The sequence below is a fragment of the uncultured Agrobacterium sp. genome (assembly GCA_913777615.1).
Lineage (GTDB): Bacteria > Pseudomonadota > Alphaproteobacteria > Rhizobiales > Rhizobiaceae > Agrobacterium.
Genome location: CAJYTK010000018.1, coordinates 1 through 57,671, shown reverse-complemented (window position 1 = coordinate 57,671; position 57,671 = coordinate 1). Strand labels below are relative to the sequence as shown.

50 protein-coding genes (1 of these 50 running past the window's edge) are annotated in these 57,671 nt (G+C 57.7%); 29 read left to right on the top strand and 21 right to left on the bottom strand.

What is annotated here, in order from left to right; translation table 11 throughout:
* On the top strand, positions 1-1,916 hold the 3' portion of the coding sequence (gene pbpC, locus QZ862_RS16890) for a penicillin-binding protein 1C (RefSeq protein ID WP_296101076.1). Its footprint begins 166 nt before the window's first position; 1,916 of the gene's 2,082 nt are visible here — the last part of the coding sequence; the start codon falls outside the window, past its left edge; it ends in the stop codon at positions 1,914-1,916.
* Between the two features lie 14 nt (positions 1,917-1,930).
* Here the strand turns inward: pbpC and QZ862_RS16885 are convergent, their stop codons facing one another.
* Together QZ862_RS16885 and QZ862_RS16880 are read right to left on the bottom strand one after the other, a co-directional pair.
* Entirely contained in the window at positions 1,931-2,437 is a 507-nt protein-coding gene (locus QZ862_RS16885) for a cupin domain-containing protein (protein WP_296084445.1), read from the bottom strand.
* Positions 2,438-2,868: 431 nt separating this feature from the next.
* On the bottom strand, positions 2,869-4,401 hold the full coding sequence (locus tag QZ862_RS16880) for a YifB family Mg chelatase-like AAA ATPase (protein WP_296084448.1): 1,533 nt from the start codon (positions 4,399-4,401) through the stop codon (positions 2,869-2,871).
* A 534-nt stretch (positions 4,402-4,935) separates the two neighbouring features.
* Here QZ862_RS16880 and QZ862_RS16875 point away from each other — a divergent pair.
* Positions 4,936-5,970 carry an aspartate-semialdehyde dehydrogenase gene (locus QZ862_RS16875; RefSeq protein WP_296038358.1) on the top strand — a complete coding sequence of 345 codons (1,035 nt, stop codon included), beginning with the start codon at positions 4,936-4,938 and terminating at the stop codon, positions 5,968-5,970.
* Between the two features lie 195 nt (positions 5,971-6,165).
* Positions 6,166-6,981: a lytic transglycosylase domain-containing protein gene (locus QZ862_RS16870; protein ID WP_296038355.1), complete on the top strand. Its 816-nt coding sequence runs from the start codon at positions 6,166-6,168 to the stop codon at positions 6,979-6,981.
* Between the two features lie 63 nt (positions 6,982-7,044).
* Here the strand turns inward: QZ862_RS16870 and QZ862_RS16865 are convergent, their stop codons facing one another.
* The 3 genes from QZ862_RS16865 to QZ862_RS16855 all read right to left on the bottom strand — a co-directional run bounded on the left by QZ862_RS16865 (position 7,045) and on the right by QZ862_RS16855 (position 10,047).
* Positions 7,045-7,686, bottom strand: coding sequence for a carbonic anhydrase (locus QZ862_RS16865; protein WP_296013902.1), 642 nt, complete (start codon positions 7,684-7,686; stop codon positions 7,045-7,047).
* 65 nt (positions 7,687-7,751) lie between these two features.
* Positions 7,752-8,627, bottom strand: a complete 876-nt coding sequence (gene pdxY / locus QZ862_RS16860; protein ID WP_296101075.1) for a pyridoxal kinase PdxY — start codon at positions 8,625-8,627, stop codon at positions 7,752-7,754.
* Between the two features lie 229 nt (positions 8,628-8,856).
* Positions 8,857-10,047: a hypothetical protein gene (locus QZ862_RS16855; RefSeq protein ID WP_296038353.1), complete on the bottom strand. Its 1,191-nt coding sequence runs from the start codon at positions 10,045-10,047 to the stop codon at positions 8,857-8,859.
* Between the two features lie 225 nt (positions 10,048-10,272).
* Between QZ862_RS16855 and parC the strand changes: the two genes are divergently transcribed.
* Complete coding sequence (gene parC / locus QZ862_RS16850) at positions 10,273-12,528, top strand: DNA topoisomerase IV subunit A (RefSeq protein WP_296101074.1); 2,256 nt, start codon at positions 10,273-10,275, stop codon at positions 12,526-12,528.
* A gap of 45 nt (positions 12,529-12,573) precedes the next feature.
* Here the strand turns inward: parC and QZ862_RS16845 are convergent, their stop codons facing one another.
* The 5 genes from QZ862_RS16845 to hemB form a co-directional block, all read right to left on the bottom strand.
* Positions 12,574-12,960 (bottom strand): type II toxin-antitoxin system death-on-curing family toxin, encoded by a 387-nt coding sequence (locus QZ862_RS16845; protein ID WP_296101112.1) that lies wholly within the window; start codon positions 12,958-12,960, stop codon positions 12,574-12,576.
* Positions 12,961-12,963: 3 nt separating this feature from the next.
* On the bottom strand, positions 12,964-13,185 hold the full coding sequence (locus QZ862_RS16840; protein WP_062600515.1) for an AbrB/MazE/SpoVT family DNA-binding domain-containing protein: 222 nt from the start codon (positions 13,183-13,185) through the stop codon (positions 12,964-12,966).
* Positions 13,186-13,244: 59 nt separating this feature from the next.
* The gene (locus tag QZ862_RS16835; RefSeq protein WP_296038347.1) at positions 13,245-14,003 is read right to left on the bottom strand and encodes an arginyltransferase; all 759 of its coding nucleotides are present in this window, start codon (positions 14,001-14,003) and stop codon (positions 13,245-13,247) included.
* 124 nt (positions 14,004-14,127) lie between these two features.
* Positions 14,128-14,586, bottom strand: coding sequence for an RDD family protein (locus QZ862_RS16830; protein WP_296038344.1), 459 nt, complete (start codon positions 14,584-14,586; stop codon positions 14,128-14,130).
* A gap of 64 nt (positions 14,587-14,650) precedes the next feature.
* Positions 14,651-15,664 carry a porphobilinogen synthase gene (gene hemB / locus QZ862_RS16825; protein ID WP_296013892.1) on the bottom strand — a complete coding sequence of 338 codons (1,014 nt, stop codon included), beginning with the start codon at positions 15,662-15,664 and terminating at the stop codon, positions 14,651-14,653.
* Positions 15,665-15,997: 333 nt separating this feature from the next.
* Here hemB and QZ862_RS16820 point away from each other — a divergent pair, with 333 nt between their 5' ends.
* The 12 genes from QZ862_RS16820 (at position 15,998) to QZ862_RS16765 (ending at position 27,926) form a co-directional block, all read left to right on the top strand.
* Positions 15,998-16,435, top strand: coding sequence for a DUF6163 family protein (locus QZ862_RS16820; protein ID WP_296013891.1), 438 nt, complete (start codon positions 15,998-16,000; stop codon positions 16,433-16,435).
* A 232-nt stretch (positions 16,436-16,667) separates the two neighbouring features.
* The gene (locus QZ862_RS16815) at positions 16,668-17,177 is read left to right on the top strand and encodes a winged helix DNA-binding protein (protein WP_186330162.1); all 510 of its coding nucleotides are present in this window, start codon (positions 16,668-16,670) and stop codon (positions 17,175-17,177) included.
* 305 nt (positions 17,178-17,482) lie between these two features.
* On the top strand, positions 17,483-18,814 hold the full coding sequence (locus QZ862_RS16810) for a murein L,D-transpeptidase (protein WP_296101073.1): 1,332 nt from the start codon (positions 17,483-17,485) through the stop codon (positions 18,812-18,814).
* A gap of 188 nt (positions 18,815-19,002) precedes the next feature.
* On the top strand, positions 19,003-20,292 hold the full coding sequence (glyA, locus tag QZ862_RS16805; RefSeq protein WP_296038337.1) for a serine hydroxymethyltransferase: 1,290 nt from the start codon (positions 19,003-19,005) through the stop codon (positions 20,290-20,292).
* Between the two features lie 12 nt (positions 20,293-20,304).
* The gene (gene nrdR / locus QZ862_RS16800) at positions 20,305-20,784 is read left to right on the top strand and encodes a transcriptional regulator NrdR (protein WP_296013887.1); all 480 of its coding nucleotides are present in this window, start codon (positions 20,305-20,307) and stop codon (positions 20,782-20,784) included.
* 4 nt (positions 20,785-20,788) lie between these two features.
* Positions 20,789-21,877 carry a bifunctional diaminohydroxyphosphoribosylaminopyrimidine deaminase/5-amino-6-(5-phosphoribosylamino)uracil reductase RibD gene (ribD, locus tag QZ862_RS16795; RefSeq protein WP_296101071.1) on the top strand — a complete coding sequence of 363 codons (1,089 nt, stop codon included), beginning with the start codon at positions 20,789-20,791 and terminating at the stop codon, positions 21,875-21,877.
* Positions 21,877-22,488, top strand: a complete 612-nt coding sequence (locus QZ862_RS16790) for a riboflavin synthase (RefSeq protein WP_296013884.1) — start codon at positions 21,877-21,879, stop codon at positions 22,486-22,488. Before ribD ends, QZ862_RS16790 begins: the two co-directional genes overlap by 1 nt.
* Before the next feature lie 57 nt (positions 22,489-22,545).
* Complete coding sequence (locus tag QZ862_RS16785) at positions 22,546-23,181, top strand: LysE family translocator (RefSeq protein WP_296101070.1); 636 nt, start codon at positions 22,546-22,548, stop codon at positions 23,179-23,181.
* Between the two features lie 136 nt (positions 23,182-23,317).
* Positions 23,318-23,764 (top strand): 6,7-dimethyl-8-ribityllumazine synthase, encoded by a 447-nt coding sequence (gene ribH / locus QZ862_RS16780; RefSeq protein WP_296038329.1) that lies wholly within the window; start codon positions 23,318-23,320, stop codon positions 23,762-23,764.
* A 4-nt stretch (positions 23,765-23,768) separates the two neighbouring features.
* The gene (gene nusB / locus QZ862_RS16775) at positions 23,769-24,266 is read left to right on the top strand and encodes a transcription antitermination factor NusB (RefSeq protein WP_296013880.1); all 498 of its coding nucleotides are present in this window, start codon (positions 23,769-23,771) and stop codon (positions 24,264-24,266) included.
* Between the two features lie 97 nt (positions 24,267-24,363).
* Positions 24,364-25,584 carry an MFS transporter gene (locus QZ862_RS16770; RefSeq protein ID WP_296101069.1) on the top strand — a complete coding sequence of 407 codons (1,221 nt, stop codon included), beginning with the start codon at positions 24,364-24,366 and terminating at the stop codon, positions 25,582-25,584.
* 203 nt (positions 25,585-25,787) lie between these two features.
* Positions 25,788-27,926 (top strand): sodium-translocating pyrophosphatase, encoded by a 2,139-nt coding sequence (locus QZ862_RS16765; protein ID WP_296084476.1) that lies wholly within the window; start codon positions 25,788-25,790, stop codon positions 27,924-27,926.
* 22 nt (positions 27,927-27,948) lie between these two features.
* Here QZ862_RS16765 and QZ862_RS16760 read toward each other — a convergent pair whose 3' ends face one another.
* Genes QZ862_RS16760 through QZ862_RS16730 form a run of 7 tightly spaced genes read right to left on the bottom strand, consistent with a single transcriptional unit; the run spans position 27,949 to position 34,715 of the window.
* The gene (locus QZ862_RS16760) at positions 27,949-28,908 is read right to left on the bottom strand and encodes a sugar kinase (RefSeq protein ID WP_296101068.1); all 960 of its coding nucleotides are present in this window, start codon (positions 28,906-28,908) and stop codon (positions 27,949-27,951) included.
* Between the two features lie 6 nt (positions 28,909-28,914).
* Positions 28,915-29,973 (bottom strand): sn-glycerol-3-phosphate ABC transporter ATP-binding protein UgpC, encoded by a 1,059-nt coding sequence (ugpC, locus tag QZ862_RS16755; RefSeq protein WP_296101067.1) that lies wholly within the window; start codon positions 29,971-29,973, stop codon positions 28,915-28,917.
* A 42-nt stretch (positions 29,974-30,015) separates the two neighbouring features.
* Complete coding sequence (locus QZ862_RS16750; protein ID WP_062423513.1) at positions 30,016-30,837, bottom strand: carbohydrate ABC transporter permease; 822 nt, start codon at positions 30,835-30,837, stop codon at positions 30,016-30,018.
* A complete protein-coding gene (locus QZ862_RS16745; RefSeq protein ID WP_296101066.1) occupies positions 30,837-31,772 on the bottom strand; it encodes a sugar ABC transporter permease in 936 nt (311 codons plus the stop codon). Before QZ862_RS16745 ends, QZ862_RS16750 begins: the two co-directional genes overlap by 1 nt.
* A 2-nt stretch (positions 31,773-31,774) precedes the next feature.
* On the bottom strand, positions 31,775-33,103 hold the full coding sequence (locus tag QZ862_RS16740) for a sugar ABC transporter substrate-binding protein (RefSeq protein WP_296101065.1): 1,329 nt from the start codon (positions 33,101-33,103) through the stop codon (positions 31,775-31,777).
* Between the two features lie 55 nt (positions 33,104-33,158).
* Positions 33,159-33,818: a GntR family transcriptional regulator gene (locus tag QZ862_RS16735; protein ID WP_296101064.1), complete on the bottom strand. Its 660-nt coding sequence runs from the start codon at positions 33,816-33,818 to the stop codon at positions 33,159-33,161.
* A 12-nt stretch (positions 33,819-33,830) separates the two neighbouring features.
* Entirely contained in the window at positions 33,831-34,715 is an 885-nt protein-coding gene (locus tag QZ862_RS16730) for a dihydrodipicolinate synthase family protein (RefSeq protein ID WP_296101063.1), read from the bottom strand.
* Positions 34,716-35,030: 315 nt separating this feature from the next.
* Between QZ862_RS16730 and QZ862_RS16725 the strand changes: the two genes are divergently transcribed.
* Complete coding sequence (locus tag QZ862_RS16725) at positions 35,031-37,760, top strand: DNA translocase FtsK (RefSeq protein ID WP_296101062.1); 2,730 nt, start codon at positions 35,031-35,033, stop codon at positions 37,758-37,760.
* A 139-nt stretch (positions 37,761-37,899) separates the two neighbouring features.
* Here the strand turns inward: QZ862_RS16725 and QZ862_RS16720 are convergent, their stop codons facing one another.
* The gene (locus tag QZ862_RS16720) at positions 37,900-39,882 is read right to left on the bottom strand and encodes a GGDEF and EAL domain-containing protein (protein WP_296084489.1); all 1,983 of its coding nucleotides are present in this window, start codon (positions 39,880-39,882) and stop codon (positions 37,900-37,902) included.
* A 332-nt stretch (positions 39,883-40,214) separates the two neighbouring features.
* Between QZ862_RS16720 and QZ862_RS16715 the strand changes: the two genes are divergently transcribed.
* Entirely contained in the window at positions 40,215-41,240 is a 1,026-nt protein-coding gene (locus QZ862_RS16715) for a class I SAM-dependent methyltransferase (RefSeq protein WP_296101111.1), read from the top strand.
* A gap of 125 nt (positions 41,241-41,365) precedes the next feature.
* Complete coding sequence (locus tag QZ862_RS16710; RefSeq protein ID WP_296101061.1) at positions 41,366-42,187, top strand: bifunctional allantoicase/(S)-ureidoglycine aminohydrolase; 822 nt, start codon at positions 41,366-41,368, stop codon at positions 42,185-42,187.
* 179 nt (positions 42,188-42,366) lie between these two features.
* Here QZ862_RS16710 and QZ862_RS16705 read toward each other — a convergent pair whose 3' ends face one another.
* The 3 genes from QZ862_RS16705 to treY form a co-directional block, all read right to left on the bottom strand.
* Positions 42,367-43,161: a 2-keto-4-pentenoate hydratase gene (locus QZ862_RS16705; protein ID WP_296101059.1), complete on the bottom strand. Its 795-nt coding sequence runs from the start codon at positions 43,159-43,161 to the stop codon at positions 42,367-42,369.
* A 273-nt stretch (positions 43,162-43,434) separates the two neighbouring features.
* On the bottom strand, positions 43,435-44,634 hold the full coding sequence (locus QZ862_RS16700) for an MFS transporter (protein WP_296013856.1): 1,200 nt from the start codon (positions 44,632-44,634) through the stop codon (positions 43,435-43,437).
* A gap of 202 nt (positions 44,635-44,836) precedes the next feature.
* Entirely contained in the window at positions 44,837-47,368 is a 2,532-nt protein-coding gene (gene treY, locus QZ862_RS16695) for a malto-oligosyltrehalose synthase (protein WP_296101058.1), read from the bottom strand.
* A gap of 241 nt (positions 47,369-47,609) precedes the next feature.
* On the opposite strand from treY, the gene treZ reads away from it, so the two are divergent.
* The 10 genes from treZ (at position 47,610) to QZ862_RS16645 (ending at position 57,260) form a co-directional block, all read left to right on the top strand.
* Positions 47,610-49,403, top strand: a complete 1,794-nt coding sequence (gene treZ, locus QZ862_RS16690) for a malto-oligosyltrehalose trehalohydrolase (protein ID WP_296101057.1) — start codon at positions 47,610-47,612, stop codon at positions 49,401-49,403.
* A 371-nt stretch (positions 49,404-49,774) separates the two neighbouring features.
* On the top strand, positions 49,775-50,866 hold the full coding sequence (gene rutA / locus QZ862_RS16685) for a pyrimidine utilization protein A (RefSeq protein ID WP_296101056.1): 1,092 nt from the start codon (positions 49,775-49,777) through the stop codon (positions 50,864-50,866).
* Entirely contained in the window at positions 50,863-51,600 is a 738-nt protein-coding gene (gene rutB, locus QZ862_RS16680) for a pyrimidine utilization protein B (RefSeq protein WP_296101055.1), read from the top strand. The genes rutA and rutB overlap by 4 nt, the downstream gene beginning before the upstream one ends.
* A gap of 18 nt (positions 51,601-51,618) precedes the next feature.
* Positions 51,619-52,008, top strand: coding sequence for a pyrimidine utilization protein C (rutC, locus tag QZ862_RS16675; RefSeq protein WP_062423499.1), 390 nt, complete (start codon positions 51,619-51,621; stop codon positions 52,006-52,008).
* 5 nt (positions 52,009-52,013) lie between these two features.
* Entirely contained in the window at positions 52,014-52,790 is a 777-nt protein-coding gene (gene rutD / locus QZ862_RS16670) for a pyrimidine utilization protein D (RefSeq protein ID WP_296101054.1), read from the top strand.
* 148 nt (positions 52,791-52,938) lie between these two features.
* Positions 52,939-53,976: an NAD(P)-dependent alcohol dehydrogenase gene (locus tag QZ862_RS16665; protein WP_296013846.1), complete on the top strand. Its 1,038-nt coding sequence runs from the start codon at positions 52,939-52,941 to the stop codon at positions 53,974-53,976.
* Positions 53,977-54,105: 129 nt separating this feature from the next.
* Positions 54,106-54,540 carry a MerR family transcriptional regulator gene (locus tag QZ862_RS16660; protein WP_296013844.1) on the top strand — a complete coding sequence of 145 codons (435 nt, stop codon included), beginning with the start codon at positions 54,106-54,108 and terminating at the stop codon, positions 54,538-54,540.
* Positions 54,470-54,886: a carboxymuconolactone decarboxylase family protein gene (locus QZ862_RS16655; RefSeq protein WP_296013842.1), complete on the top strand. Its 417-nt coding sequence runs from the start codon at positions 54,470-54,472 to the stop codon at positions 54,884-54,886. Before QZ862_RS16660 ends, QZ862_RS16655 begins: the two co-directional genes overlap by 71 nt.
* Positions 54,887-55,013: 127 nt before the next feature.
* Positions 55,014-56,093 carry a D-TA family PLP-dependent enzyme gene (locus QZ862_RS16650; protein WP_296101052.1) on the top strand — a complete coding sequence of 360 codons (1,080 nt, stop codon included), beginning with the start codon at positions 55,014-55,016 and terminating at the stop codon, positions 56,091-56,093.
* A gap of 72 nt (positions 56,094-56,165) precedes the next feature.
* Positions 56,166-57,260: an acyltransferase gene (locus QZ862_RS16645; RefSeq protein WP_296101051.1), complete on the top strand. Its 1,095-nt coding sequence runs from the start codon at positions 56,166-56,168 to the stop codon at positions 57,258-57,260.
* Positions 57,261-57,671: the final 411 nt, after the last annotated feature.

Sequence of the window (57,671 nt, the reverse complement as noted above, 5' to 3'; positions counted from 1 at the left end):
CCTTCGCTACGCCGGACGGACGCTGGCGACTGCAGACAACTGCCTCAGAGGTCGATCCGCAATTTATCAAGATGCTGATCGCCTATGAGGATCAGCGGTTTTACGACCACCACGGCGTCGATATCCAGGCGCTGGGACGCTCCGCGTGGCAGTTGCTGACCAATGGCCGCATCGTTTCCGGCGCGTCTACGCTCTCGATGCAGGTGGCACGGCTGATCGAGCCACGCGCCGATCGTTCTTTCAGCGCCAAATTCCGCCAGATGCTGCGCGCCGTGCAGATCGAGCGCCGTTTAAGCAAGGATGAAATCCTCGAACTCTATCTCAATATCGCGCCCTATGGCGGCAATATCGAAGGCATTCGCGCAGCAAGTCTCGCCTGGTTCGGCAAGGAGCCACGGCGGCTCGATACGGCAGAGGCGGCGCTTCTGGTGTCGCTACCGCAACTTCCCGAAAAGCGAAGACCGGATCGTTTTCCGGACGCTGCCAAAGAGGCCCGCGAGCGCGTGCTGCAAAGGCTCGCTGTCGCTCGCATTGTTGGGGAAGGAGAAGCCGAACGTGCATCCGCCACAGCTGTTCCCAGGGATCGTTTGGCGCTGCCTGCCTTCGCTCCGCATTTGGCGCAGGCTGCGCGGACAAAGTTTCCAAGCCAGCATGTCATCGGCTCCACGTTGCGGCGCGGCATCCAGAACGAACTCGAAGCCCTGGCGCGACATGCCGCAGACAGGATTAGCGACAAGGTCTCGGTCGCCATCGTCATGGCCGATAGCAGCAACGGTGAAATTCTTGCAGAAGTCGGCTCCGCCGGTTTTCTAGATAGCGACCGTCGTGGCTGGGTGGAGATGAGCCGCGCCATCCGCTCACCGGGCTCGACGCTGAAGCCCTTCATCTACGGGCTTGCTTTTGAAAATGGCCTCGTCTCGCAGGAGACGATCATCGAGGACCGCCCGGCGGATTTCTCCGGCTATCGACCGCGCAACTTCGATATGCAGTATCAGGGCGATGTCAGTATCCGCCAAGCCCTGCAATTGTCTCTCAACGTGCCCGCGGTCAAGCTTCTGGATGCCGTCAGCCCAGCCGCGTTGATGGTGCGCTTCAGGCGCGCTTCCGTCAATCTCACGCTTCCCAAGACCGAGCCACCAGGCCTTGCTATCGCGCTTGGCGGTGCGGGTTTGTCGTTGGTGGATCTCGTTCAGCTCTATGCGAGCCTTGCCAATCAGGGTCAGCCGGTCAAGCTTGGCGATGGCGTGAGAAACAGGCCAGAGGTTCTCGACGTCGAACCGATCTTTTCACGCAGCGCCATCTGGAACATTACCGATACGCTATCCGGCGTTCTGCCGCCACTTGGCATGAAGCAGCGCGGCATCGCTTATAAGACCGGTACGAGCTACGGCTATCGCGACGCCTGGTCGGTCGGTTACGATGGCCGATATGTGATTGGGGTCTGGGTGGGACGCGCCGATAACGGGTCCGTTCCCGGCATTGCCGGTTACGCGACTGCAGCCCCTATACTTTTCGATGCCTTTGCCAAGTCCGCCGTGGCGAACACGCCTTTTGCACCCGCACCAAGCGGCGTTTTAAGGCTGAGCTACGGCGACCTTCCTGCCAATCAGCGCCGCTTCACCACAACATCCAGCGGACTTCTCTCGTCATCCAGGCGCGAGTCTTCGCCTTTGATCGTCTATCCGCCGGAGGGTGCGCGGGTCGAATTGTCAGATAGCACAGGCGCAATTTCGCCGCTGGTCCTCAAACTTCAGGGTGGCCGTGCGCCGTTCCGCTGGCTTGCAAATGGAAAGCCGCTGCCGGATCTCACGCGCAAACGCAGCAACGAGTGGCAGCCGGAAGGTCAAGGCTTTTCCACGCTAACCGTCATCGACGCCGATGGCCGGGCGTCGAGTGTGCGCATTTTCGTTCAATAGAGCGGATTGCCGCCTCAGAGCGACGGCGCTTTTGCCGGGAAAACTCGGTTCTTGACGCTGTAGGCAAGGGCGAGCGCCATCGGAAAGGGCCTGCGAAGGAAAGCGACCTTGCGAACATAGGTGTCCACGCGCCACGTGGCCCACGTCCCAGCTTTGAAGTAGGCAACATCCCCTGCATGGAGATGATGTACCGACCCATCGGCCGCCGTTACATGCACATCTCCCTCGATGATATGAACGGTCTCATCCCACATGAAGAACCAACGGAACGTCCCCGCCGTGCAATCCCACAGCGCGGTATAGGCAGCCCGGTCACCACTGCGAGAATGGTCCGCCATGCGCGCTTGTGGGTCACCAGATATAATCCACTCCGGATTGATCGGAGCTGGCTTCATCTCCATATGTCCGGATGAAGCCGAAATCACCGGCGCTGTTCGTCTGCGCCCCATCGAAATCGGCATCAGTGGCATTGTCCGCGACGCCATCGCAATGGCACTCGCTATCATCATCTTTACAACCATCGTCGGTCCCCCACCTTGATCGGCTCGATTTTAGCAATGACGGGTGAGCGAAAACTTCACAAATTACGTCGAATTCGACTTATTCTCGGTGACAGATTGTCGGCGCGCCTTGATCATCAGGCCAAACCCTAAGGAAAGTCGTTGCACTTTTAAGTTCGTTTCAATTCAAAACTGGGTGTTGACTTCAGGCGCTCTAGACCTCTCCGCCATGCCGATCGGAGTGTTTTCCAAAACTCTCGTAAGAGCAGAACCCAGTCAACGCCGCGCGACACTTTTACCGCATAACCGAGATCAGCTTTTTGTCTCTTTTGCTGTGGGTCACTCCAGAGTTATTGCTGGACGCTTCGGTACGACTGGCTGATCTTGCCAACAAAAAGAATTTTTCACGTCATTTATCAAAGCCGTGGCAGTGAAACCGTCCGGTAAACAAATCAAGCCGCAGCAGAAAGCCTCTCACCGGCGATGCGGTAAGAAATAGCCTCCGCCAGATGCAGTCGCCCGACGACAGCCTTATCGTCCAGATCGGCGAGCGTCCTCGCAACCTTGAGGATGCGGTGATATCCGCGAGCGGAGAATTTCAGCTTCTCGGCGGCGTCGCGCAAAAGCTGAAGACCGGCTGCGTCGGGCTCGGCGTATTTTTCGATCAGTGCCGTGGTGCAGCGTGCATTGGTGCGGATGCCCTGAAAGCCTGCGGCTGCAAAGCGTTCTTCCTGCATCTGGCGGGCACGCGCGACACGGCGGGCCACATCGGCGCTCGCCTCTGCTGCCATGGGGCGGATCAGGTCGGCTGCGGAGACGGCAGGAACTTCGATACGGATATCGATGCGGTCCATCAGCGGACCGGAAATGCGCGCCTGGTAATCGGAAACGCATCTTGGGCCGCGTGCGCAGGTGAAGCCGGGTTCACCGGCCATGCCGCATTTGCAGGGGTTCATGGCTGCCACCAGCTGGATCTCGGCGGGATAGCTGACGCGGTGATTGGCGCGGGCGATGATGCATTCACCGGTTTCGAGCGGTTGGCGCAACGCATCCAGCACCTGCGGCGAGAATTCTGGAAATTCGTCGAGAAACAGCACCCCGTGGTGGGCGAGCGAGGCCTCGCCCGGCTTGGCGCGCAACCCTCCGCCGACAAGGGCGGCCATCGTCGCCGAGTGGTGCGGTGTTCTAAACGGGCGTCGATCGGAGAGTTTACCGCCTGAAAGTTGGCCTGCAATCGAATGTACCATCGAGACTTCGAGAAGTTCAGAAGCCGAAAGCGGTGGCAGAATTGAAGGCAGACGGGAGGCCAGCATGGATTTGCCGGAGCCGGGCGGGCCAACCATCAGGAGATTGTGACCACCGGCTGCCGCAACCTCGAGCGCGCGTTTCGCGCTCTCCTGGCCTTTGATGTCCGCCAGGTCCGGCAGATTGTCCGGGTTGGCGCGAATGGCGGGAACCGGTCTTGAGAGAAGTTGCGTGCCGCGAAAATGGTTGGCGATGGCAATCAGGCTGCGCGGCGCAAGGATGTCGATATCGGCACCCGCCCATGCGGCTTCGGGTCCGCTATCGGCGGGGCAGATCAGACCCTTGTCTTGCGTGTTGGCGGCAATCGCGGCTGGAAGAGCACCTGCCACCGCACCGATTGTACCGTCCAGATTAAGTTCTCCCAACACGACGAAGCGGTTGAGCGCCTCTGCTGGAATGGCGCCAAGTGCGGCCATAAGGCCAAGCGCGATTGGGAGGTCAAAATGCGAGCCTTCTTTGGGAAGATCGGCAGGGGCGAGATTGACCGTGACCCGCTTGGCGGGCATGGCGAGGCCGGATGCGTGAAGTGCCGCCTGGACACGTTCGCGGCTTTCGGCGACAGCCTTATCCGGCAGGCCGACGATCTGCATTCCGACTTTGCCAGGTGCCACCATGACCTGAACTTCGACAGGGACGCCCTCGATACCCTGAAACGCAATTGTATTGACGCGCGCTACCATGAATGGCCCCCACAGCCGTATTCGCCGTCCGCACGGCTCTACCCTATCGTGCAGTTAACTTGGCACGGGAAAGAGAATAAAACAAGAACATAAGGGTCAGATTCGATGTTCTTACTGCGGGTGGTGTTTGAGATCGTTCACGGCCACGGCTGGTAACCTGTATGACAACTAGACCGACCACGTTATCTGCGCTGCGGCGTGCGCAAACTTGTCGGCAAAAACCCGATAAACCTGCCAGGCGGCGGCTATGTTTGAGCTTGACAGAAAAGACAAACCTCCTAATAGCTTTGGCACGAAAAGGAGCGCAACGTCATGCGACATGTTCAGCACATGACCGTCATGCAAAGCCCGGCGGGTTCAGCCGGCGATCCTGCGCGCCTTTCCTACGCCATCCGAATTACGGCCAAAACGACGATTAAAATCGTCTGACGTCTCTGGCCCGCCGCTCTCTCCCCGGTTTGGCCGGGGAAAGGAAGCCGCAGTTTGGCGGCTCCCCCTCACCAAAAAGAGGAGAGGCAGAAAGAGAGCTTGATCATGGGTTTCAAAGTTGCAATCGCAGGCGCCACCGGTAATGTCGGGCGCGAAATGCTGAATATTCTGGCGGAACGTGGGTTCCCGGCAGACGAAGTCGTTCCGCTGGCCTCTGCCCGTAGCCAGGGCACGGAAGTGTCTTACGGCGACCGTACGCTGAAGGTTTCCAATCTCGAAAACTACGATTTCTCCGATACCGACATCTGCCTGATGTCTGCTGGCGGCGATGTGTCCAAGAAGTGGTCCCCGAAGATCGGTGCGCAGGGTTGCGTCGTTATCGATAACTCCTCTGCCTGGCGCTACGATCAGGACGTTCCGCTGATCGTGCCGGAAGTCAACGCCGACGCCGTCGAGGGCTTCAAGAAGAAGAACATCATTGCCAACCCGAATTGCTCGACGGCGCAACTCGTCGTGGCGCTGAAGCCGCTGCACGATGCTGCCAAGATCAAGCGCGTAGTTGTCTCCACGTACCAGTCCGTCTCTGGCGCTGGCAAGGAAGGCATGGACGAGCTGTTCCAGCAGACTCGTGCGGTCTTCGTGGCTGACCCTGTTGAAACCAAGAAGTTCACCAAGCGCATTGCCTTCAACGTCATTCCGCATATCGATGTCTTCATGGAAGACGGTTACACGAAGGAAGAGTGGAAGGTTCTGGCAGAAACCAAGAAGATGCTGGACCCGAAGATCAAGGTGACCTGCACGGCCGTGCGCGTGCCTGTCTTCATCGGCCATTCGGAATCGGTCAATATCGAGTTCGAAAACGAAATCACTGCCGATCAGGCGCGCGACATCCTTCGCGAAGCGCCCGGTTGTCTCGTCATCGACAAGCATGAAAACGGCGGCTACGTGACCCCGGTCGAGTGCGCAGGAGAAGATGCGACATATATTTCGCGCATTCGTGAAGATGCAACCGTTGAAAACGGTCTCAACATTTGGGTCGTTTCCGACAACCTGCGCAAGGGTGCTGCCCTGAACGCCGTTCAGATTGCCGAACTCCTGATCAACCGCGGTCTCATCAAGCCGCGCAAAGCCGCTGCGTGATACGGTTTTTTAACAACTATTAACTATAACCCGTCCGTTACTTTCGAGAATGGACGGGTTTTCAATTTTCGTGCCTATCACGGCCAGTTTATTTGCTGGTCATGAAGACGGTAGGCAATTTGTACCTCTTCAATTCTCGCTAGCAAGGCGAACACGGCGAGGGGCCATCCCTCGCCTTATCAAAGGCAGATACGGATGCGGGCAATAACGGCTTTTTCCCTTGGTGCAACGGTCGTTGCGATGCTGGCGGCGACGCCGCTGCAGGCAGCGCAATGTGGTAACACCTCGGCTGGTTTCGGCAACTGGGTGCAATCCTTCAAGCAGGAAGCGGCTGGCCGCGGCGTCAGCCAGTCGGTGCTTGATCGCGCTTTCTCGAACGTCACCTATAATCAGGCAACGATCCGCGCCGATCGCGGTCAGCACAGCTTCAAGCTTTCCTTCGATCAGTTCATGCAAAAGCGCGGTGGTCAGGCCATCATCTCGCGCGGCAAGGCGATGAAGAAGAACAATGCGGCGCTGTTTGCCAATATCGAGCGCGCCTACGGCGTTCCAGCCGGCCCGCTTCTGGCGATTTGGGGCATGGAAACCGGCTTTGGCGGTTTCATGGGTAACCAGCACACGCTGTCTGCCGTTGCGACGCTGTCTTACGATTGCCGCCGGTCCGATTACTTCACCGAGCAGCTTTACGCAGCTTTGAAGCTGGTGGGCAACGGTTCGCTCAACATCAACGCCAAGGGTGCTGCTCATGGCGAAATCGGGCAGACGCAGTTTCTGCCGCTGAACGTTGTGCGCTACGGCGTCGATTTCGACCGCGATGGCCGGATCGATCTCGTGGGTTCACGCGCCGATGCCCTGGCGTCGACTGCCAATTTCCTCGCCGGTCATGGCTGGCAGCGTGGCGCAGGGTATCAACCGGGTCAGCCGAGCTTTGCTGCGATTCAGGGCTGGAACGCGGCGACCGTGTACCAGCAGGCGATTGCCCATATCGGCAAGGCTATTGACGGGCAATAATCGCCACCGCGGCCCTTCGAAGACCTTTTGACACGATAGCATCCCCCCGGTTTGTGCCGGGGGTCACACGTCGGGGCGACGAAAATCGCCGGTCTTGCTGTCCATTACCCACAATTCGCCGGTTGAAATATCGAACCAGGCGCCGTGCAGCTTTACCTTGCCGGCGTTTTCCTGCTCCTTGAGGAAGGGGAAGCCGCGCAGATTGCGGATGGAGTTTCTGATGGAGACGCGTTCGAGCGCTGTCTGACGTTCGCCAGACGTCATCACGTCATTGCTCTGGATCTGCTCCGCAGCGGATTTGACGAGATTCATCCATTTGCCGATAAAATCACCTGGCGAGAGGGATTCGAAATTCGGGTCAAGTGCCGCCTGAATGCCACCGCAGCGGCCGTGACCCATAACAACGATGTCCTTCACCTTCAGAACCATAACGGCATATTCTATGGCTGCCGAGGTCGCGTGATATTGTCCGTCGGGCTCGAAAGGCGGCACCATGTTGGCCACATTGCGCACGACGAAAAGCTCTCCCGGGCCACAATCGAAAATCGTTTCGGGTGCCGACCGGGAGTCGCAACAGGCAATGACCAAGGTCTGCGGTCTTTGTCCCGTATCGGCTAGAACACGGTATCGGTCGCGTTCACCGGCGTAACGGCCGCTCATAAAGTTCTTGTAGCCGTTTAGAAGATAGTCTGGAAAATCTTTCATTCGATCTCGCAGTGCCGTTATTCGCTACCGGGAACGCCTTCTCATAAGGCGCATGAATTCGTCCGCTATTTGCCCTTGCCGCGAGCAGGATGCAAGAGATGGCGCATCTGAACCATCGCCATGGGTGTGGACAGACTGGATGCGTCGGTCTCGAGGGTCAGCTCGTTGGCGCCACGCTTCATGGTGCGGGCCAGAATTTCGAAGACACTAGCGGTTGCCAGCTGTAACGCCTTTTCGTCATCCACGCCCTGAAGCATACGGGCGAGAAAGACTGCGGCAAGCAGGTCGCCAAGTCCGTTCGGCACATTATCGATGGCGCGGTGTTCGGCAAGCAGCGCATGGCGGCCGCTGAGAAACAGATTGCCAATGCCGTTTGCCATCATTGGAACGGCGGAGGTGACGAGCATTTTGGGTGGGCCGAGCGCCAGGGCCGCATCCATGATTTCGGTATTGGTGTCGAGCGCAGCACCACTCATCCAGGCCAGCTCATAGCGATTGGGTGTGGAAACGGTAGCAAGCGGTACAAGCTCGTCGCGGATGGCTTCTGCTGTTTCGATAGGAACATAGAGCCCGCCCTTATCCCCCATGACAGGGTCGCAGACATAGATCAGATCGGGATTGTTCTCTCTCAATTTTCGGATCAGACGAGCAACGGAACGTACCTGATCGGCGCTGCCGAAATAGCCGGTCAGAACCGCCTTGACTTCGCCGCGCCATTTCGATGCAGCCAGATCGCCCATGGCAGCGTCGAAGGCCTCGCCGTCAAAACGCAGGCGGGTGGACGGTCCTTGGCCTGGGTGCCATGGCATGACGATTGTGGGAACGGCCCAGACAGGAAAACCAAGCGTCTCCAGACCGAAAACGGCCGCTCGATTGCCGACCGAGCCGCGCATCACATGGCTGGAAACGACGATGACGGAGCCGCTGATATTGTCTTGCACGAAGGTCATTCCATATTGGAAGAGCAGGAAAGGACATTCCTCTTCTGCCTTAAACAGAGGTCTAGAAGTTTCAAGGGTTTTAAAGGGCGCGACCCGCGCGCGCAAGATCAGGCGTCGTTCCGTGTTTTGATGCGCGGAGCCAACCGCCAGACATCTCACTGAAGTCCTGCTTGCCAGCGGCGTTTGGTGAAAAAGCCCCGGAGGATCAATCCGGGGCTTTCTTGAGAGACTATTCGTTGGCTGTCACGGTGACGCCGAGAACGCTCGGGATGGTGTTCGGGGCGCCCATCGCCGCACCCATAATCATCGGGAATGGAACGGGCTTCGCCGGTGCCGCCGAAATCGTGAAGTTCTTCGGATCGTCGACATAGGTGTTCACGGCTGCAGAAACTGCATTCTGCAATTCCGGAATGTTGAGCTGCGCGACCATCAGCGGGGCCATGCCCTTGATCATCTGCGAAAGCTGCTCGCTCGTCGTGCTCTGCTCCTTGGCGGCGTAATCGATGCCGCGCTTGGTGATGCCGGCATCATCGAAGCTGATCTTGGCATTATTGAATGTCAGCTGCTGCATGAGACCAAGCATTGCAAGACCGAAAGCCTGATCGGCCTGTTCCTTGTTGGGGTTGGCCTCTTTCGCGTTTACGGCGTCTTGCATCGACTTGAGGAAAGCCAGCGTATAGCCGGAGATGCTGAAGCTCATATCCAGGCGACCGACATTCTCGAGGTCGATGGCATATTGGTCGACATTGATCGTTCCGGGTGCCACTTCCCAGGAGCCGCTCATGGTAAAAACGCCACTGAGCGAGTTCAGCTGCAGCGCGTCGATCGCTTCTTTCGTTTTCGGATCCTTGGCGCCGCTCAGATCGCCCTTGAAGCCCTCTGCCGTGAGATCGAAGCTGAGCGTGCCGCCATCTTCGCTCTTGGTCAGCGTAACATTGCTCTCGGCGATCGAGAACGCTTCCTTGCCGTCGATCTTGATCGAGGCCGGGCCGGTATGGGCCTCGTCGTAAAACAGCATGCCATCAATTGTATTTGCCGTCGCCTCAGCTGGAGCCACGACGCCGGTCATGTAGATGTCGTCAACGGTGATCGCTAACTTTTCTTTGGCATAGTTGACGTTCTCGAAACCCATCTTCTCAATGGTGTAACCGCCATTGTTTTCTTCGACGCCTTCGAGCGTGATGTTGCCGATCGGAAGCTGCTGCGCCGGGCCTGCGGCGTTGCCGATGATGACGCCCGATAGTGTGACATTGTCACCGTTTGTGGCGATGGACTTGGCGGTGATTTCCGCGCCCTGCATGCGATAGGCAGCATTTATTTTCTTCAGCACATCGGCGCCGTCCAGGGCAAAAGCCGGGGACGCAAATGCCAGTACGGCCGCGCTGGCAAACAGAAAATTCCGTGTCGTTTCAAGTCTCATTCTGTTTCTTCCCTTAAGGTGCGAACATCCGCAACAACAATAGCCACGCCACGTGTCCATAGCTGCAGCACGAGCGCGATTGACCGAAGTGGTACTGCGCAACGAATGGCTGAATTGCGGCACAAAAACAAGATTGTATGGAAATATAGGCTTAACGCCTGTCATCCACAGCGCAGAAAGCCCGGATTTCTTGCCCGGAGCGCCTATTTCCGATAGGCAGACGCCATGGGAAAAAATTCTGTTCCGCCATCAGGCGGGGATGACGATCATATTGTGCCGGTCGATTTGAAGGCGGCGCTCGAAGAGCGCTACCTTGCCTATGCGCTATCGACCATCATGCATCGCGCACTTCCGGATGTTCGTGACGGCTTGAAGCCCGTTCATCGACGCATCGTCCATGCCATGAGCGAAATGGGCATCCGTCCCAATTCCGCGTTCAAGAAATGCGCTCGTATCGTCGGCGATGTCATGGGTAAGTTCCACCCTCATGGCGATGCGTCGATCTACGACGCTCTCGTGCGGCTGTCTCAGGATTTTGCCATTCGTTACCCACTGGTCGATGGCCAGGGGAACTTCGGCAATATCGACGGCGATGGCGCGGCTGCCATGCGTTACACCGAAGCGCGGATGACAGACGTCGCGGCCCTGCTCCTGGAAGGGATCGAGCAAGACGCAGTCGATTTTCGCCCGACCTATAACGAGGAAGACGAAGAGCCGGTCGTTATGCCTGGCGCCTTCCCGAACCTTTTGGCAAACGGTTCCTCCGGTATCGCGGTGGGTATGGCGACGTCCATTCCGCCGCACAATGCCCATGAAATCTGTGATGCGGCCCTTCATCTGATCAAGCATCCGGATGCGAGCGTCGAGACGCTGCTGGAATTCATCCCCGGTCCCGATCTGCCGACGGGCGGCATCATCATCGAAAGCCGCGAAAACATTCTCGAGGCCTACAAGACAGGTCGCGGCGGTTTCCGCGTTCGTGCCAAGTGGGAAACGGAAGATCTGGGGCGTGGCGGTTACCAGATCGTCGTAACCGAAATTCCGTTCCAGGTGCAGAAGTCGCGCCTGATCGAAAAGATCGCCGAGCTGCTGCTTGCCCGCAAGCTGCCGCTTCTGGAAGACGTGCGCGACGAATCCGCCGAAGATGTTCGTATCGTCCTGGTGCCAAAGAACCGTACCGTGGACGCGACGCTGCTGATGGAATCGCTGTTCCGTCTGTCCGATCTCGAAAGCCGCATTCCGCTGAATATGAACGTGCTGTCGCTTGGTCGTGTGCCGAAGGTGATGGCATTGAACGAGGTGCTCACCGAGTGGCTGGCGCATCGCAAGGACGTGCTTGTTCGCCGCTCAAGATTCCGACTGGCAGCCATCGACCGTCGACTGGAAATTCTCGGCGGCCTGCTGATCGCCTATCTCAATATCGATGAGATCATCCGCATCATCCGCGAAGAGGATGAGCCGAAGCCTGTCATGATGGCGCGGTTCGGGCTGACGGATAATCAGGCCGAAGCCATTCTCAATATGCGCCTTCGCTCTCTGCGCAAGCTGGAAGAATTCGAGATCCGCACGGAGTTCGACGAACTCACCAAGGAGAAGGGCGAGATCGAGTCTCTCCTGGCATCCGATGAGAAGCAGTGGCAGGCGGTCTCCTGGGAGATCGGCGAGGTCAAGAAGAAGTACGCGAAGGCAACAGAACTTGGCCGACGCCGGACACAGTTCGCCGATGCCCCGAACGCCGATATCGAAGCCATTCAGCAAGCGATGATCGAGAAGGAACCGGTCACGATCGTCATCTCGCAGAAGGGCTGGATCAGAGCGTTGAAGGGTCACATGTCGGACACGTCAAGCCTGACCTTCAAGGAAGGCGACGGGCCTAAGCTGGCGTTCCCGGCGCAGACGACCGATAAGCTGCTGCTCCTAACCACGGGCGGCAAGGCCTATACGTTGGGCGCCGACAAGCTCCCCGGCGGCCGCGGCCATGGTGAGCCTGTGCGCATCATGGTGGATATGGAGAATGATCAGGATATCCTGACCGCCTTCGTCCACGATGCTTCCCGCAAGCTGCTGATCGTCTCGACCGGCGGCAATGGCTTTGTCATCCCGGAAACGGAAATGGTCGCCAACACCCGCAAGGGCAAGCAGATCATGAACGTTTCTATGCCGGATGAAACGAAGCTGGTGGTGCCCGTCATCGGCGATCACGTCGCTGTCGTCGGCGAGAACCGCAAGATGCTGACCTTCCCATTGTCGCAAGTGCCGGAAATGTCGCGCGGCAAGGGTGTCCGCCTGCAGCGTTACAAGGATGGCGGCGTCTCGGATGTGAAGTGCTTCACGATCGCCACCGGTCTGTCTTGGGAAGACAGCGCCGGTCGCTCCTTCTCCAAGGTCGGGGACGAGCTGCTTGAATGGATGGGTGATCGCGCCGGTGTCGGCCGCAGCGTTCCGAAGGGCTTTCCGCGCAGTGGGAAGTTCGGCGGCTAAAGGACGTCGCAAAACCGTATAGCGGTTTTGCGACGGCGCAGGTCATCAGATGCTTGTCAGTGGGGTAACGTGGTCTTTTAGGAAGCGGGTTATCCCCTCTTCGTCAATTTCGCCTGCCGCCACAGCCATGACAAACGCGTAAAGCTTGGCGTCATCCGTTTCCAACATGAAGCCGTTGTCCATCAAGAAAACGCCGGTCGTCACGATCGCGATTCTCTTATTGCCATCAACAAAAGGGTGGTTCCTCGCAAGGCCCAATAGATAGGCTGCCGCGAGTTCGCAGACATCGTTGCATCCGTAGCCAGCTTCGTTGATAGGCCTATTGAGCGCAGAATCGAGCAATGCACCGTTCCTAAGCCCGTGGCTTCCGCCAAAGTGCTCAATTTGCATGTGGTGCAGTTGCAACAAGTTTGCCGTCGAGAAAAACGAAATCCGTCATTCTGCCAGCTTCTTCAAAGCGACCTTATATTTGTCCATGAAGATCCGCGCGTGCTCTAACTGCCGCGTAAAGGCCTCATCTGCTGGCCGGATGTGCCATTCACCTTCTTTTCTTTCGAGGCTTATAGCATCGCCAGCCTTTACTCCAAGGCTTTCCAGAACCTCTTTCGGGATGATGATCCCTTCCGAATTGCCAATCTTGCGAACCGTCACATTTATCTCGAACACTCCGTTATAACGTTGTTATAACATGGTGTGACAGACGTGGCATTGCAGGGTCAAACGGTTTCTGGCGTGTATAATTCCCAGCCGCGCGGCGTTAGATGCTCTTGGGGATGGTAGCGTGTCTTATATCCCATCTTGTCCGAGCCATCGACCCAATAGCCCAAGTACACATGGGGCAGGCCAAGCGTGCGGGTGCGGGCAATGTGATCCAGAATCATGAAGGTGCCGAGCGAGCGTTTCTCAAGTTCCGGATTGAAGAAGGAATAGACCATGGAGAGGCCATCGCCCATCAGGTCGGTAAGAGCGACAGCGATCAGTTCTCCGCGCTTGCTGTCGTCGATACCCGCGCCCGGCTCTCGCTTTCGGTACTCGATGATGCGCGTATTGACGTGGGTGTCTTCCACCATCACCGCGTAATCGAGTGCCGACATATCCGACATGCCTCCTGATGTATGACGATGATCGAGGTAGCGGCGAAAGAGCGAGAATTGCTCGGTGGAAGGTTCAGCCCGGTGGACCGTCGCCACGAGATCACTATTGATCGACAATACACGCCGCATCGACTTCGTCGGCGTGAACCCATCGGCCAGGATCCTGACGGACACACAGGCGCGACAATTCTCGCAGGCCGGGCGGTAGGCGATGTTTTGGGAACGACGGAAGCCGCCCTGGGTCAAGAGATCGTTCATTTCCGGCGCACGTGGACCCACCAGATGTGTGAAAACCTTCCGCTCCAACTGGTTCGGAAGATAGGGGCAGGTCGCCGGTGCGGTGAGGTAAAATTGCGGCGAAGGCGTCGTCTGCGTGTTCATCGAACCCAATCGCTCCCTTCGCAAATCAGCCTTCTCGGTCAGAATGACAAAAAGGCGGAAAACGTCAACTCTCGAAGAGATCTGTCAATAAAATTGAAGCCGCCGAAGCGGCCTCAGCATATCGTCATCGTGTTCTGACCGTAACCGTTCCGAGAAGAAAGTCGTGAACCAGTCTGGATCGCTCGGTGAAGAGGCCTGCGAGAAGGATGAACGGCGTCAGAATCGAATTGATCACCCAGAAGAGAACAATATGCGCGGTCGAAATCAGGAAGTCGATCCGGCCGCCGTCAAGCCGCGCCATCTGAATACCTGCCATCCGCATACCAGGCGTGGCCTGCGCCGAACTGCCAAGCGTCATCCCGAAATACAGGATCGCCACGATAAAGAACAACGCCGGAAAGAGCATCCAGACTAAGCCAAGTGTAATGACACCCAGAAAGAACACGATCACCGCTGCCGGAATGCACAGAAGGAGCACCATCATGTAGTCGATGATGAATGCAACGACTCGGCGGCTCAGGACGCCGCTATAGGCGCGCCAGTCCTCTGTCGGCACATATGTCGGGTTCGGGTTGAAGCTCATGGGCGGTTTCTCCTTTTCAACAAAGATATGGGTTGGACCACCGCAAATACAATGAGCTCGCCCTTCAGCCTTTTGCGAGCTTCTTCGCCACGTCGACGGCGAAGTAGGTGAGAATCCCATCGCATCCGGCGCGCTTGAAGCAGAGCAGCGTTTCCATCATCACCCGGTCGCCGTCGATCCAGCCATTCATCGCCGCTGCCTTCACCTGCGAATATTCTCCTGACACCTGATAGGCGAAGGTCGGGAGGCCGAACGCTTCTTTGAGGCGCCAGCAGATGTCGAGGTAGGGAAGACCGGGCTTTACCATGAGCATGTCTGCGCCTTCTTCAACGTCAAGCGCCGCGTCGCGCATCGCTTCGGTGCCATTGGCCGGGCTGATATAATAACTGTTCTTGTCGCCCTTCAGCAGGCCGCTCGTGGAGATAGCCTCGCGATAGGGACCATAAAATCCGGAAGAGAATTTCGTCGCATAGGACATGATGCCGACACTCTGGTGGCCCGCCGCATCCAGCCCACGACGAATGGCACCGATGCGCCCGTCCATCATCTCCGAGGGTGCGATGATATCCGCCCCCGCATCCGCCTGCATGATGGCCGCTCTCACCACCTGATCGACGGTCTCATCGTTGACAATATCGTCACCGCGCAAAATTCCGTCATGGCCGTGACTGGTAAAGGGATCGAGCGCCACATCGGTAATAACGCCTATATTGGGAACCGCCTTCTTGATTGCAGCCGTTGCCTGGTTGATCAGGTTATTGGCTTCCAGCACCTGCGAGCCTGTTTCGTCGCGAAGGTCCATTTCGATATTGGGGAAAGTCGCTATGGCGGGAATCCCGAGATCGGCTGCTTCCTTCACCGCCTCCACGAGTTTATCGACGCTCATGCGATTGACGCCCGGCATGGCTGGAATGGGATCGATGATATTCGTGCCGGGAACCACGAAGACCGGCCAGATCAGATCGTCCGCCGTCAACTGGTTCTCGCGAACGAGCCTGCGCGTCCAGTCCGCCTTGCGGATGCGGCGCATGCGGCGGTGGCCGGTGATGTGATCTACCAAATGGGTTTTGTCGGTCATGTCTTTTCCTTTGGAGTCTGTCCGGCGTACAAAGTCCACCGACCCGGCTCTCTCATGGTGTTTGCGTCTGAATGGTTGAAGCCAGGCGTCTAGCCTGCTGTGATCGAACGCCAGAATGTGCTTAGGGCATACCATAAGGGAAACAGGATGCGAATGCGACGCTGTGACCCACAGTGTGGCCGAAAATACTGGGCGCTGCTCTATCGCGATGACGTTTCATGTCCAGGCATTGCGGCGGCGCAAAAAAGGTTGAACTCCCCCTCGCTGAAGAGGGCTGTGGCCTTGCGCATTTATCGATTGGCAGACTGGGCCCGGCAAACGTATCTTCGCCGCATGGAACCTGATTCTCCAACCTCGCCTAAAATGCCGCTGACCGAAATCCTCTATCTCGTCTTTCTCAGACTGGTGGCGGCCTCGTGTTTCTGGTTCGGGCTGCAGTACTGGGCAATGCTGACCGGCTATTCGCTAAGCGGTCATGCCCGTTTCGACATGCTCAATCTGCCCTGGCGTGTCGCAGGCACGGGCCTCGCCGTCGTCTTTCCTGTTGCAGCGCTTGGTCTTTGGCTCGGTGTGTCCTGGGGTGCGGTCATCTGGGTTATCGGCGCCGGTGCGCAGATCGCTATGTATAAGGTCTGGCCCAACATCTTCGGCAGCAACACTCTGGTTCCCGTCATGCACTGTGTTGTAGCAACCATTTATATACTATTTCAGATCGCTTTCTGGCTGGATGCGCGTCAAAATGACGAGCGCGCAAGAATTGATTCACCATAATAATAAAGCTGTTTCGGCGCGATTTTCACGTTTTTATCGGCGCAAGTGATTGAATTTGTTGGACGTCGCAAATCGATCTCTATTCCTCTGGTGCATTGGCTTCCAGGCGCTGGTGTGCGGTAACCACTCGTTAATGATGCATTTTAAGTAGAATTTTATGCGCATTGCTTAGGTTTGTCCTCAAGGCGGGAAACAAAATCAACACCGCCAAACAAACAGTGAGGCAGTCATGATCAATAGCAAAGCAAAGCCACAGGCAGTTGTAACCGACGTACAGGAAGAAGCCATCCGTTCGCTCTACATGGAGTCTCTCCACCTGGTCGAACGCCTGCACCGCCGCCTTCTCGATGTCATCAAGGACGAGTTCGACCGTCAGGGCCGTGATGACGTCAACGCCGTTCAGGCGCTGCTCCTCTTCAACATCGGCACCTCCGAACTGACCGCCGGCGAGCTTCGTTCGCGTGGTTACTATCTCGGCTCGAATGTTTCCTACAACGTCAAGAAGCTGGTCGACCTCGGCTTCATCAACCACCAGCGCTCGCGCATCGACCGCCGCTCCGTTCGCATTTCGCTCACCGACAAGGGCCAGGACATCGCCGAAACGGTTGCTCGTCTCTATGAGCGCCACATCGGCTCGATCGAAAAGGTCGGCGGCATCGGCACCGGCGAATTTGCCGAAATGAACAAACTGCTGCAGCGCCTGGATCGCTTCTGGAATGACTCTATCGCTTACCGCCTCTAAGCTTGGCGCTAGCCATTTTGCAAAGCCGGATGCGCAAGCGCGTCCGGCTTGTTGCATTTTTGTGCGGTTCACGTTGAAAAGGCCGGGCGACACAGCTTCGTGAGCAGTGTAAAGGTGACACGAATTGGCCATATTGGTATGGGACCGCCAAAGCGAGGGAGCCGGCGGTCTCTTCCATCATCGCATGATGCGTCAGTTTTGATTTCGCATGAAGTATTTCCTGCCGGCAGGCGTCCGAAAACGTTTGTTAATCATGTTGTTCTAGGCATCCACAAGGTTGCCTGACGAATTGGCTGGTAGGTAGAATGACTAAGAAATCCGTTCCCGAATTGCTCTCTCGCCGCGCCATGCTGCGCTCCGCCGTTTCGCTCGGCGCTGTCGCGCTGGCAGCACCTGCGCTGGCGCAGGACGCGTTCAACGATCTGATCGGATCGTCGCGCCGCGGCAACTGGGACGATCAGTTCGATGCGAACTCTTCGCGCTCGGCCGTTGGCGTGGTTTCCAACAATCCGGTCCTTGGCCCCGAGGCGCCCGCCTATATGCAACAGGCGATCATGCAGTATCAGCAGATCGTCTCCAATGGTGGCTGGCCGGAAGTGCCGTCAAGCCAGCAGCGTCTGCAGATCGGCGTCAGCGATCCGTCCGTCCAGGCGCTTCGCCAGCGTTTGATGGTTTCGGGTGACTTGCCGCGCGAAGCGGGTATTTCCAGCGCCTTCGATTCTTACGTCGATGGTGCGCTCAAGCGGTTCCAGGCGCGCCACGGCCTTCCGGCAGACGGCGTGATCGGCGAATATACGCTTAAGGCGCTGAACGTTTCTGCGCAGCTGCGCATGGCGCAGTTGCAGACCAACCTTATCCGCATTCAGACGATGGCTGGCGACCTCGGCCAGCGCCACGTGATGGTGAATATCCCGGCTGCCTCGATCGAAGCTGTCGAGAACAATCGCGTGGTTCTGCGCAATACGGCAGTCGTGGGCCGCGCCAGCCGCCCGACGCACATCATCAACTCCAAGATTTACGAGATTATTCTCAATCCATACTGGACGGCTCCGCGCTCGATCGTCGAGAAAGACATCGTTCCGCTGATGCAGAAGGACCCGACCTATCTGGAGCGCAACAACATCCGTCTTTTGGATGGTCGTGGCCAGGAAGTGTCGCCTCAGACGGTCGACTGGTTTGCGCCCAAGGCACCGAACCTGATGTTCCGTCAGGACCCCGGCAAAAACAACGCCATGTCCTCGACCAAGATCAACTTCCACAACCCGAACAACGAATACATGCACGACACGCCGCAGCAGGGCCTGTTCAACAAGCTGATGCGCTTCGAATCCTCCGGTTGCGTGCGTGTGCAGAACGTGCGCGACCTGACGAGTTGGATGCTGCGTGACACGCCCGGCTGGTCGCGCCAGGAAATCGAGCGCGTCATTGCAAGCCGCGTCAACACGCCGATCAAACTCTCCACCGAAATCCCGGTCTACTTCGTCTATATCACTGCATGGTCTGCGAAGGACGGCGTGGTGCAGTTCCGCGACGATATCTACGGCAATGACGGCAATGCCGAACTGGCGTTGAACACGACCAACACCCAGGAGCAGCCTTCCGGCTCCATCGGCGAGGATCTATTGCCGCGCAACTAATCGCTGACCACAAAAGTTCAGGAAGCCGTGCTCTATCGAGCGCGGCTTTTTTATTTGGTCAATGTCGCGCATTTTGCATTTTTTATGCAGGACGTCGCAGTTTGACGGTCAAATCTCGCTGCGCTTATTGCTCTTATACGGGTGGAGCGCTAAGACGCCATCGCATTACTGTTTCAGGAGCCTTCATCATGTCGAACACAGATGCCTTCTTCTCCAAGCCGCTTGCCGAAATCGATCCGGATATCTTTGGCGCGATCGAGAAGGAGCTGGGTCGCCAGCGTCACGAGATCGAGCTGATTGCCTCGGAAAACATCGTGTCCCGCGCCGTGCTTGAAGCCCAAGGCTCGATCATGACCAACAAGTATGCGGAAGGTTACCCCGGCAAGCGCTATTATGGCGGCTGCCAGTTCGTCGATATCGCCGAAGAGCTTGCCATCGACCGCGCAAAGAAGCTGTTCGGCGTCAACTTTGCCAACGTTCAGCCGAACTCCGGTTCGCAGATGAACCAGGCCGTTTTCCTCGCGCTGTTGCAGCCGGGCGATACGTTCATGGGTCTCGACCTGAATTCGGGAGGACACTTGACCCACGGTTCGCCGGTCAACATGTCCGGCAAGTGGTTCAACGTCGTCTCCTATGGCGTTCGTGAAGGCGACAACCTGCTCGACATGGACGAAGTGGAACGCAAGGCCAAGGAAACCAAGCCGAAGCTCATTCTGGCTGGCGGCACTGCCTACTCCCGCGTTTGGGACTGGAAGCGCTTCCGCGAGATCGCAGACGAAGTCGGCGCCTATCTCATGGTCGACATGGCGCATATTGCCGGTCTCGTGGCCGGTGGCCAGCATCCCTCACCATTCCCGCATGCGCATGTGGCCACGACGACCACGCACAAGTCTCTGCGCGGCCCGCGCGGCGGCATGATCCTGACCAACGACGAAGATCTTGCCAAGAAGTTCAACTCGGCAGTCTTCCCAGGCCTCCAGGGTGGCCCGCTGATGCATGTCATCGCCGCCAAGGCCGTTGCCTTCGGTGAAGCGCTGAAGCCGGAATTCAAAGATTACGCAGCCCAGATCGTCAAGAACGCCAAGGCGCTGTCCGAAACGCTCATCGAAGGCGGCGTTGACGTCGTTTCCGGCGGCACGGATAACCACCTGATGCTGGTCGATCTTCGCAAGAAAAACGCCACTGGCAAGCGTGCGGAAGCAGCACTGGGCCGCGCCTACATTACTTGCAACAAGAACGGCATTCCTTTCGACCCGGAAAAGCCTTTCGTCACCTCCGGTATTCGCCTTGGCACGCCGGCCGGTACGACCCGTGGCTTTAAGGAAGCCGAGTTCCGCGAAATCGGTAAGCTGATCGTCGAAGTTCTCGACGGTCTGAAGGTTGCCAATTCCGACGAAGGCAATGCCGCTGTGGAAGCGACTGTACGCGAGAAGGTCGTTGCACTGACCGATCGTTTCCCGATGTACCCTTACATGTAAGAAAGCAACTGGATGCGCTGCCCTTTCTGCGGTTCTGAAGACACTCAGGTCAAGGACTCACGTCCGGCGGAGGATAACACCTCCATCCGCCGGCGGCGCATCTGCCCGGATTGCGGCGGCCGTTTCACCACCTATGAGCGCGTTCAGTTGCGCGAGTTGATGGTTATCAAGAAGAGCGGCCGCAAGCTGGCATTCGACCGGGAGAAGCTTGTACGATCTTTCGAGATCGCACTTCGCAAGCGCCCGGTCGATCGCGACCGTATCGAGCGCGCCGTTTCCGGCATCGTTCGGCGGCTGGAAAGCTCTGGCGAAACCGAAATCTCGTCGGAAGAAATCGGCCTCCAGGTGCTGGAAGCCCTCAAAAGCCTGGATGATGTGGCGTTCGTTCGCTACGCCTCGGTGTACCGCGATTTCTCTCACGCCGAGGATTTCGAAAACGTGATTGCGGAAATCAACGCCAAGATCGCCCGCGATACAGATTCCGGGACCTGATACTGTGGCTCCCCGGGCCGAAGACGAAAGATTCATGGCGCACGCCATTGAAATTTCGCGTCAGAACACTGGCTTCACCAATACCAATCCTTCCGTTGGCTGCGTTCTCGTCAAGGATGGCGTGATCGTCGCCGAAGGCATTACCTCCGTTGGCGGCAGACCGCATGCGGAGCGCAACGCACTGGATATGGCAGGCGAAGCAGCCCGAGGCGCGACAGCCTATGTCACGCTCGAGCCCTGCGCCCATTGGGGAAAGACGCCCCCTTGCGCCAATGCCCTGGTCGACAGAGGCATTGCACGTGTCGTCGTCGCCGTGGATGACCCTGATGAGCGCGTTGCGGGGCGCGGCTATCGCATCCTGCGCAATGCCGGTATCGATGTCGAGACGGGGGTGCTGCGCGAGGAGGGCGAGAGGGCACTTGCAGCCTATCTCACACGCAAGATCAGGAGACGCGCTCACGTCGTGCTGAAACTTGCTGTTTCCGCCGACGGCATGATCGGTCGCCAGGGTGAGGGCCAGATCGCTATCACAGGTCCGGAGTCGCGCCATGCCGTGCATGAGTTGCGCGCGCGTTGCGACGCCATTCTTGTCGGCATCCGAACTGCGATCGCCGACGATCCGGAACTGACGGTTCGCATTCCAGGCCTTGAGGATCGCTCGCCTGTGCGTCTGGTGCTCGACAAGCGGCTTGAACTGCCCCTGACCTCAAAGCTGGTAAAAACCGCGCGGCAGGTAAAGACCATCGTCGTAACGGACCTTCCCTACGACTATACTCACCGAAAGCTCCAAGGGCACCTGCTGGAAGCGGAAGGCGTGGAAATACTCGAGGCAGCCAGTCTCGATGCACTTTTGCGTGCGCTTGCTGAGCGTGGAATGTCAGAGCTTCTTGTAGAAGGCGGGGCCGTTGCCGCCCGCGCGTTTCTGGATGCCGGGTTCGTTGATCGGATCCTGCTGTTCGAAAGCCCGGTCATCATCGGTGCTGATGGTATTGAAACACCGGTCCGGCGCGCCGATATCCCACAGGACTATTTCCTTGCCAGCGAGACCGTCTATGGTCGCGATCGCTGTTTCGATTATGAAAGGCCGCTTTGATGTTTACCGGGATCGTCACCGACGTCGGAACCGTGTCCGAGCTTCACCCGCTCGCTGAGGGCGTGCGCTTGCGCGTCGCAACCAACTACGATCCGAAAACCATCGATATGGGCGCGTCCATTTCCCATGGCGGCGTCTGCCTGACGGTGACGAAGTTGCCGGAAGAGGGGAGCAACGAACGGTGGTACGAAGTCGAGGCCTGGGAAGAGGCGCTTCGCCTTACCACGATCTCCGCTTGGGCGAAGGGAACCCGCGTCAATCTCGAACGCGCCTTGAAGATAGGCGATGAGCTTGGCGGCCATATCGTTTCCGGTCACGTCGACGGCAAGGCGGAGATATTGTCCGTCGAGTCGGAAGGGGAGGCTGTGCGCATCCGTCTGCGCGCGCCGGAGCATCTGGCGAAGTTCGTCGCACCGAAGGGCTCGGTTGCGCTGGATGGAACATCGCTCACCGTGAACGCTGTCGAAGGACCGGATTTCGATGTTCTGTTGATCCGACACACCTTGACTGTGACCACCTGGGGCGACCGCAAGCCTGGCGATTTCGTCAATTTCGAAGTCGATACCATGGCGCGCTATGCGGCACGGCTTGCGGAATTTCCGTCGAAGTAGGATGCTCATTAAGTTGCAAGGGGCGTCGTTTGAGCGCCGAACCCTGCGGAGCTTACAATGGCGTCTTATGAACTGCTTGCGGCATTCCTGGTTACGACGGCTCTGTTTGCCTATGTGCCGGGACCCGCTATGCTCTATACAATCGCGCAGACCATGGCGCGTGGCCGCGCTGCCGGCTTGATGGCCGTGCTCGGCATTCATCTTGGCTGCTATATCCACATTGTTGCTGCGGTTGCCGGGCTTTCGGTGCTGTTTCAGGCGGTGCCGTGGCTTTATCTTGCTGTGAAGTTCGGTGGCGCTTGCTATCTCATCTGGCTTGGCTTTTCCATGCTGAGAGCCCGGCTGAGTGACGACACAACCGGCAGTTTCACGATTGGCCAAAAGTCTTCCAAGCGGGCCTTTATCGATAGCGTCGTCGTCGAAATGTTGAACCCGAAGACGGCTTTGTTCTTCCTTGCCTTTCTGCCGCAATTCGTCGATCCGGCGGCAGCATTCCCCGTCTGGCTCCAGTTCCTGGTCCTCGGCGTCGCGGTGAACATCATTTTCACCTCTGCTGACTTCGTCGTTGTCATGGTGGCCGGACTGGCCGCGGGGCGGCTGAAGCGGTCGGCTTTCGCCCAAGGAGTTGCCCGGCGTGCAGCAGGTGCGATTTTGATGGGGCTCGGTCTCCATCTGGCGTGGCAAAGGAGCTAATCGCGCGTGAGAAATCGGGTTCACCGGGTCGCGCACGCGGCAGCAATGCGTTAAAAGTGCTTGCCAAGCGCGGCCAGCCATGGTTTGACCGCGCCAAAAGCCGGTATGATCCGGCGCAGATTTTCAGGAAACTCCCATGTCCCAGCCTCATCTTCTCATCGTGGAAGCACGCTTTTATGACGATATGGCCGACGCTCTGCTTGATGGCGCAAAGGTTGCGCTCGAAGAGGCCGGCGCCACATACGACATCATCACCGTTCCAGGCGCTCTGGAAATCCCGGCAGCGATCGCCATGGCGCTCGATGGCGCAGACAATGGTGGAACGGAATATGACGGCTTCGTCGCGCTTGGAATGGTCATCCGTGGCGAGACCTATCACTTCGATATCGTCGCCAATGAATCGTCGCGCGCCATTATGGACCTGACGGTCAGCGAGTCGCTCGCTATCGGCAATGGCATCCTGACTGTCGAGAACGACGAGCAGGCATGGGCGCGGGTTCGCCGCTCCGACAAGGACAAGGGTGGTTTTGCCGCACGTGCTGCGCTGACCATGATCGAGCTGAAGAAAAAGCTGGGTGGTTGATCGGATGACGAGTGTCGAAAACGGCGCTGAGCCGCGTCAGCCTTCCATCAAGCCCGTCAACCAGCGTGGAGCTGCTCGCCTGGCTGCGGTGCAGGCGCTCTATCAGATGGATGTCGGCGGCACCGGCGTCCTGGAAGTGGTTGCCGAATATGAGGCGCACCGGCTCGGCAAGGAAGTGGATGGCGAAACCTATCTGAAGGCCGATCCCTCGTGGTTCCGCTCCATCGTGTCCGGTGTCGTGCGCGACCAGACCAAGATCGACCCGCTGGTGCGTTCCGCCCTTCAGGAAGACTGGCCGCTCTCGCGTCTCGATACGACGGTGCGCGCCATCCTGCGCGCTGGCACTTTCGAAATCCTTGAGCGTAAAGACGTTCCGGTTGCTGTTATCGTCACCGAATATGTCGAAATAGCCCGTGCCTTCTTCGAGCATGACGAGCCGAAGCTCGTCAATGCGGTGCTGGATCGCATCGCAAAGCAGGTTCGCGGCGACGCGAAACGATAAGTTTTCCGTCCTCGCTTTTTGATTTCCCGCAAAGATGAACTGACAGTCACGTTGTATTCTTTGCGGGAGATATCCCGGTTTGCAAGGTGGGAAACAGATGAGCGCGGTGCCAATTACGGGCCTGGAAGGCCAATTATCCGAGGCCAAGCGCAACGTTTTCCTGCTCACCGCCGCACAGGCCATTCTTGGTTCCGCCGGTCCATTAAGCTTTTCAGTCGGGGCGCTTGCCGGGTATCAACTCCTCGGTGCCGACAAATCGCTGGCAACAGCACCGCTCACCGGCTTCAACATCGGCGTCGCATTCGGCGCAGTGGCAGTTGCGCTTGCATCTCGTCTACTCGGGCGCAAGGCAGGCTTCATTCTTGGCGCACTCCTTTGCTCGACGGGCGGCGCCTTGGCGGCAGTCGCTCTCTTTCGCAGCGATTTCTGGCTCTTCGCTCTGGGTCTTATGCTCATCGGGCTTGCCGGCGGTTTCACTCAGAAAATCCGCTTTGCGGCGGCCGATGCCTCTCCTTCATACTATAAGCCTAAGGCCATCTCCTTCATTCTTGCAGGCGGGGTCGTATCCGCCATCGTGGGACCTCAGCTTGCCATCGTCGGCAAGGATGTGCTCGCTCCCGTCACCTTTGCTGGTACTTTCATCGCGCTCGTGCCGCTTGGACTTCTGGCTGCAGGGATCTTGTGTTTTCTGGAGCTGCCGGAGTTGAGGCAGTCAGTGTCCAGTGTTCCGGCACGGCCGCTTCTCGAGATCATCGCCACGCGCCGTTTCATCACTGGCATGATCTGCGGCATTGGTTCCTACGCCTTGATGACATTCATGATGACAGGTGCGCCGCTTGCTATGGTCGTGGGCTGCGGTTTTCCCAGCGAACTCGCGACACTTGGGATACAGTGGCATGTGCTCGCCATGTTTGGGCCGAGCTTTTTTACCGGGATGCTGATTACCCGCTTCGGTGCCGAAAAGGTTGTAGCGTCAGGCCTCGTCATACTGATGGCTTGCGCCGTTGTTGCGCATTTGGGTGTGGAGCTCTGGAACTTTTGGCTGGCGCTGATCCTGCTCGGGGCCGGATGGAATTTCGGATTCATCGGCGCGACTTCAATCGTATCCTCGAGCTACCGGCCGCACGAAGCAGACAAGGTACAGGGTTTTCATGACATCGTTCTGTTCGGTACGGTGGCTCTGTCGTCCTTCTCGTCAGGCCAGGTTTTCACTGCCTGGGGCTGGTCGGTGATGAACCTAGTCATATGGCCGGTCGCGGGCCTTTGCCTTCTTCTCGTGCTGTCGCTGATTTTCAGCCGGAAGCAAAAAGCCGTCTGAATCAGGACCATAAGCAGCCGGGCACTATCTTCACACTTGACGCGACGCCTCGTCGCAACGCAATCTCGCAACCGCAAGCCATTCTCCTGGGGAGGGGAACAAGTGGCTCATCCTGGTGTAAGGCGTTCTGCGCCTCACGCCCCGCATGTGGTTTCGCCCGCCGGGGAGATGTGACGAACCGGCACAATGGGAGGTAAGTGCGAATGACCGTCATTGCATTGGTAATTTTATGCGGAGCCCTTTCGATCGCATATGCGATTTGGGCAACGAAAAGCGTTCTGGATGCCGACCAGGGCACGGAACGCATGCGCGAAATAGCAGGTTATATCCGTGAGGGCGCGCAGGCCTATCTTGCCCGCCAATATCTCACCATCGCAATCGTCGGTATCATCGTTACGGTCGCCGCATGGTTTCTTCTCTCTCCAGAAGCCGCAGTCGGCTTCGTCATCGGCGCGGTTCTTTCCGGTGCTGCCGGCTTCGTCGGCATGCATGTGTCGGTACGGGCCAATCTTCGCACTGCGCAAGCTGCCTCCCATAGCCTCGCTGCAGGCCTGGACATCGCCTTCAAGTCAGGTGCCATCACCGGCATGCTTGTTGCCGGTCTCGCCCTACTCGGCGTCTCCATTTATTATTTTATCCTGACCTCGGTGCTTGGCCATCCAACCGGCTCGCGTGAGGTGATCGATGCCCTTGTCTCGCTCGGCTTCGGCGCATCTCTGATCTCCATTTTCGCACGCCTTGGCGGCGGTATCTTTACCAAGGGTGCAGATGTTGGTGGCGACCTCGTAGGCAAGGTCGAGGCGGGGATCCCGGAAGACGATCCGCGCAACCCGGCCACCATTGCCGACAATGTGGGTGATAATGTCGGCGATTGCGCAGGCATGGCAGCCGACCTCTTCGAGACCTATGCGGTGTCTGTCGTAGCGACGATGGTTCTGGCGGCCATCTTCTTTGCTGGCGCGCCCGTGCTGGAAAACGCCATGCTCTACCCGCTGGCAATCTGCGGCGTTTGCATACTGACGTCGATTGCCGGCACCTTCTTCGTCAAGCTCGGCACCAACAATTCGATCATGGGCGCCCTCTACAAGGGCCTGATCGCCACCGGTATCTTCTCGATTGCCGGGCTCGCGATTGCAACCTCGCTCACCATCGGCTGGGGTTCTATTGGAACGGTGGCCGGAATGGACATTACCGGCACCAATCTGTTCTTCTGCGGTCTTCTTGGCCTGTTGGTCACAGCACTGATCGTGGTGATCACAGAGTATTATACCGGCACCAACAAGCGCCCCGTCAACTCCATTGCCCAGGCGTCGGTCACCGGCCACGGCACCAACGTCATCCAGGGCCTTGCGGTCTCGCTGGAATCGACGGCGCTGCCTGCAATCGTGATCGTCGGCGGCATCATCTCCACCTATCAGCTCGCGGGCCTCTTCGGTACGGGCATTGCGGTCACCGCCATGCTAGGGCTTGCCGGCATGATCGTGGCGCTCGATGCCTTCGGCCCTGTCACGGACAATGCCGGCGGCATTGCCGAAATGGCCGGTCTCGACCCGGATGTGCGCAAGGCCACCGATGCGCTCGATGCTGTCGGCAACACCACCAAGGCCGTGACGAAAGGGTACGCCATCGGTTCTGCCGGTCTTGGCGCACTGGTCCTGTTTGCGGCTTACGCCAACGACCTTTCCTACTTCGCGGCGAATGGCGCGACCTATCCATACTTCCAGGATGTTGGCGAAATCTCCTTCAGCCTCTCCAACCCTTATGTGGTTGCGGGCCTGATCTTTGGTGGCCTCATTCCCTATCTCTTCGGTGGCATTGCCATGACCGCCGTGGGCAAGGCGGCAGGCTCCATCGTGGAGGAGGTCCGTCGTCAGTTCCGCGAGAAGCCGGGCATCATGCAGGGCACGGAAAAGCCGGATTACGGCAAGGCGGTGGACTTGCTGACCAAGGCCGCCATCCGCGAAATGGTCATCCCATCGCTATTGCCGGTCTTGGCGCCGATCGTCGTTTACTTCGGTGTGCTGCTGATCTCCGGCTCCAAGGCCTCGGCCTTCGCTGCCCTTGGCGCCTCACTGCTTGGCGTGATCATCAACGGGCTCTTTGTCGCGATCTCCATGACCTCGGGCGGTGGTGCGTGGGATAATGCCAAGAAGAGCTTCGAAGACGGGTTTGTCGACAAGGATGGCGTGCGCCATGTCAAAGGCTCGGATGCTCACAAGGCTTCGGTGACCGGCGATACGGTAGGCGATCCCTATAAGGATACGGCCGGTCCGGCAGTCAATCCGGCGATCAAGATCACCAATATCGTGGCGCTGCTGCTGCTGGCGATCCTGGCCGGTTGATCCAGAGGAAGCGGACCGCTCTTCAGCTTTGAGGGGCGGTCTCTGCCAACCAAGCAGTCATCGCCGCTTCTGCTTGCGTCCGCGTCGGCGTACCCGTCCGTCCGCCGAAAACCTGGCACTTCAGCGCTGCAGCCACGGACGACAGCTGAATGGCGGCGCGGCTCGCCATCCCTTCTGCGACAGCCAGGGCAAAGGTCCCATGGAACACGTCACCAGCGGCGAGCGTGTCGATTGCTTCGATCGCCATGGTGGATTGAAAATGGACCGCAGGATCGCGAGCTTCCGTCCAAAAGCATCCCGCCGGCCCGGCGGTGACCGCAATAAATGTCTCCGGGTAGCGGGCATGTAAGACCGGCAGCATCGCGGCAACATCGGAAGGACTCGTCAGCCGCTCCGCTGCGGGTTCGGAAAAGATGATGTGGCTTGCAGCGGGCGCGAGTCTTTCCAAAATCTCCACTGGCGCAACATCTCCATCCAGAATGGCGGGTTTTCCAAGCTGGCGCGCAACAGTCAGCACGTCGAGCGCCAAGTCCGGCCAGCGCACGTCAACCAGAACGGCATCGAAGGGTGCGAGATCGGCCTGTGTGCAGGAGCGTTTATTCTCGTGGAGCCTGTGATCGTAGAAAGGGACGATCAGTCGCTCCCCCCGGTCATCGATCAGGATGGTAGAGAGCGCTGAGCGCGCACCCTTGGCGATCGTCATGCCGGATGTGTCGATGCCGCTTTCGGATAGATCGCGCAGGATGCGAGTTCCGGTCTCGTCATCCCCGACAGCACCCCATAGGCTTGCTCGCCCGCCCATGCGGTGGACGGTGTAGGCGGCACTCGATGCCATGCCCTCGGCAATCTGCAACATTTCATAGGGCAAGACCTTGCCTTGCCCCGTCGGCATGTCATGCACGCGAAACAGCGTGTCCAAAACGGCCGCGCCGACACATAGTACGTGGCGACCGTGGTTATCTTTCTTCGTGATGCTTTGCATTGCTGCTCAGATTCGCTTGCCGGTTTCCTTGTCGAACAGGTGTACCGAAGCAGGGTCGATGGCAATACGAACCGTATCGCCGAAGCGGATATCCAGCCGTTCGCGGAACAGGCAGGCAATTTCTTCGCCATTGCAATTGAGCTTGGCGTAGATCTCCGAGCCGGTGCCTTCCACAAGTTCGACGCGCCCCGCGATGCCCGTTTCCGAAGCACGGATATGTTCGGGGCGGATACCGTAGACAAGGTCACGCCCGCCGAGTCCTGCCGGGTTTGCCGTTGACGGCAAGGGTAGCGTTACGCCCTTGGCCGTGCGGAAAACACCTTCTTCGACACGGCCTCGAATGAAATTCATGGCGGGCGAGCCGATGAAGCCGGCAACGAAGAGATTGGCCGGGCGATCGTAGAGCTCCAGCGGCGCGCCGATCTGCTCGATGATGCCGTCATGAAGCACCACGATCTTGTCGGCCATGGTCATGGCTTCCACCTGGTCATGCGTCACGTAGATGGTGGTCGTGCCGATGCGCTGATGCATGGACTTGATCTCACCGCGCATCTGTACGCGCAGCTTCGCATCAAGGTTCGATAGCGGCTCATCGAAGAGGAAGACCTGCGGATCGCGCACCAGGGCACGACCCATGGCGACACGCTGACGCTGTCCACCGGACAGCTGGCGTGGGTAACGATCCAGAAGCTTTTCAAGCCCAAGGATGCCTGCTGCCTTGTCTACTTTTGCCTTCGTGACGGCGGCATCGACCTTCTTGAGCTTCAAAGCAAAGCCCATGTTCTCGGCAACGGTCATGTGCGGATAAAGTGCGTAGTTCTGGAAAACCATGGCGATGTCGCGGTCACGGGCGGGAAGGTGGCTCACCTCCCGCGCACCGATGTGGATTTCGCCATCGCTCAGTTCTTCCAGCCCCGCGATCATGCGCAGCAGCGTGGACTTGCCGCAGCCGGACGGGCCGACCAGCACGACGAATTCGCCGTCACGAATATCGATGTCGATACCGTGGATGACATTGACCGCACCGAAGCGCTTCTGGACATTCTGAATACTGACGGGTGCCATGATGATTATCCTGTAATGAAATTCGTTCCAGCGATCTGTCGATCAGCCACCCTTGACGGCGCCTGCGGTAAGACCCGCGACGATCTGCTTTTGGGCAAACATGGTGAGCAACAAAACCGGCAGCGTGACGATCAGCGCTGCGGCGGCAAGCGGACCCCAGCTGACCTGCTCGAAAGACAGCATGTTGTAGACCGCGACCGGAAGCGTTCGCGTTTCGCGGCTGGCCAGCACGATGCCGAAGACGAAGTTGTTCCACGAGAAGATGACGGCGAGGATGAAGGAGACCACGATGCCGGGCTTGGCGATGGGGAGCGCGACCAGGCGGAACACCTGCCAGGACGATGCGCCATCGATGCTTGCCGCCTCTTCCAACTCCTTCGGTGTCGTCTCGAAGTAGCCGATCATGATCCACACGACGATCGGAACAGTGACCACCAGATGGATGATGATCTGCGGCCAGAGCGTGCCGAGGAGGTTCAACCATTGGAACAGCAAAAACAGCGGAATGAGGAAGGAGAGGCCGGGCGTCATACGGGCGATCATGATGACGATCGCCGCCTTTTCCGCTTTCAGCCGTGCAATGCCATAGCCCGCCGGAACGCCGATAACCAGTGCCAGAATGGTCGCTGCACCCGTGACCAGCACGGAATTCCAGAAATAGAGGAAGAAATTGTTTTCCTCGAAGACCTTCACATAGTTCGACCAGGCGAAGCGCTCGGGGATCAGGATCGGCGGATAGGCGCCGTTATCGATCTCGAACTTCAGTGACAGCGAGATCATCCAGAGGAAGAAGAGGATGACGGGGGAAATCATCACCAGCGCAATGAAGAACAGGCCGATGCGGTCTAGGTTTCTGCGGGACATCAGCGATCCTCCATCTCGTTCCATTGGGTGCGCGCACGAACCATCAACAGGACGAAGGAGAGCGCGATGATCACGATGAAGAAAACGACGGCCATGGCCGAGGCATAGCCGATGTCGTAATAGGCGAATGCCGTGTTATAGAGATAGATATTGATCGTCTCAGATGCCGTGCCCGGTCCGCCTTGCGTCATCGCATAGATGATGTCGAAGCTCTTTACCGCATCGATGGAGCGGATAATGACGGCGATCATCAGGAACGGCGCGATCATAGGCATGGTGAGGTAGCGGAACTTTTGCCAGGCATTTGCGCCGTCAATTTCCGCACTCTCATAGGGTTCGCGCGGAACGGCTGCCAGACCACCCAGAACAATCAGCATGACGAGTGGCGTCCACTGCCAGGTTTCGACCAAAACTAAAGAGGGGATGACGGTGGACTGGTTGTAGATCCATTCCAGCGGACCGATGCCGATGAAGGAGAGCAGGTAGTTCAGTACACCGAGCTGCGGGTGGAACATCATCGTCCAAACCAGCGCGATGGCGACCGGGGTCGCCATCATCGGCATGACGAAGATGCCGCGCAGGAAACCGCGCAGCGGGAACTGCGCATCGAACACAAGAGCAGCCAAGGTGCCGAGGAACAGCGGCGCGACAACCGAGAGCACCGTGTAAACCAGTGTGTGCCAGAGCGATTCCCAGAACCGCGCATCACTAGCCAGACGGATGTAGTTGTCGAAACCGATGAAACTCTGCTCTTGCCCAAGCGTCCAGCGTTGCGCGCTCATCCAAAGGGTAAAGACCCAGGGGAAGACGATCACTGCGCCGATGACGACGAGAGCGGGAATGACGAAAGGCCAGTAGTTGGGAGTAAGCCGCGGTGGCTTGCTCCCCTGTGCGGCTTTCGTCACCGCTGCACTATGTTCGATGCTGATAGACACCTTTATCCCTCGCTGCGTGCCAGAACAGGTGCGAACTGTTCGGTCGCCTTCTTGAGTTCTGCGGCCGGATCGGCGCCGCCGATCATATTGGTGAGACCGACGCCATAGATGTCGCGGAACTCGGTCACCGGAATGATGACTGGAAGCGCGAGCTTGGACACCTTGCCGGAACCGACCACGGCATCCAGCCACTCGGCTGGCATCTTGACGCCTTCGCGCACCTTCGCATCCTCGAGGATGGACTGGCGGAACGGAACACCCGCACCGGCCTGCAGGAGACGAGCGCCCATATCGTGCGAGATCGCCCACTGGCAGAAGAGGTAGGCCGCTTCCTTCTTGGTGCTGGCTTCGACAACGCCAAGGCCGTCACCGAATGTACCGGCGGCCTGCGCTGCCGGACCCTTCGGCATCACGCCATAGCCCGTCTTGCCGACGACACGGGACTTTTCCGGGTTTTCGATTGGCGGTGCGAAACCGACGCCGTCCAGCCACATGCCGATCTTGCCCTGGAGGAACGCAGACTGCGCTTCGGCCCAGTTGAAGCCCGAGACTCCGGGAGGTGCAGCCTTGGTCATCAGGCGCTGGTAGAGCTTGGCCGCTTCCACCGCCTCCTTGGACTCGGTGTTGATCTTGCCATCGGTGATCGGCTCTGCGCCGTAACCGAGCATCAGTGTGGTCCAGACCGGCGTATTGGCGTTCTTCAGACCGCGGGCGACAAAACCGTAGGTGTTGGTGGACGGATCGGTGATCGCTTCGGCGGCGGCAACCAGTTCTTCGAAGGTCTGCGGATATTTCAGACCCTTGGCTTCAAACAGGTCCTTGTTCCAGTAAAGGATCCAGTAATCCACGGAGAAGGGAAGCGAGCGCAGGACGCCGTCACTATCCTTGGCAAACTGCATGCCGGCTGCGGCAAAATCGCTTTCGACCAGGGAAGGATCGGTCAGCGACGGGTCCTTCATGAAGCCGCTGATATCGGCCAGCCACTTGCCCTTTTCGAACTGGCGCTTCTGAACGTGATAGCTCAGGTGGACGACGTCGAAGCTCGGTTTGCCGGAAGAAAGCTCGATGACGACCTTCTGGCGCTGCTGCTGTTCGGGCGTCGCCTCGGCATTGACCTTGATGCCGGTCAGCTCTTCGAATTCCTTGATGTATTTCAGAAGCGTTTCGCTGCGCGGGCTCTTGACCAGATTGACCTCAAGCGTCGTGCCCGCATGCTTCTTCCAGTCCACTGCGGCTGACGCGGAGCGGACGCCGAACATGGCGGCCCCGCCAAGTGCAGCGGTGCCGGCCAGGAAGGCGCGACGTGTTGGGCTCATAAATGAATGTGTCATGAAGTTCCTCCTCTTATTCGCCAGGATCTCCTCATCCAGGCTTTATGGTGATCTTTTAAACGGCGAGGGCTCTGTCCCTCGCGCTGCGAATATGGGCGACCAGTCGCTCGACGGCCTCATCGACATCGCGTCGTTCGATGGCCTCGATGATGATGAGGTGTTCGGCCATGACCGATTTGACATGGCCTGCGATGCGGAAGCGCTCCTGGTTGATCAGGCGCATCTTGATCGAATTGACGCGATAGGCATTCGAGATGATCGAGTTGCCAAGCGCATCGATAAAGGCGTCATGCATGCCCCAGTCCACGGCCTGGGCGCGCGCATCTAGCTCAGGCGAACCCTTGCCGCTATTGGCAAGTTCGGCAATCTCCCGGTGCTCCTTCAACATGTCGGCAATCGCCTCGTCGGAGGCGGTGCGCGTGAAATTTGCCACTGCTTCCTTTTCCAGCAGAATGCGGAACTGGAAGGCTTCGCGGATCAAATTGATGTCGATATGGGCGACCTGCAGCCCGCGCTGCGGCACTGTCTTGATCAGCCCATCCGCTTCAAGCCGCGGGATCGCCTCGCGTATTGCGCCGAGAGGCAGGCCGGTCAATTCGACAAGGCGGCGCTGGGAGATGAACTGACCTGGCCGAACGTCACGCGCGAGAAGATGGTGCGTAAAGCTCTCATACGCCTTCTCCCGCAATGTCGTCTGTTCGGCCACATCGTCCATTCGTTACGCCTTTCAAGCCGCCTGTTTGCTGAACAGCGATCCGAATGCCGCTTCGATCTTTTTACGATCTTCTGCGGAGATGGAAACCAGCGGCGGACGCACCGCATGCCAGATCGTTTCGCCGGTCGTGTAGGACACGAGAACTTTTACGGCAGGGGTCACGGGAAATTTCAGCAGTTCGACCACAAGATCTTGAACGCGCTTGTCGTCCTTGCCATCTACCGCCATTGCGCGGATTTCTGCGGGCAGGAAGTTGGCGCAGCCGGAGATCGCACCCTGACCGCCCATGCGAACGCCTTGAGCCAGATGGCGCTCGTCGCCGATCAGGATGATCAGCTCGCCGTGCTCCTTCAAAAGACGCTCCGTGTGCGGCCAGTTGCCGGAAGAGTCCTTTACGCCAACGACGATGCCGGGGAAAGCCTGCTTCAGGCGTCCGACGAGTTCGACCGAGAGCGTCACCATCGTTACCGACGGAATATTGTAGACGAGGATATCGCGCGCGCCCGAGCCGATCTGCGAAAACACGGAGGCGAACCAGTCGAACAGACCGTCATCGCTGACATTCTTGAAATAGGAGGGCGGGGCGAGGAGAATGTTGCGCACGCCAGCATCGAGGGCGGCAAAGGCCTGATCGGCGGCATCCTGCGCGGAATCCACTAGAACGCCCACCACGATCCTGTTCGGCGCGATACCGGCATTGAGGCAAGACGCCAGAATATCGGCGCGCTCACGAGTTCCGATCGAGCTCCCTTCGCCGGTGGTACCGAAGAGGGTGATGCTGTCGCAACCCGACGACAAAGCGCGCTCGGCCTGCTTGATCATCGCATCGATGGCAATCGTTCCATCCTGCATAAAGGGTGTCGTCAACGCTGCCGAGAGGCCGAATTTACCAGTCACGTCCATGCTCCTCCAAAACTGATGAAGGAGTGATAGAGCATTAACATGTCAGTTGTAAAGTCGTCTGTGTTTAGTTTGCTGTCATGACCCGGAATTAATTTTTGGGAGAGGTTGGCCCGCTCAAAGCCGCTGCCAAAGGCTGTGGAAAACGATGCAGTAAGGACTGAAGAAAGTTGGAAGCGGAAAGCCTTGGATTTGCGTGGCACGAGCGCCACAGCTCGCTTTAACTCTGCCGAAATTCGCTTTGCTGACCGCTTTGGCAATAGGTGGTTAACCTTTATTTTTTATCTCAGTTGCTGTGCCAATTGTCCGTTTATGATGAGTGTACAGGCTGTCATGCGTTTTCCCCGATCCAATTTTAATAATCCAGGCAATGCGATAGAGGGGGGAGAGGCTGAATCGGCAGACAACATGGTTCAGCATCCCCAGATATCAGGCGTGCCGATGCAAAGCTTAACGAGTGCCGAGCGCGCTGCCGTGGGTCGTCATGCCGATCAGATCGCTGCCAATGCGATCGAAGGCCGCCCCGATATGCCCGGCTGGCAAAACGCCTTCACGCTTGGCCCGAATGTGCGCTTTTCCCGCACGCCACAGATCATTTTTGCCAAGAAGAACGCTGCCGGCGAAGATGTCGCCGTCGATCAACCGGGCGAGCAAGTGGGGTCGGAGTCTCCTAGTGGTCAAGATGCTGCCACCTACGCAACGAATTCGACTGCGCCACAGCCAGCACCGGTAGAGCGTCGTATTGCAAAACCCGCCGTCCTGCCGCAGCCTCCGGGCGCTACAGGCGCTAGAGCATTGAGTTATCGCCTGCGCCGCGAATTGGCATTACGCCAGCAGCAGGAACTTTTGCAGCAGGCCGATGCAGGTTCGTCAGGAGAAGTTCCGGCCCAGCCGGTCACTGCTGAAGCGCCGGAAGAAGCTGTCGTGCGTGAAGAAATCGACGTAGCCTGCTTCCCTGCCGAGGACCAGCAGAAGCCCAGACTCGATGTACCATCCTTCGCCGCCTATCTTTCCGACGACATGTTCTGGGAAGTGATGAATCTCGACGTCGAGGGCACGATTGCGCACGACCGGCAGCCCGTGCGTCTGTCTGAACTGGCAAGGCTGAAGGCCCAGCGCCTGTCCGCGACGAAACCGGCTATGCCCCCTCAGCAGCCGGCTTCCATCCATGTTCCGCTTCTGCGCCAGCCCCGCGCGGCTGAGCCTGTCGTCATTCGCCAACAGCTGCGCCCAAGCTTGCCTACAGTGCCGGCATTCCCCGACCTGGACGGATCGGCTGTCTCGCTCTACCGCGAAATCGGTGTTCGTGGCCATCAGCCTCCTCAAGCCGAGCAGAAAGAAATCGTCGAAGCCGCACCGGTCGAACAGACCGTGCCTTCTGTAGAGGTCGTCGAACCAGTCACTATCGAGATGCCAGCTGCGCGCCGCGAGACCCGCACGGTGGCGCGCAACAACCAGCCTATGTTCCTCGATGCGCCTGTCTTTGGCGAGGGCGAGTACGAGTATCCGCCGATCGATCTGCTTCAGACACCGCAGGTGCAGCAGACGACGACGATGACGCCCGAAGCGCTGGAGCAGAGCGCAGGTCTGCTGGAAAGCGTGCTCGAAGATTTCGGCATCAAGGGCGAGATCATCGATGTGCGCCCTGGTCCTGTCGTCACTCTTTACGAGTTCGAACCGGCACCGGGCGTCAAGTCGTCGCGTGTCATCGGTCTGTCGGACGATATCGCCCGATCCATGTCGGCCCTCTCGGCCCGCGTCGCGGTCATTCCTGGCCGCAACGTTATCGGTATCGAATTGCCTAATCCGGTGCGCGAGACGGTCTATTTCCGCGAACTGATCGAATCCCACGATTACGCCGATACGCGGATGAGTCTGGCGCTTTGCCTCGGCAAGACCATTGGCGGCGAGCCGGTGGTGGCCGAGCTTGCCAAGATGCCCCACCTTCTGGTGGCCGGCACGACCGGCTCTGGCAAATCGGTTGCGATCAACACCATGATTCTATCGCTGCTTTACCGGTTGAAACCGGAAGAGTGCCGCCTGATCATGGTCGATCCGAAGATGCTCGAGCTTTCCGTCTATGACGGTATTCCGCATCTCCTCACCCCCGTCGTCACCGACCCGAAGAAGGCTGTCATGGCGCTGAAATGGGCGGTGCGCGAAATGGAGGATCGCTATCGCAAGATGTCGCGCCTCGGCGTTCGCAATATCGATGGATACAATGCTCGCGCTGCCGCCGCTCGCGCCAAGGGCGAGACCGTGATGTGCAACGTCCAGACCGGTTTCGACCGCGCAACGGGCGAGGCCGTCTACGAACAGGAGGAGATGGACCTCACGGCCATGCCTTACATCGTCGTCATCGTCGACGAGATGGCCGATCTTATGATGGTGGCTGGCAAGGAGATTGAAGGCGCGATCCAGCGGCTTGCACAGATGGCGCGCGCCGCCGGTATCCACCTGATCATGGCGACCCAGCGTCCATCGGTCGATGTCATCACAGGTACGATCAAGGCGAACTTTCCCACCCGCATCTCCTTCCAGGTCACGTCGAAAATCGACAGCCGCACGATTCTCGGCGAGCAGGGAGCCGAGCATCTGCTTGGCCAGGGCGACATGCTGCACATGATGGGCGGCGGACGCATCGCCCGTGTTCACGGACCATTCGTCTCCGACGAGGAAGTCGAGAAGGTCGTCGCGCATCTTAAGACGCAAGGCCGTCCGGAATATCTGGGCACGGTAACGGAAGATGCTGACGAGGCCGATGACGGCGAGGATGAAGATAGCGCCGTCTTCGACAAGACCGCCATGGCCGAAGACGATACGGCCGATCTTTACGAAAAGGCTGTGAAGGTGGTCCTGCGCGACAAGAAGTGCTCGACCTCCTACATCCAGCGTCGTCTGTCGATCGGCTACAACCGTGCCGCATCTCTGGTGGAGCGTATGGAGCAGGAAGGCATTGTCGGCCCGGCAAACCATGTCGGCAAACGCTCTATCATCATCGGTGAACGCGATGCCCACGAGGTTCCGGGCGCTACCGACTGAGGACATGCCTCTACAGTTTCATCGACGAAAGCCGGCTGCCTAAAGCGGCCGGCTTTCGTACTTCAAGACGATGTTCTGGAAGTGTAAAGCCGCCGAGACAGCGATTTTCAGGAAGCGCCGCTTGGTCAACGCGGATACTTCAGCGCATGCCCTTTACGCCGTTCGCTCTCGATACCTCGAACGCCTCGGCGGAAACCGGGCGACCGACGAAATAGCCTTGCACATGATCGATCTTGAATTGCTGCATCAAGTGAAGTTGTTCGACTGTTTCGACGCCCTCGACGAGGATCTTTGGGCCGCGGTTGCGGATCAGGCCGATAATATCCTTGAGCATGGCTTTGCCGCGCAGACTCGTGCCGTCATGCAGAAATGACTTGTCGATCTTGACGGTATCGAATTCGATCAGTCGCAGCCAGGAGAGCCCCGCAAAACCGGTGCCGAAGTCGTCCAGCCATATCTTGATGCCGAGCATTCTCAGATCGCTGATACAGCGCAGGACATCGGAATCCATGTCCATCTCCAGGCCTTCGGTGATTTCCAGCGCGAGTTGTCCGCCTCCAATGCCAAGCTCGCCTAGAATGGCAGCCACCGACGTGGCAAAGCCCGGCCGTTTCAGTTGGATGGGTGACACGTTGACGCTGACGACCTGAACCTTGCCGGTTTGTAGCATCTGCTGGCAGGCCGTACGGATTGCCCAGAGGCCGAGATCGGTTATCTTGCCTATCCGCTCAGCGATGGGAATGAAGATACTGGGCGGAACCAGTGTTCCGTCCAGCAGCCGCAGGCGCATCAATGCTTCTGCCGCCTGGACGCGATCGTTGGCGAGGCTTCGGATCGGCTGGTAGACGAGTGAAACGAGGTTCTGCTGAATGGCGATATCCAGAAGGGCCGCAACATTTTCGGTGTCGTCGCTCGTCAGCGGATCGTCAGGGTCGAACAGCTTGATCCTGTTGCGCCCGCTTTCCTTGGCGAGATAGAGCGCCCGGTCTGCCTCATAGATCAAGCGTTCCAATTTATGCTCGGGAGCTGGACGTGTGAAGGACACGCCAACACTGACGGTGATGACGGAGGTGCCGTCTCGACGCCGTTCGTGAGCGAGGCAAAGATCCTCCACCGCGCGACGAATCATCTCCGCAACCTTATCCACTTCCTGTCGCGTGTTGAAGCGCAGCAGTGCAATGAACTCTTCGCCACCGTAACGCCCTATCAACGCATCGCGATCGCTGACCGCCAGTTGAAGGGCACGAGCTACCTGAACGAGACAACGATCTCCCTCCTGGTGGCCATAGTAGTCGTTATACTTTTTGAAGAAATCGACGTCGATCAGGAAAACTGCGAAGTTTCGCTTCGACGTTGTCCAGTCGCTCCAGAGGAGACGCAGCTGCGCATCGACGGCGCGGCGGTTTGCAACGCCCGTCATCGGGTCGGTATTGGAAAGCCTTAACAGTGCTTCTCCCCGCTCTTCCGCTTCACGCTGACGAATTTTTGCCTCGACAGCGCTGAGGAGAACGCGTGCGCGCTCGCGATTGAGGCGCCAATTGACGTAAGAGGTAAAGCTGAAGCAGGCGAGATAGAACGTACCGAAAGCGATCCGGTAGTAAATATCTTCATGCAGATAATTCAAGGCGCCGAAGTAGATGCACAGCACCACACCGGACGCCACCAGAGAGAGAGCAAAATTGAACGTGAAGAACAGGTTCGCGCCCATCATGAAGATGGCGCCGAATACCATGTAGTAGGACATGTTGGTGGCGTAGCTCGTCATCATGGCTGGCAACAGCCAGCCGAGATAGCCGCATACCAGTGCCACGGCGCAGGTAAGGTCCATGAAGTCCGCTCTCGTTCCCGCCCTGACCTGCAATTCAAGTGCCAATAGGGCAGCGATGCCGACGACGAAGCGCGCAAATGTCGTGTGGATGGAAACGTCAGGAACGAGCAGAATATCGGTCAGCGAGAACAGCAGATATATGAGAACGGCAACCCAAAGACCCCGCCGTATCGCTCGCCGGCGTGTGACGTCCGTATCGGCAAAGAATTGTTGCCGCACAGCCGCATCGGACCGATTGCGAGATGCATCCGTCTGCAGGTCGGGCTCGAAACCCTGTGCCAAACTGTGCTTCATGCACATTCCTAAAAGTTGCATTGTTTTTGGGCAAGTGATCATTCTTGCCCCTATAATACTATTCTCTATCAGCATCGCGACCTGCGCTACGCTCCATTCTCAGCCAGAGAAGGAGATGTACTAGCTTTATAAGCCTACCCGCATTCCGATTAACTTTCTTTGAATCCTAACAATCTAATTTTAGTCATTAGTCATACATTAATGGTTAAGGCCTAGAAACGAGTTCCTCTTGCCTGGATCGTCAATCATCCGTGCCGAGCGGGCATTTTGATAAATTATTCTGTTTTAACAATAGTTTGGAAGGGGAATAGCTGGTGGCTCGCAACAATGGCATGTCGTTGGACGGACAAAGCTTGGTCACGCCGGATGCAGTATATAAGGAATTGCTGACGCAAAATAGTAGTCATTTGCTCCGGGATCTTTCCGTTGCAGAAGCAGAAGTGGCACTTATTCTCAACCTGGCACAACAACAGTTTCTTGGCGGAACCGCTCCTGCCACGATAATACACGCGGTTGCAGATAGGCTTCATCAATTACGCAGAAATTACGACTATAGAGTGTGGTCAAGCCTTCTGCCCATCATCCAGAAGCACCCCGTCGCCGATTGCTTTCTGGAAGATCCCTTTACCCGGTGGTCCTTCGATAAGCCTCGCGGCTACTCAGGAGACGCGCAACTTCTCGATTTCATCTACGGGCATGAAAGTGTGGCCGACCACATCGCCAGCGCATCTCCCCTTGGCGCTGCCCTTTACGATTATACACGCAATGCCTCGTCCTCCGTTGCCGTAAGGGAGCGGCGTGACATCCTCACGCGCTATGTGGATGAGGTCGCGGAAAAACATGCGCCTGAAACGGAGATACTGACAATTGCTGCTGGCCATCTACGGGAGGCGAACGGCTCAAGGGCACTAGCGGAAAAGCGGATCAAGCGTTGGGTCGCCCTCGATCAGGACCCGTTGAGCGTCGGTTCCATTGCGCGTGACTTTGCAGGCTCCTGCGTGGAAGCGGTCGACGGATCGGTCAAGGACATTCTGTTGCGCTCGCACGACCTCGGATGCTTCGACTTCGTTTACGCCGCAGGGCTCTACGACTACTTGACGGAGAAGGTCGCCATCAAGCTGACAAAACGATGCCTCGATATGTTAAAGCCCGGGGGCACCTTCCTCTTTGCAAACTTTGCAGAAGAGATCGCAGTGGACGGCTATATGGAGTCCTTCATGAACTGGGCGCTTCTCCTTCGCAACAGCGCGGATATGTGGAGGATCATCAACGCCAGCGTTTCCCCATCGGCAGGCGATAGCGAGGTATTTTACGGTCAGAACCGGAACATCGTTTATGGCATCATCAGGAAACGATAAGCTGTCCTTGCCTCGGTGCGGAAGATGTGGGGACACCATGTTTTCCGCTCGTGGTGGATTCCCACCATCCGCGAAACGTTTTAAAGCTTCTCGCCTGATTTCAATTTGCCGATGTGGGGTGCATAATGGACAAGAAGCGTTACTACTCCGATTTTGGCGGTCTGCCAGGGCAGACCGAGCTGCTGTCCAGCAAGGCGGTCTTTACTGAAGCCTATGCGGTCATTCCAAAACGGGTCATGTCCGATATCGTCACCAGCGTGCTGCCCCACTGGAGCGAGACGCGCGCCTGGATTATCTCGCGTCCTATGACCGGATTTTCGGAGACATTCGCGCAGTATATCATGGAAGTGCAGCCGGGCGGAGGCAGCGAGAGGCCTGAGCCAGACGCACGCGCACAGGCTGCGATCTTCGTGGTCGAGGGCGAAATGACCATCACGCTTCAAGGCGAAGACCACGAGCTGCGATCCGGTTCGTTTGCCTATATCCCCGCGGGAAGCAAGTGGTCGCTGCGGGCGACGGGCGAGGTCGCCGCAAAGTTTCATTGGGTGCGCAAGGTGTTTGACAAGGTCGAAGGCCTTGAATTGCCTCCTGCCATTTTCACCCATGAGGATGAGCATGAGATGTCAGCGATGCCCGATACGGAGGGTAAGTGGGCAACGACACGTTTCATCGATCCGGCTGATGGCCGCTACGACATGCATCTCAACATCGTTACCTTCGAACCGGGCGCCATCATTCCCTTCATGGAAACCCATGTGATGGAGCATGGTCTTTTCGTTTTGGAAGGCAAGGCCGTCTACCGGCTCAACAAGGATTGGGTCGAAGTCGAGGCGGGCGATTTCATGTGGCTGCGCGCATTTTGCCCTCAGGCGTGTTATGCTGGCGGGCCTGGACGTTTCCGCTACCTTCTTTACAAGGATGTCAACCGCCACGTGAAGCTGTGGTAGGCTCAAGACGCACGGCTGCTAAAGCTTGGCCCGCTCAAAAATGTTGTACGGTTTTACGATCTCGACATGCGACGAAACGAGGACTTAAAGCGTGAGGAAGCGAATCTGAAAGATCGCGACACGCTTCAAAACCAAGCCTGTTTCGAAAGCGAGGCTGATCCCTCCATGGGATCAGCCAATCATGGGGTGAGCTGAATTTCCATTTTCGCGATCGTGTCCCATCTGGCTTTCACCTGCGTGGCGCCTCCCAGACGGATCATGCCGCAGAGACTGCCGGTGGTCACGACCTGGCCGCGCTTGAGACCGCCCAGATGGTCGTTCGGCGCATTGGCGTAAGCGACAAGAGGTGCCAGCGGATCGGTCTGCGGATGAGTTGGCACGGCGGCGAAAAGGACATCCTCCTCCGTTTCAACGATCAGTGGCGGCAATCCCAAATCCTGTCTGGCAAAAGCGTCTACCAGGGATGAATCGATCGGCGGTCCCATGACGAAGGAATGGTTCCCGAGCCGGTCGGCCAGAAACAGGGGGAACGGCACCCTGTTTTCTTCAGTCAGGCGATAGCTGACAAGCTCTGCGCCAATATGGACGGAAGACACAGCTTTCAGGATCGTTTCGCGCGTGTAGGTTTTGCCGATTGGCAGAGCAGGCAGATCATCGGCCAGAACGAAGCAGATTTCGATTTCCACGCCCAGCGCGCCAGGCTTCGGCATGGCGAGCATGCTGTCCTTGACCTCGTCATAAAGATCGAGCAGGGGAGCGGCGACCGGACGGCTGTTGTTGGAGCCAAGCTTCCAGCCGGCAACCTCCTTGCCGATCGTCCCGACTGCGAGTGCCTGGACCGCCATGGCGGCGTCAGTGTTCGATGGCAAGAGGTCTCTGCTCTCCAGCCTCTCGGAGCTGACGGACGACTGCCGTGCTTCAGCGTCAGCCAGAATCATGCCGAGCCTGATATTCGCTTCCGTGATTGTCGTCATCCATGTCCCCGCATAGTCAGGCCCCTACAGCTTCATTGCAGGCAAATCCTGCACTGACAAGGGAACGGCAAGGAGGCAAACAAACAAAAACAGGTCTTCAACACAATATTAACCATGAAATCGCGCGAGTTTTACGCCGGCATACGCATGAAACTCGAGATAGCGATTTGGTTTTATTGTGAAACCGCGCTGCTTGATGGTTACAAGCATCGGGAAGAAGAAAAGGGGAAAGCTTCCGCCTTCCCCTCTTGGATGATCGGACGCGTCTTTCTTTCAGATGCGGCGGCCAGGCAGTTTCGGCAAGAGGACCGTCAGCAGGCCCAACAGCGGCAGGTACGAGCAGACGTGGTAGACAAACTCGATGCCCTGACGATCGGCAAACACGCCGAGAACCGCCGCACCGATGCCACCAAAACCGAAAGCGAAGCCGAAAAACATGCCGGCGATCAGTCCGACACGCCCTGGCACCAATTCCTGCGCAAACACCACGATGGCGGAGAAGGCGGACGAGAAGATGAAGCCGATCACGACCACCAGAACCGCCGTCCAGAAAAGGTTGGCATAGGGCAGGATAAGCGCGAACGGGATGACGCCGAGGATCGAGAACCAGATCACGACACGCGAGCCGAAGCGATCTCCGATCGGCCCACCGAAGAAGACGCCTGCCGCAGAAGCGCCGAGGAAAAGGAAAAGCAGAATTTGCGCATTCTGCACCGTCAGGCCGAACTTTTCGATGGTGAAGAAGGTGAAGTAGCTCGAAATACTGGCGAGATACGCGTTCTTTGTCGCGGTCAAAACAACAAGCACGGCAAGTGTCATCAGCACCTTGTTTCGCGGTAGGGGCAATTCACGGCTGACCGGGCGTTTGCCGGCCGCACTTCGCCTGTGACGACTATACCAGACGCTGACCCATGAGAGGATGACGAAGCCGGTCAAGGCGATAATCGAGAACCAACTGAGAACCTCTTGTCCTCTCGGGATGACGATGAAAGCTGCCAGCAGCGGTCCGATTGCCGTACCTGTATTCCCGCCCACCTGGAAGAAAGACTGCGCCAGACCATGGCGTCCGCCGGACGCCACCCGCGCGACGCGGGATGCTTCGGGATGAAAGATCGCCGATCCTACGCCGATGAGGCAGGCGCCGAGGACCAGTATGGGGAAACTATGGGCATAGGCGAGCGTGATCAGGCCGGTACAGGTAGAGAGCATCGCTGCGGGAAGCGAAAACGGCATGGGCCACTTATCGGTCGCAACGCCGACAGCCGGTTGCAATAGCGACGCCGTCACCTGGAAGGCGAATGTCAGGAGCCCGATCTGTCCGAAGTCGAGCGCGTAATTGGCTTTCAGGAGCGGATAAAGCGAGGTCAGCAGCGACTGCATGATGTCGTTCAGCATATGGCAGAAACTTGCAGCTGCGATGATGGAAAATGTGGTGACTTCGGGGGTGAAGCCGGGACTGGTCACTCTGGCCATTGGGGGATCTCCTCATACGCGTTTGCACGCGTCCATCCCTTCTGAGAGCTCAACCGTTTGTGATCAAGGTCGAATTCCCCGATTTTGAGTATTTTAGCAAAATAAGAATTTCGGTCGTTTTTGCTGCAATGAGGTACTGGAGAGCGAGCGGCTCAGGCCCGAATGGGCCGGAGCCGTGAAATGAGCAGGACGTTGGCGTGGTTTACCGGAGCGTCTTCAGGACGAGAAATGGGTAAGCCTTATCCGCGCCGGCTAGGTCTAGAACGTCACTCGTTTCAATTTCCTCGCCCGTCCAAACATCATGGAGGCGTCTGTCTCGCAGCCCGTTCGGCATCTCAAGCGTCACTTCGGCCAGCCTTGGTGGGAGAACTTGGACGCCGTCACGGTCAAGCGTGAAGCGCGCAAGGACGACAAGGACCGCCTCATCGGCATGCATCCGCGCAAAGGCGATCACATGCGCTGCCGATGAACCTTGTGGCTTTACTGGCAGATAGTCACCTTCATTGAAGAGATCGGGCGTCGATTGACGAAGGTCCAGCAATGTGGCTGTGACATACTGCTTGAGCGAACCATCGTGCCAGACAGAGATATCGTCTGCGTCCGGCTTTTGGGCTGTTGCCAGTCGTTTCGACAGGGTTTCATAATCCGGCTCGCGCCGATTGTCCGGATCGACCAGACTGAAATCGAACCCCTCGCTTCCCTGATAGATATCCGGGATGCCAGGCGCCATAAGTTTGATGATCGTCTGGGCAAGGCTGTTGGCAAGCCCGGCCTCCAGGAACGGTTTGATCGTCTTCTTGAAGTATCCAAGGAAATCTTTGTTGTCGGAAGAGAAGAGGTGCGATGCGTAGCCAAGAACCGCTTCCTCATACTCCTCGCGGGAATCCCCCCAATCGGTCCTCAGTTTGGCTTCGCGCAGCGCCTTTTCAAGATAGGTCAGGAAGCGCTTTTTCAGTTCCTCGACCGCCTTTTCGTCCTGTGTGTTGAAATTCGGCGAGAGCACGCCGGCGAGTGCCTGGTAGATCATCCATTCCACTTCCGGCTCCGGGGCCGGACCGTCCGGAAGTTCGCGAACGGCTTTGGAATTGATTGCGCGCCAGTCTGCGACAGCTTCACTCCAGATGTGAGGAGCCTCCGAAATGGCATAGAGGCGCGCTCTGGCATCTTCCCCGCGTTTCGTGTCGTGCGTGGACGTCCCGGAAATACCCAACGGCTGGCGCTCTTTGCGCACCTGCATCTCCCGATGAAAGTGATCGAGGGAAAAATCCGGTCGTATCGGTTCGGCGCCCACCTCGTTCAACCCGAGCAGCATGTTGTTGCGGAAAAACAGTGTATCCTCGACCGACTTTGCCATGATCGGCCCGGTCAACTGCTGGAACTTGGTGCGGAAAGTGACCGAGCCCTGCATCGAAGAATTGGGAACATCGCCTTTGAGGATGCCGGTAATCAAGGCAAGCGCCTCGGTTGACACTGTGTGATCAGAGCCCGTGATAGTTTCGATGACATGGTCCAGAAGGGCCTTGTCATCCGCGCGCATACCCTCGGGAGTTCCGTAAGTGCGGTAGACTGGGAAGGCGATCAGGATTTCGCTGAGTGCAGCCTTCAGGTCGCTTTCAGGTAGTGGGCATCCGGCGTCCTCGGCGATTTTGGCTGCCAAGCCTACGAGCACCGACACCTCACCCTCGAAATTTCTGCCGGTCATCAAGAGCTTTGCCGCGCGCAGCTGCGCCTTCGCGTCGGGATGTTCTTCCATAAGGTCTTGATAGGCAGATTGCAGGGCTTCAATTTTCTGTCCATCGACCAAGGCATTGCTGAGGGCGGCGATGAACTCGTAGCCGGTCGTGCCGGACACCGGCCAATCGGCAGGAAGCTGCTCGCTTGCGCCCAGGATCTTTTCCACCACGATATAACAGTCCTGTCCGGCAGCCCGATGTAACCTGTCGAGATAACCTTTAGGGTCTGCCAGACCGTCGATGTGGTCGATGCGAAGGCCTTGTAATGCCCCGTCACGCACCAATTCCAGAATCAAACGATGACTGTCTTCGAAGATGGCCTCGTCTTCGACCCGAACGCCAGCAAGTCCCGTCACCTCGAAAAAGCGTCGATATGACAGGTCGTGCGCGGCATCGCGCCACGACATCAGTCGGTAGGGCTGTTGGTCATGCAGTTGCGCCAGCGCAGCCTTATCCGACGTTTCCAAAATCTCCGTACCGCGCCCGTCATATGTCGAGGGGTTCAGCGGATAGAAGGCATCGAAATATGCAAAGGCGGGCTTGCCTGTCTCAGGATCGGGCTTGATGGCGAGATCGCCTGCCTCGAGCACCGCCTCGAAGTCGTCGCCGAGAACAGGCAACGTTAAACGTCTGGACCAGTCGATATCGAAATGGTGTGCGTAACGGCTTTCCTTGCCATGCTCGATGACGTCCTTCCACCAGGGCGTTTCGAGCGACGCGGCCATATGGTTGGGCACGATATCCAGAATGAGGCCAAGCCCGGCCTCTTTCAGTGCCGCTACCATGCGCTCGAATCCCGCACGACCGCCAATCGCGGGATCGATTTCGTTTGCGTCGGTGACGTCATAGCCATGCGTGGACTGAGACGTCGCGGTAAAAATCGGCGACGCGTAAAGATGACTGATCCCGAGTTGCTTGAGGTAAGGAACGAGGTCGCGTGCCCTGTCGAAAGTCATACCGTTGCGGAACTGCAGGCGATAGGTGGCGGTCGGAAATTTCATACGACAATCCCGTCGAGTTGGCCGGAAAAGCTGGCCTGTTGAATCTGGGCGAAGGACCGATAGATGACATCATGGGTCCGAACATGATGGCGTCTTGAGAGCGTTGCGCAAACTGCATGTGAGCTAGAGTGGTTCCACACGTCATTGCGCTTTCCCCGGGGCAGAAACGTCGCTGCGGATTTTCGTGGCTGCTCGTGAACTTTTCGCATCCGCGAATGTTCGTTGCATTGCACACTTTTTCATGAGGTTTCCGGTGGTTCACACATTCGACTTCGGTCCAGCCATTTCCGATCAAGACATCGAGTTTCGCCTATGGGCGCCGCTGCAGGACAAAGTGCTTCTCTGTATAGAAGGTCAGGCGCCGGAAGTGATGAAACGTGACGAGGACGGCTGGCATCGCCTGCGCAAGCCGAAAACGGGAAAGACCGTTCGCTACAGCTTTATGATGCCGGATGGACTGGAAGTTCCTGACCCCGCATCGCGTTACCAGCCGCGTGATGTGCATGGCCCAAGCGAGGTCGTCGATCTCTCAGCCTATGGGGGGAACAGTGAGGAGTGGCGGGGCCGGCCGTGGGAGGAGATGATCATATACGAACTCCACGTCGGCACCTTTAGCGATGAGGGAAATTTCCAGGGAGCGATAGCGCACCTCGATCACCTGCGTGATCTGGGAGTGACGGCAATCCAGATCATGCCCGTCGCAGATTTTCCGGGCGGCTACAATTGGGGTTATGATGGCGTAATGCCCTATGCTCCGGACAGCAGCTACGGACGACCCGAAGACCTGATGGCGCTTATCGATGCCGCCCATGAGCGCGGGCTCTGTGTCTTCCTGGATGTCGTCTATAATCACTTTGGCCCGGAGGGCAATTACATGCCCAACTACGCGCCGCTTTTTTCCGCGCGTCATGAGAACCCTTGGGGGCAGGGAGTAAATTACGATGACGAACAATCCGAGCATATACGTGAATTCATCATTCAAAACGCCATCTACTGGATCACGCAGTTCCGCTTCGACGGCTTACGCCTGGATGCAGTGCATGCGATCGTCGATGACAACGACGAACACCTGCTGACAGAGCTAGCGCGTCGTGTCCTCGCTGCAGCACCCGACCGCCATATCCACCTCATTGTCGAAAACGAAGACAATGACAGCGATCTGCTCAGCCGGGATCGACAGGGCCGCCCGGAGCGCTTTACGGCGCAGTGGAACGACGACATTCACCACGTGCTTCACATCGCAGCGACGGGTGAAACCTTCGGTTATTACAAGGCCTATTCCGGCGACGATGACAAGGTTGGCCGCGCTCTTGCCGAGGGCTTTGCATTCCAGGGCGAGCATATGCCCTATCGTGACGAGGAGCGGGGCAAGCCGAGCGCTCATCTTCCGCCGACGGCCTTCATCTCCTTTATTCAAAATCATGATCAGATCGGCAACCGGGCGCTTGGCGACAGAATGCAAGCATATGCTCCGCAAGCGTCATTGAAAGCGATCACCGCAATCTATCTGCTCGCGCCGCAAATCCCCATGTTGTTCATGGGCGAGGAGTGGGGTTCGCGCGATCCCTTCCGCTACTTCTGCGACTTCAACGAAGACTTGAACCAAAAAGTGAGGGATGGTCGCCGCGAAGAGCTGTCTCGTCTGCCGGGCTTCGATGGCGATGATCTGCCTGATCCCACTGCGAGAGAGACTTTTATAGCCAGCAAGCTCGACTGGGCGAAGCGCGAAGATGCTGAGGGTCGCAACTTGCTCAGCTTCTACCAAACGCTTCTCGAGCTACGCAAAAGGCGCACCATACCATTGCTGAAGGATATTGTTCCAGAGACGACGAGCTACGATGTCAGCGATGGCGTTGTTACCGCGGAGTGGGGAATGCGGGCTGGAGCAAGGCTGCGCCTGATTGCCAATCTTTCTGGAAAGAGCGGTACGAGGGAAGCCGAGGTAGCAGCAGGCGAGACGCTTTTCAGTCTTGGCTCCGTAGATGCCGGGGCCATATCGCCATGGGCGGTCCGCTGGAGCTTCCATCCAGCTTGATGATGAAGGCAGGCTGCAGCTTTGCCTGCCCATCCTCGCCAGCATCGACGACGAGAAACGGCAGTCTCTCCTGCGTCGAACGCGTCTGTCTTGCAAGCGATAATCCCGTTACGCAAGCTTGCAAAATTTTTAGTTGATCTTTGCGTTCAGTCGGGTGAGCATCCCTTCCGATCGATTTGCTTATTTCGCGAGCAAACGATCGGACCGCTATTTTTTTGATCGATTTCAGCGCGAGAGGGATGATAAGACTCAAAAACAAACTGCCGTCGAAATAGTCGATCCGCCGAGGCTTGAAGCTGTTTTGCAGCAATGGCCGCCTCGGTATGCAAGTCACAGAGCATTATCGGTACCGTTCGAAGAAAGGCATATTCATGGAAGTTGGAGTCTTTATCCCGATTGGAAATAATGGCTGGCTGTTGTCGGAGAACGCGCCGCAGTACAAGCCGAGCTTCGAGCTGAATAAAGAGATTACCCTCAAGGCTGAGAAATACGGTTTCGATTTCGCCTTGTCGATGATCAAGCTTCGCGGCTTTGGGGGGAAGACCGAGTTCTGGGATCATAATCTGGAGTCCTTCACGCTGATGGCAGGCCTCGCCGCCGTCACCACACGCATCAAGCTTTTTGCCACAGCCGCCTCGCTCGTCATGCCGCCGCCCATCGTCGCGAGAATGGCATCCACGATAGACAGCATTTCCAACGGACGCTTCGGCATCAACCTCGTCACCGGATGGCAACGGCCGGAATATTCGCAGATGGGAATGTGGCCGGGCGACGAGTATTTCGGCAAGCGCTACGCCTATCTTGCTGAATACGCCACGATCCTGCGCGAATTGTGGGAAAAGGGGCAGAGCGACTTCAAGGGCGATTTCTTTCAGATGGACGATTGCCGCCTCTCGCCGCAGCCGCAGGCTGATATGAAGGTCATCTGTGCGGGTTCGTCCAATGCCGGCATGGAGTTCTCGGCGAAATATGCCGATTACAATTTTTGTTTCGGTGTTGGCATCAACACGCCGACCGCATTTGCGCCCGCCGCCGAGAGACTGAGGGAAGCGACCGCGAAGACCGGACGCGACGTTTCATCCTTCGTTCTCTTCATGGTCATCGCGGATGAAACGGACGAGGCTGCACGCGCCAAGTGGGAGCATTATAAGGCCGGTGCCGACCAGGAGGCCATCAAATGGCTTGGCGTGCAGGGTGCGGCCGACACGAAATCCGGCTCGGACACCAATGTGCGGCAGATGGCCGACCCCGTTTCCGCCGTCAATATCAATATGGGAACGCTCGTCGGCTCCTATGAAACCGTGGCACGGCTTCTGGATGAGGTTCCGACTGTGCCTGGAACGGGCGGTGTGCTGTTGACTTTCGATGATTTCGTCAAAGGCGTCGAAGATTTCGGCACCAAGATCCAGCCACTGATGGCGTGCCGTAAACACATCAAGCCCCTTCTTGAGGCGGCAGAATGAGCACCATGACAACAGGATATCAAGCGCCCGCCGTTCACAGCAAAAGCGTGACATTGCCGGCGCGACCAGAGCCGATCACGCTGAAGCCCGAAGAAACCGCCGTCGTCGTCGTCGATATGCAGAATGCCTACTCCACAGAAGGCGGCTACGTCGATCTTGCGGGCTTCGACATTTCCGGCGCCAAAGGCACCATCGACAATATCCGCAAGACGCTGGATGCGGCACGTACTGCCGGTGTCCAGGTGGTTTATTTCCAAAATGGTTGGGACAAGGATTATGTCGAGGCTGGCGGTCCGGGTTCGCCGAACTGGCATAAATCCAACGCGCTGAAATATATGCGCGCCAATCCGGACGCGCAGGGCAAGCTGCTTGCAAAAGGCACCTGGGATTACGCAATCGTCGACGAGCTTGAGCCGAAGCCCGGCGATATTCTGGTGCCCAAGACCCGCTATAGCGGATTTTTCAACACCCAGATGGACAGCATCCTGCGCGCCCGAGGGATCCGCAACCTCGTCTTCGTCGGCATCGCCACGAATGTCTGCGTCGAAAGCTCGCTTCGCGACGCCTTCCATCTGGAATATTTCGGCGTCATGCTTGAAGACGCCACCCATCACCTCGGCCCGGATTTCATTCAACAGGCGACCGTCTACAACGTCGAAAAGTTTTTCGGATGGGTGGCGACCGTCAATGATTTCTGCGGTGCCATTAGCCAAGCCGCACCTGCCAATTCCTGAAGGAAGAAGGACCATCTCATGCCGAAAAAGATCATCGTTCCCGAAGGCACATCGAAGCCAATCGCACCCTTTTCTCCCGGTACGCTGGCGGATGGGATTGTGTACGTGTCTGGAACGCTGCCATTCGACAAGAACAACGACGTCGTCCATGTGGGTGATGCAAGCGCCCAGACCCGCCACGTGCTGGAGACAATCAAGTCTGTGATCGAGACCGCGGGCGGCACGATGGAAGACGTAACGATGAACCACATCTTCATCACCGACTGGGCCAATTATCAGGCGGTCAATGCCGTCTATGCCGAGTATTTTCCGGGCGATAAGCCAGCCCGCTACTGCATTCAATGCGGTCTGGTGAAGCCGGACGCCTTGGTTGAAATCGCAACCGTCGCTCATATCGGCAAGCCGTAAACGCGATGCACTTCGATTGGCACGGAAGACAGGATGCCGACGCCCCGACGATTATCCTGTCGTCGGGCCTCGGCGGTTCCGCAAGCTACTGGGCACCGCAGCTTGCGGCGCTATCGAACGACTATCGGGTCGTCACCTACGATCATCGCGGTTGTGGGCGAACCGGAGGCGAAGTGCCAGATGATGGCGGGATCGCAGCCATGACCGATGACGTGCTGGAGATTGCAGAGGAACTGGGGCTCACTCGCTTCGATTTCATGGGGCATGCCTTGGGCGGCCTGATCGGCCTTGATATCGCCCTTCGCAAGCCTGGGATAATTGGGAAGCTCGTTTTGATCAACGCTTGGAGCAAGGCCGATCCGCATTCCGGACGTTGCTTTGACGTACGCATCGAGCTTCTGGAAAAATCGGGCGTTACGGCCTTCGTCAAGGCACAGCCTCTGTTCCTTTATCCGGCGGTGTGGATGTCGGAGAATGCCGAACGGCTGGAAACCGAGGAGCGACACGCGATCGAGCATTTTCAGGGCCGCGCCAATATCCTGCGCCGTATCGCAGCGTTGCGCGCTTTCGACATCGATCTCCGCCTGCAAGATGTAGAGGTAGAAACGTTGGTTATTGCCACGCGCGATGATCTTCTGGTTCCCTACACACGGTCGATACGTCTCGCAGAGGGTTTGCCAAACAGTCAGTTGCAGCTCGTTGACTTTGGTGGTCACGCCATCAACGTCACGGCGCCAGACGCTTTCAACACCGCTGTGCTGCATTTTTTACTACCCGCCTAAGGCTCTGCCTGGACACTGTCGCGGCCAGCAGAAACACTCGTCTCCCGAAAAGAATCATGGTGCAATGAAGGGGTTGCTTTCCGCAGCCTGACGTTTCATCACCTTCTCATAGACGTGTGTCACATCTTGGATGTTTAAGGAGGAAACTATGAAGGCGCTGGTTCTGGAGGAAAAGGGAAAGCTGTCGCTTCGCGATTTCGACATTCCCGCTACACTCGGTCCGAAAGATGTGAAAATCCGCACCCACACCATCGGCATTTGCGGTTCGGACGTGCATTATTACACCCATGGAAAGATCGGTCATTTCGTCGTCAACGCGCCGATGGTGCTCGGCCACGAGGCGGCCGGCACTATCTGCGAGGTTGGCTCAGACGTCACGCATCTCAAAGTCGGAGACCGCGTCTGCATGGAGCCCGGCATTCCCGACCCTACGTCACGTGCGGCCAAACTCGGCATTTACAATGTCGATCCGGCTGTGACCTTCTGGGCAACGCCGCCGGTCCACGGTTGCCTGACGCCGGAAGTTATCCATCCGGCCGCCTTTACTTACAAACTGCCCGATAATGTTTCCTTCGGCGAAGGCGCCATGGTCGAGCCCTTCGCCATTGGCATGCAGGCAGCGCTTCGGGCACGGATTCAGCCGGGCGATGTAGCGGTCGTCACGGGGGCGGGTCCGATTGGTATGATGGTTGCGCTTGCAGCACTTGCAGGCGGTTGCGCCAAGGTCATTGTTGCCGATCTCGCTCAGCCCAAACTTGATATCATCGGCGCCTACGATGGTATCGAGACGGTGAATATCCGCGAGACATCCCTGCCGGATGCAGTCTCTAAAGCGACGGACGGTTGGGGCTGCGATATCGTATTTGAATGCTCTGGTGCGGCTCCTGCCATTCTCGGGATGGCGAAGCTCGCGCGTCCTGGCGGTGCCGTCGTGCTTGTCGGCATGCCGGTCGATCCGGTGCCGGTGGATATCGTGGGATTGCAGGCCAAGGAACTGCGTGTCGAGACTGTCTTCCGTTACGCCAACGTCTATGACCGGGCGCTCGCGCTGATCGGTTCCGGCAAGGTCGATCTGAAGCCGCTGATCTCAGCCACCATCCCCTTCGACGACAGCATCTCCGGTTTCGACCGCGCGGTGGAAGCCCGCGAAACCGATGTGAAGCTGCAAATCCTCATGCCGCAATGATGATGGCGATGACGCAGGCAAACCCTTTTGGCATCCTTTCAGCTATTTTGCTCTAAAGGTCCGTTCAGCTATTGACCTAGAGTGCGCTCTAACTTGTAGCTTCCTCTGCGTTGTGACGAAGAGGTGCTCATGAAGATCGGTGAACTGGCAAAACGTTCTGGCCTTTCGGCCTACACGATCCGCTATTACGAGCGGATCGGGCTTTTACCCTATGCCGATCGTGACCGCTCGAGCAGACGCGATTACGATCCCGACATTCTTGTCTGGATCGAATTTCTCGGAAGGCTGAAAACGACCGGAATGCCGATCAGGGATATGCTGCGCTATGCCGCTTTGCGAAAGCAGGGTGGTGCTACCGGGCCTGAACGGCAGGCGATGCTGGAAGCGCATCGCGACGAGGTTCGTGATCGGGTTGCCGAACTCCAGCAGTGCCTCCTCGTCCTCGACCAGAAGATAGCCGGATATGCCGGCGAAAATCAGAGGATGACGGATGATGACGCAGTCACACAAAATCCCAAACGAAACTCGCCTGGAAAGGGGCAAGCGCGCACTCGCGGAGATTGACGGGGAGGCCGGAGAAAAGGTGATGGCGGCGCTCGCCGATATCGCACCGGACTTCGCGACCTATCTCTTCGAGTTTCCCTTCGGCGACATTTACAGCCGGCCCGGGCTCGATACCAAGGCAAGGGAAATCGCAACCATCGCCGCACTGACAGCCATGGGCAATGCCGCGCCACAGTTGAAGGTGCACATCGAAGCGGGTCTGAATGTCGGGCTCTCGCGTGACGAGATTACCGAAATCATCATGCAGATGGCGGTCTATGCCGGATTTCCAGCCGCGTTGAATGGTCTGTTTGCCGCCAAGGATGTGTTTGCTTTGGTTGCCGAGCGCGAGGCGGCGGTGGCGTGACGACAAGCGTTCGAGGCCCGCTCGGTGTAGACTGATTACGGGCGCTATTTCTCCATCTTCCTGTAGCAATGGGAGAAAAAGGGATATAGCGTCCCGCCGCCCAAACAGAGTTGCCTTCGAGGATGTCATGCCCTTATCCGACCAGCAGATTGCCGCACTCAACACGCCCGCCGTTGTCGTGGACCTTGACATCGCCAAGGAGAACATCTCCCGGTTTCAGGACTATGCCGATACCCACGGGCTGAAGGTGAGGCCGCATATCAAAACGCACAAGCTGCCGGCTGTTGCGGAAATGCAGCTTGCGGCCGGGGCGGTCGGCATCACCTGCCAGAAGGTGTCGGAAGCCGAGGCGATGGTTGCTGGAAGCGATGCGATCAAGGACGTTCTCATCACCTATAACATTCTCGGATCTACCAAATTGAAGCAACTTCGCGCGCTGGCAGGTAATGTTCGCCTGTCGGTCGTTGCCGATAGTGCCGACGTTATCCAGGGTCTGTCGCAGGCCTTTGCTGACGGCGCCGAACCGCTGAACGTTCTGGTCGAGTGCGATACCGGCGCGAATCGCTGCGGCGTATCAACGCCCGAAGCCGCCGCCGAACTGGCTGCGATCATCGATCAAGCACCGGGCTTGGTATTCGGCGGGTTGATGACCTATCCAGCGCCTTCGGGCGAGGCGAATGTCCAAAACTTTATGACAGACGCCAAGCGACTGATCGAAGACAAAGGCATTGCGGTTCCTGTGATCACCTCTGGCGGCACACCGTCGATGATGCATGCGGCGAAGGCACCAGTCGTGACGGAATATCGCCCAGGGACATACGTATATAACGACAGATCGCTTGTAAGCCGCGGCGTATGCGGCTGGGACGAATGCGCCTTGAACGTGGTTGCAACCGTTGTTTCGGTCCCGGCAGAAAACCGCGCCATCATTGATGCCGGCTCGAAGGCGCTGACTTCGGATCTTTTGGGGCTTACTGGCTATGGCCATGTGCTTGGCCGCGAGGACATTACCATCGATCAGTTGTCAGAGGAGCATGGGCGCCTCGTGACCGAGGGAGCGATCGGGCTCAAAGTCGGCGATAAGCTTCGTATTGTCCCGAACCACGCCTGCGTTGTTACCAACCTGGTCGATAGCTTGACGGTAATCAGCCAAGGGATGTCTGAGCCGGAAGTCTGGCCGGTCGCGGCCCGCGGCCTCATTGTCTGAAATTTTGATTAGCCAGATGAACCGGAGAGCGGCTTACGCGTTTGCGTGCCTGATTGACCTCTGTGAGTTTTGATGATCACCACCCCTCAGCCCGAGCGCTTCGTTTTACTGGATGGGATTCGAGGCGTCGCGGCGGTCGCGATCGTTCACCGTCACGCCGAATTCTTTTTCGGACGTCCAGATGCATCCAGCTATCTCGCCGTCGATCTGTTCTTCGCCCTGAGTGGTTTCGTTCTGGCGCATGCCTACGGCGAAAGATTGCGCACCGGCAAGGTTTCCACCTTCACCTTCATGAAGGCCCGCTTCTACAGACTCTACCCGCTTTATATCATCGCACTGACGATGATGGCCGCCTTCTTCGTGTGCCTCTACGCGCTTGATCTGCCCACCCCGATTGATGACTTGCACAGAAAGATCAGCCTCGGTGAGCTGGCTTTCGCATTGCTTACAAGTATTCTCTTCCTGCCTGCGCCATTCACCCTGACGCTCAACGGTGCGCTCTTTCTGGTAAGCCCCGCATGGTCCCTGTTCAATGAACTTGTGGCCAACGTCATCTACGCAAGGTGGGGTGCGCGCTGGAAAAGCGGCGCGTTGGCGATCATCATCTCAGTCGCCGCTGTGGGTCTGGTGATTGCCGCCATCGAATTCGGCAAATTGCACGCAGGTTTTCGCTGGCATGAAATGTATGCCGGGATGGCCCGCGTATTTTTTTCCTTCTTCGTCGGCGTGATGATCTACCGCTATCACAGCGGTGCGCAGATCATTCATCAGTACCTGGCTCTTCTGTGCCTGGCGCTGGTTTGTCTGATCCTCTTCCTTCCGATCACCAAGGATGTCCGCCCCTTCTTCGATCTCTTCGTTGTCCTCCTGGTCTGGCCTGTGCTGCTGACGGTTGCCAGCAAGATCGCGCCAGATGGCTGGCTTTCTGCGGTCTCCTCATTTCTCGGCACAGCATCCTATGGTCTCTATGTGCTCCACATTCCGCTGCTTGCATGGGCTGCTTTCCTCATGCCTTGGTCAGGAACCGGATGGATCGCTTACCCTGCGGGGTTGCTCTTCACTGCATTCGCGACCGTCTTTGCGTGGGTTCTAACGCGATACTTCGACCAGCCGATGCAGAGGCGCTTGAAACGACGTGTAAAGATGGCGGATGCGACGCCTTTCTGATGAGCTGTGCGGTTCGTTCAACAGCGACGAGAGGCAGGCCAAGGTCGCCAACATCCTGACAGTTCGAAAAACACCATTAATTACGTGCACTTACGGAAAAACGACAGATTTATGAAAAACGTCTGTTGACTTGTTTGGGGGTGTTCTCTTATAAGTCCGCTCACTGACGAGGGCGGCGGCGCTGCTGGCGACGAAGTCCTTTGTTCTAGAGAAAATCGGAAAAGATGAGCGAATGCTTGTTGCTCTTGGGTCGAAGGTGGCTTGAGGGGTTTGATTTTTTGACGCTTGATTGGTGTCTGTTTTTTGACAATTGAATATGAGAAGAAAGAGAAACGTGGGCGGCGAGGCTTGCGGGATCCTGGAGTAATCTGGGGTTTCTGGAATAGACTTTGACGGTCACGTTTTATGAGA

Excerpts from the sequence above, each read along its gene's own strand:
- QZ862_RS16885 (WP_296084445.1), bottom strand. The coding sequence starts at position 2,437 with ATGGTTGTAAAGATGATGATAGCGAGTGCCATTGCGATGGCGTCGCGG.
- QZ862_RS16880 (WP_296084448.1), bottom strand. The coding sequence starts at position 4,401 with ATGGTAGCGCGCGTCAATACAATTGCGTTTCAGGGTATCGAGGGCGTC.
- QZ862_RS16875 (WP_296038358.1), top strand. The coding sequence starts at position 4,936 with ATGGGTTTCAAAGTTGCAATCGCAGGCGCCACCGGTAATGTCGGGCGC.
- QZ862_RS16870 (WP_296038355.1), top strand. The coding sequence starts at position 6,166 with ATGCGGGCAATAACGGCTTTTTCCCTTGGTGCAACGGTCGTTGCGATG.
- QZ862_RS16865 (WP_296013902.1), bottom strand. The coding sequence starts at position 7,686 with ATGAAAGATTTTCCAGACTATCTTCTAAACGGCTACAAGAACTTTATG.
- QZ862_RS16855 (WP_296038353.1), bottom strand. The coding sequence starts at position 10,047 with ATGAGACTTGAAACGACACGGAATTTTCTGTTTGCCAGCGCGGCCGTA.
- parC (WP_296101074.1), top strand. The coding sequence starts at position 10,273 with ATGGGAAAAAATTCTGTTCCGCCATCAGGCGGGGATGACGATCATATT.
- QZ862_RS16835 (WP_296038347.1), bottom strand. The coding sequence starts at position 14,003 with ATGAACACGCAGACGACGCCTTCGCCGCAATTTTACCTCACCGCACCG.
- QZ862_RS16830 (WP_296038344.1), bottom strand. The coding sequence starts at position 14,586 with ATGAGCTTCAACCCGAACCCGACATATGTGCCGACAGAGGACTGGCGC.
- hemB (WP_296013892.1), bottom strand. The coding sequence starts at position 15,664 with ATGACCGACAAAACCCATTTGGTAGATCACATCACCGGCCACCGCCGC.
- QZ862_RS16820 (WP_296013891.1), top strand. The coding sequence starts at position 15,998 with ATGGAACCTGATTCTCCAACCTCGCCTAAAATGCCGCTGACCGAAATC.
- QZ862_RS16810 (WP_296101073.1), top strand. The coding sequence starts at position 17,483 with ATGACTAAGAAATCCGTTCCCGAATTGCTCTCTCGCCGCGCCATGCTG.
- glyA (WP_296038337.1), top strand. The coding sequence starts at position 19,003 with ATGTCGAACACAGATGCCTTCTTCTCCAAGCCGCTTGCCGAAATCGAT.
- nrdR (WP_296013887.1), top strand. The coding sequence starts at position 20,305 with ATGCGCTGCCCTTTCTGCGGTTCTGAAGACACTCAGGTCAAGGACTCA.
- QZ862_RS16790 (WP_296013884.1), top strand. The coding sequence starts at position 21,877 with ATGTTTACCGGGATCGTCACCGACGTCGGAACCGTGTCCGAGCTTCAC.
- QZ862_RS16785 (WP_296101070.1), top strand. The coding sequence starts at position 22,546 with ATGGCGTCTTATGAACTGCTTGCGGCATTCCTGGTTACGACGGCTCTG.
- ribH (WP_296038329.1), top strand. The coding sequence starts at position 23,318 with ATGTCCCAGCCTCATCTTCTCATCGTGGAAGCACGCTTTTATGACGAT.
- nusB (WP_296013880.1), top strand. The coding sequence starts at position 23,769 with ATGACGAGTGTCGAAAACGGCGCTGAGCCGCGTCAGCCTTCCATCAAG.
- QZ862_RS16770 (WP_296101069.1), top strand. The coding sequence starts at position 24,364 with ATGAGCGCGGTGCCAATTACGGGCCTGGAAGGCCAATTATCCGAGGCC.
- QZ862_RS16765 (WP_296084476.1), top strand. The coding sequence starts at position 25,788 with ATGACCGTCATTGCATTGGTAATTTTATGCGGAGCCCTTTCGATCGCA.
- QZ862_RS16760 (WP_296101068.1), bottom strand. The coding sequence starts at position 28,908 with ATGCAAAGCATCACGAAGAAAGATAACCACGGTCGCCACGTACTATGT.
- ugpC (WP_296101067.1), bottom strand. The coding sequence starts at position 29,973 with ATGGCACCCGTCAGTATTCAGAATGTCCAGAAGCGCTTCGGTGCGGTC.
- QZ862_RS16750 (WP_062423513.1), bottom strand. The coding sequence starts at position 30,837 with ATGTCCCGCAGAAACCTAGACCGCATCGGCCTGTTCTTCATTGCGCTG.
- QZ862_RS16740 (WP_296101065.1), bottom strand. The coding sequence starts at position 33,103 with ATGACACATTCATTTATGAGCCCAACACGTCGCGCCTTCCTGGCCGGC.
- QZ862_RS16735 (WP_296101064.1), bottom strand. The coding sequence starts at position 33,818 with ATGGACGATGTGGCCGAACAGACGACATTGCGGGAGAAGGCGTATGAG.
- QZ862_RS16725 (WP_296101062.1), top strand. The coding sequence starts at position 35,031 with ATGATGAGTGTACAGGCTGTCATGCGTTTTCCCCGATCCAATTTTAAT.
- QZ862_RS16720 (WP_296084489.1), bottom strand. The coding sequence starts at position 39,882 with ATGAAGCACAGTTTGGCACAGGGTTTCGAGCCCGACCTGCAGACGGAT.
- QZ862_RS16715 (WP_296101111.1), top strand. The coding sequence starts at position 40,215 with ATGTCGTTGGACGGACAAAGCTTGGTCACGCCGGATGCAGTATATAAG.
- QZ862_RS16710 (WP_296101061.1), top strand. The coding sequence starts at position 41,366 with ATGGACAAGAAGCGTTACTACTCCGATTTTGGCGGTCTGCCAGGGCAG.
- QZ862_RS16705 (WP_296101059.1), bottom strand. The coding sequence starts at position 43,161 with ATGACGACAATCACGGAAGCGAATATCAGGCTCGGCATGATTCTGGCT.
- QZ862_RS16700 (WP_296013856.1), bottom strand. The coding sequence starts at position 44,634 with ATGGCCAGAGTGACCAGTCCCGGCTTCACCCCCGAAGTCACCACATTT.
- treY (WP_296101058.1), bottom strand. The coding sequence starts at position 47,368 with ATGAAATTTCCGACCGCCACCTATCGCCTGCAGTTCCGCAACGGTATG.
- treZ (WP_296101057.1), top strand. The coding sequence starts at position 47,610 with ATGAGGTTTCCGGTGGTTCACACATTCGACTTCGGTCCAGCCATTTCC.
- rutA (WP_296101056.1), top strand. The coding sequence starts at position 49,775 with ATGGAAGTTGGAGTCTTTATCCCGATTGGAAATAATGGCTGGCTGTTG.
- rutB (WP_296101055.1), top strand. The coding sequence starts at position 50,863 with ATGAGCACCATGACAACAGGATATCAAGCGCCCGCCGTTCACAGCAAA.
- rutC (WP_062423499.1), top strand. The coding sequence starts at position 51,619 with ATGCCGAAAAAGATCATCGTTCCCGAAGGCACATCGAAGCCAATCGCA.
- rutD (WP_296101054.1), top strand. The coding sequence starts at position 52,014 with ATGCACTTCGATTGGCACGGAAGACAGGATGCCGACGCCCCGACGATT.
- QZ862_RS16665 (WP_296013846.1), top strand. The coding sequence starts at position 52,939 with ATGAAGGCGCTGGTTCTGGAGGAAAAGGGAAAGCTGTCGCTTCGCGAT.
- QZ862_RS16660 (WP_296013844.1), top strand. The coding sequence starts at position 54,106 with ATGAAGATCGGTGAACTGGCAAAACGTTCTGGCCTTTCGGCCTACACG.
- QZ862_RS16655 (WP_296013842.1), top strand. The coding sequence starts at position 54,470 with ATGACGCAGTCACACAAAATCCCAAACGAAACTCGCCTGGAAAGGGGC.
- QZ862_RS16650 (WP_296101052.1), top strand. The coding sequence starts at position 55,014 with ATGCCCTTATCCGACCAGCAGATTGCCGCACTCAACACGCCCGCCGTT.
- QZ862_RS16645 (WP_296101051.1), top strand. The coding sequence starts at position 56,166 with ATGATCACCACCCCTCAGCCCGAGCGCTTCGTTTTACTGGATGGGATT.